Source organism: Arthrobacter mobilis (genome assembly GCF_012395835.1).
Lineage (GTDB): Bacteria > Actinomycetota > Actinomycetes > Actinomycetales > Micrococcaceae > Crystallibacter > Crystallibacter mobilis.
On record NZ_JAAZSQ010000012.1, the window covers coordinates 15,766 to 72,045 of the forward strand.

The 56,280-nt window shown below is 68.1% G+C and carries 53 protein-coding genes, 2 pseudogenes and 1 riboswitch (1 of these 56 only partly in view); of the genes and pseudogenes, 32 read left to right on the forward strand and 23 right to left on the reverse strand.

Translation table 11 applies throughout. The features are described 5' to 3' along the window. The first annotated feature begins 347 nt into the window (after positions 1–347). The 5 genes from HGG74_RS12795 (at position 348) to HGG74_RS12815 (ending at position 3,060) form a co-directional block, all read left to right on the forward strand. Positions 348–1,175, forward strand: coding sequence for a glycosyl hydrolase (locus HGG74_RS12795; protein ID WP_168486897.1), 828 nt, complete (start codon positions 348–350; stop codon positions 1,173–1,175). Positions 1,176–1,259: 84 nt separating this feature from the next. Then, the gene (locus HGG74_RS12800; protein WP_168486898.1) at positions 1,260–1,589 is read left to right on the forward strand and encodes an ArsR/SmtB family transcription factor; all 330 of its coding nucleotides are present in this window, start codon (positions 1,260–1,262) and stop codon (positions 1,587–1,589) included. Beyond that, positions 1,589–2,278, forward strand: a complete 690-nt coding sequence (locus HGG74_RS12805; RefSeq protein WP_168486900.1) for a cation efflux transmembrane domain-containing protein — start codon at positions 1,589–1,591, stop codon at positions 2,276–2,278. Before HGG74_RS12800 ends, HGG74_RS12805 begins: the two co-directional genes overlap by 1 nt. A 32-nt stretch (positions 2,279–2,310) precedes the next feature. Further along, on the forward strand, positions 2,311–2,772 hold the full coding sequence (locus tag HGG74_RS12810; RefSeq protein WP_168486902.1) for an alpha/beta fold hydrolase: 462 nt from the start codon (positions 2,311–2,313) through the stop codon (positions 2,770–2,772). Between the two features lie 33 nt (positions 2,773–2,805). Further along, positions 2,806–3,060, forward strand: a complete 255-nt coding sequence (locus HGG74_RS12815) for an alpha/beta fold hydrolase (protein WP_168486904.1) — start codon at positions 2,806–2,808, stop codon at positions 3,058–3,060. An 11-nt stretch (positions 3,061–3,071) separates the two neighbouring features. Here HGG74_RS12815 and HGG74_RS12820 read toward each other — a convergent pair whose 3' ends face one another. Continuing rightward, positions 3,072–4,094, reverse strand: a complete 1,023-nt coding sequence (locus HGG74_RS12820; protein ID WP_168486906.1) for a LacI family DNA-binding transcriptional regulator — start codon at positions 4,092–4,094, stop codon at positions 3,072–3,074. 175 nt (positions 4,095–4,269) lie between these two features. Between HGG74_RS12820 and HGG74_RS12825 the strand changes: the two genes are divergently transcribed. Beyond that, on the forward strand, positions 4,270–5,205 hold the full coding sequence (locus HGG74_RS12825; protein WP_168486908.1) for a dihydrodipicolinate synthase family protein: 936 nt from the start codon (positions 4,270–4,272) through the stop codon (positions 5,203–5,205). Between the two features lie 154 nt (positions 5,206–5,359). Then, a complete protein-coding gene (locus HGG74_RS12830) occupies positions 5,360–6,676 on the forward strand; it encodes an Nramp family divalent metal transporter (RefSeq protein WP_205761843.1) in 1,317 nt (438 codons plus the stop codon). Here the strand turns inward: HGG74_RS12830 and HGG74_RS12835 are convergent. Then, entirely contained in the window at positions 6,673–7,503 is an 831-nt protein-coding gene (locus tag HGG74_RS12835; protein WP_168486910.1) for a sulfite exporter TauE/SafE family protein, read from the reverse strand. The genes HGG74_RS12830 and HGG74_RS12835 overlap by 4 nt on opposite strands. A 612-nt stretch (positions 7,504–8,115) precedes the next feature. Here HGG74_RS12835 and HGG74_RS12840 point away from each other — a divergent pair. Further along, a complete protein-coding gene (locus tag HGG74_RS12840; RefSeq protein WP_168486912.1) occupies positions 8,116–8,490 on the forward strand; it encodes a hypothetical protein in 375 nt (124 codons plus the stop codon). Between the two features lie 56 nt (positions 8,491–8,546). On the opposite strand, the gene HGG74_RS12845 is transcribed toward HGG74_RS12840, so the two are convergent. From HGG74_RS12845 to HGG74_RS12855, 3 genes are all read right to left on the reverse strand, one after another. Then, positions 8,547–9,287, reverse strand: coding sequence for a GAF and ANTAR domain-containing protein (locus tag HGG74_RS12845; RefSeq protein WP_168486914.1), 741 nt, complete (start codon positions 9,285–9,287; stop codon positions 8,547–8,549). Between the two features lie 624 nt (positions 9,288–9,911). Continuing rightward, a complete protein-coding gene (locus tag HGG74_RS12850; protein ID WP_168486916.1) occupies positions 9,912–10,241 on the reverse strand; it encodes a GNAT family N-acetyltransferase in 330 nt (109 codons plus the stop codon). A gap of 253 nt (positions 10,242–10,494) precedes the next feature. After that, on the reverse strand, positions 10,495–10,698 hold the full coding sequence (locus HGG74_RS12855) for a cold-shock protein (RefSeq protein ID WP_168486918.1): 204 nt from the start codon (positions 10,696–10,698) through the stop codon (positions 10,495–10,497). Between the two features lie 338 nt (positions 10,699–11,036). On the opposite strand from HGG74_RS12855, the gene HGG74_RS12860 reads away from it, so the two are divergent. Beyond that, positions 11,037–11,747: an alpha/beta hydrolase gene (locus HGG74_RS12860; protein ID WP_205761847.1), complete on the forward strand. Its 711-nt coding sequence runs from the start codon at positions 11,037–11,039 to the stop codon at positions 11,745–11,747. A 47-nt stretch (positions 11,748–11,794) separates the two neighbouring features. Further along, positions 11,795–12,781 carry an SDR family oxidoreductase gene (locus HGG74_RS12865; RefSeq protein ID WP_312856837.1) on the forward strand — a complete coding sequence of 329 codons (987 nt, stop codon included), beginning with the start codon at positions 11,795–11,797 and terminating at the stop codon, positions 12,779–12,781. Between the two features lie 68 nt (positions 12,782–12,849). On the opposite strand, the gene HGG74_RS12870 is transcribed toward HGG74_RS12865, so the two are convergent. Beyond that, the gene (locus HGG74_RS12870; RefSeq protein ID WP_168486923.1) at positions 12,850–13,566 is read right to left on the reverse strand and encodes a cache domain-containing protein; all 717 of its coding nucleotides are present in this window, start codon (positions 13,564–13,566) and stop codon (positions 12,850–12,852) included. Continuing rightward, positions 13,553–14,329, reverse strand: coding sequence for a FadR/GntR family transcriptional regulator (locus tag HGG74_RS12875; RefSeq protein WP_168486925.1), 777 nt, complete (start codon positions 14,327–14,329; stop codon positions 13,553–13,555). The genes HGG74_RS12870 and HGG74_RS12875 overlap by 14 nt, the downstream gene beginning before the upstream one ends. A gap of 169 nt (positions 14,330–14,498) precedes the next feature. Here HGG74_RS12875 and HGG74_RS12880 point away from each other — a divergent pair, with 169 nt between their 5' ends. The 7 genes from HGG74_RS12880 to HGG74_RS12910 are packed head-to-tail and all read left to right on the forward strand — an operon-like array spanning position 14,499 to position 21,359. Then, complete coding sequence (locus HGG74_RS12880) at positions 14,499–15,656, forward strand: NAD(P)/FAD-dependent oxidoreductase (RefSeq protein ID WP_168486927.1); 1,158 nt, start codon at positions 14,499–14,501, stop codon at positions 15,654–15,656. 30 nt (positions 15,657–15,686) lie between these two features. Next, complete coding sequence (locus HGG74_RS12885; protein WP_168486929.1) at positions 15,687–17,231, forward strand: aldehyde dehydrogenase family protein; 1,545 nt, start codon at positions 15,687–15,689, stop codon at positions 17,229–17,231. After that, entirely contained in the window at positions 17,228–18,412 is a 1,185-nt protein-coding gene (locus tag HGG74_RS12890; RefSeq protein ID WP_168486930.1) for an aspartate aminotransferase family protein, read from the forward strand. Before HGG74_RS12885 ends, HGG74_RS12890 begins: the two co-directional genes overlap by 4 nt. After that, positions 18,409–19,197: an amino acid ABC transporter ATP-binding protein gene (locus HGG74_RS12895; RefSeq protein WP_168486932.1), complete on the forward strand. Its 789-nt coding sequence runs from the start codon at positions 18,409–18,411 to the stop codon at positions 19,195–19,197. The genes HGG74_RS12890 and HGG74_RS12895 overlap by 4 nt, the downstream gene beginning before the upstream one ends. Further along, complete coding sequence (locus HGG74_RS12900) at positions 19,197–19,835, forward strand: amino acid ABC transporter permease (protein ID WP_168486934.1); 639 nt, start codon at positions 19,197–19,199, stop codon at positions 19,833–19,835. Before HGG74_RS12895 ends, HGG74_RS12900 begins: the two co-directional genes overlap by 1 nt. Next, positions 19,832–20,488 (forward strand): amino acid ABC transporter permease, encoded by a 657-nt coding sequence (locus HGG74_RS12905; protein ID WP_168486936.1) that lies wholly within the window; start codon positions 19,832–19,834, stop codon positions 20,486–20,488. Before HGG74_RS12900 ends, HGG74_RS12905 begins: the two co-directional genes overlap by 4 nt. A gap of 28 nt (positions 20,489–20,516) precedes the next feature. Next, positions 20,517–21,359, forward strand: coding sequence for a substrate-binding periplasmic protein (locus tag HGG74_RS12910; protein WP_168486938.1), 843 nt, complete (start codon positions 20,517–20,519; stop codon positions 21,357–21,359). Between the two features lie 281 nt (positions 21,360–21,640). Here the strand turns inward: HGG74_RS12910 and HGG74_RS12915 are convergent, their stop codons facing one another. Further along, a complete protein-coding gene (locus HGG74_RS12915; RefSeq protein WP_168486939.1) occupies positions 21,641–22,147 on the reverse strand; it encodes a MarR family winged helix-turn-helix transcriptional regulator in 507 nt (168 codons plus the stop codon). 314 nt (positions 22,148–22,461) lie between these two features. On the opposite strand from HGG74_RS12915, the gene HGG74_RS12920 reads away from it, so the two are divergent. Together HGG74_RS12920 and HGG74_RS12925 are read left to right on the forward strand one after the other, a co-directional pair. After that, positions 22,462–22,848: a hypothetical protein gene (locus HGG74_RS12920; RefSeq protein ID WP_168486941.1), complete on the forward strand. Its 387-nt coding sequence runs from the start codon at positions 22,462–22,464 to the stop codon at positions 22,846–22,848. A 159-nt stretch (positions 22,849–23,007) separates the two neighbouring features. Then, a complete protein-coding gene (locus HGG74_RS12925; protein WP_168486943.1) occupies positions 23,008–24,498 on the forward strand; it encodes a signal peptidase I in 1,491 nt (496 codons plus the stop codon). 149 nt (positions 24,499–24,647) lie between these two features. Further along, positions 24,648–24,735: riboswitch (cyclic di-GMP riboswitch) on the forward strand. Between the two features lie 75 nt (positions 24,736–24,810). Here the strand turns inward: HGG74_RS12925 and HGG74_RS12930 are convergent. Next, positions 24,811–25,029, reverse strand: a complete 219-nt coding sequence (locus HGG74_RS12930; protein ID WP_168486945.1) for a hypothetical protein — start codon at positions 25,027–25,029, stop codon at positions 24,811–24,813. Beyond that, the gene (locus HGG74_RS12935; protein ID WP_168486947.1) at positions 25,029–25,256 is read right to left on the reverse strand and encodes a hypothetical protein; all 228 of its coding nucleotides are present in this window, start codon (positions 25,254–25,256) and stop codon (positions 25,029–25,031) included. The genes HGG74_RS12930 and HGG74_RS12935 overlap by 1 nt, the downstream gene beginning before the upstream one ends. A gap of 294 nt (positions 25,257–25,550) precedes the next feature. Between HGG74_RS12935 and HGG74_RS12940 the strand changes: the two are divergent. Together HGG74_RS12940 and HGG74_RS22310 are read left to right on the forward strand one after the other, a co-directional pair. Then, positions 25,551–25,886: pseudogene (locus HGG74_RS12940) on the forward strand (ATP-binding cassette domain-containing protein); the annotation flags it as partial. Positions 25,887–26,574: 688 nt separating this feature from the next. Further along, a pseudogene (locus HGG74_RS22310) lies at positions 26,575–27,228 on the forward strand (efflux permease Rv1217c-related protein); the annotation flags it as partial. A gap of 48 nt (positions 27,229–27,276) precedes the next feature. Here the strand turns inward: HGG74_RS22310 and HGG74_RS12955 are convergent. Together HGG74_RS12955 and HGG74_RS12960 are read right to left on the reverse strand one after the other, a co-directional pair. Further along, positions 27,277–27,438: a hypothetical protein gene (locus HGG74_RS12955; RefSeq protein WP_168486949.1), complete on the reverse strand. Its 162-nt coding sequence runs from the start codon at positions 27,436–27,438 to the stop codon at positions 27,277–27,279. Between the two features lie 229 nt (positions 27,439–27,667). Further along, the gene (locus tag HGG74_RS12960) at positions 27,668–28,354 is read right to left on the reverse strand and encodes a YqjF family protein (protein WP_312856838.1); all 687 of its coding nucleotides are present in this window, start codon (positions 28,352–28,354) and stop codon (positions 27,668–27,670) included. Between the two features lie 212 nt (positions 28,355–28,566). Here HGG74_RS12960 and HGG74_RS12965 point away from each other — a divergent pair, with 212 nt between their 5' ends. Next, on the forward strand, positions 28,567–29,385 hold the full coding sequence (locus HGG74_RS12965) for an SGNH/GDSL hydrolase family protein (RefSeq protein ID WP_168486953.1): 819 nt from the start codon (positions 28,567–28,569) through the stop codon (positions 29,383–29,385). Between the two features lie 51 nt (positions 29,386–29,436). Here the strand turns inward: HGG74_RS12965 and HGG74_RS12970 are convergent, their stop codons facing one another. Next, complete coding sequence (locus tag HGG74_RS12970) at positions 29,437–30,111, reverse strand: response regulator (RefSeq protein ID WP_168486955.1); 675 nt, start codon at positions 30,109–30,111, stop codon at positions 29,437–29,439. 37 nt (positions 30,112–30,148) lie between these two features. On the opposite strand from HGG74_RS12970, the gene HGG74_RS12975 reads away from it, so the two are divergent. Together HGG74_RS12975 and HGG74_RS12980 are read left to right on the forward strand one after the other, a co-directional pair. Next, positions 30,149–32,683, forward strand: a complete 2,535-nt coding sequence (locus tag HGG74_RS12975) for a DUF4118 domain-containing protein (protein ID WP_168486957.1) — start codon at positions 30,149–30,151, stop codon at positions 32,681–32,683. A 150-nt stretch (positions 32,684–32,833) separates the two neighbouring features. Continuing rightward, on the forward strand, positions 32,834–34,810 hold the full coding sequence (locus HGG74_RS12980) for an APC family permease (protein WP_168486959.1): 1,977 nt from the start codon (positions 32,834–32,836) through the stop codon (positions 34,808–34,810). 227 nt (positions 34,811–35,037) lie between these two features. Here the strand turns inward: HGG74_RS12980 and HGG74_RS21605 are convergent, their stop codons facing one another. Next, entirely contained in the window at positions 35,038–36,270 is a 1,233-nt protein-coding gene (locus HGG74_RS21605) for an MFS transporter (protein WP_246262880.1), read from the reverse strand. Between the two features lie 46 nt (positions 36,271–36,316). Beyond that, the gene (locus HGG74_RS12990) at positions 36,317–37,204 is read right to left on the reverse strand and encodes a dihydrodipicolinate synthase family protein (protein ID WP_168486961.1); all 888 of its coding nucleotides are present in this window, start codon (positions 37,202–37,204) and stop codon (positions 36,317–36,319) included. A 132-nt stretch (positions 37,205–37,336) separates the two neighbouring features. On the opposite strand from HGG74_RS12990, the gene pdxR reads away from it, so the two are divergent. Beyond that, a complete protein-coding gene (gene pdxR / locus HGG74_RS12995; RefSeq protein WP_168486962.1) occupies positions 37,337–38,734 on the forward strand; it encodes a MocR-like pyridoxine biosynthesis transcription factor PdxR in 1,398 nt (465 codons plus the stop codon). Between the two features lie 528 nt (positions 38,735–39,262). Here pdxR and HGG74_RS13000 read toward each other — a convergent pair. The 8 genes from HGG74_RS13000 to rpmH form a co-directional block, all read right to left on the reverse strand. Beyond that, a complete protein-coding gene (locus HGG74_RS13000; RefSeq protein ID WP_168486964.1) occupies positions 39,263–40,534 on the reverse strand; it encodes a ParB/RepB/Spo0J family partition protein in 1,272 nt (423 codons plus the stop codon). A 92-nt stretch (positions 40,535–40,626) separates the two neighbouring features. Then, positions 40,627–41,595, reverse strand: coding sequence for a ParA family protein (locus HGG74_RS13005; protein WP_376766141.1), 969 nt, complete (start codon positions 41,593–41,595; stop codon positions 40,627–40,629). A 234-nt stretch (positions 41,596–41,829) separates the two neighbouring features. Further along, positions 41,830–42,465 (reverse strand): 16S rRNA (guanine(527)-N(7))-methyltransferase RsmG, encoded by a 636-nt coding sequence (gene rsmG / locus HGG74_RS13010; protein WP_168486966.1) that lies wholly within the window; start codon positions 42,463–42,465, stop codon positions 41,830–41,832. A gap of 49 nt (positions 42,466–42,514) precedes the next feature. Beyond that, entirely contained in the window at positions 42,515–43,096 is a 582-nt protein-coding gene (locus HGG74_RS13015; protein ID WP_205761851.1) for a Jag family protein, read from the reverse strand. Next, positions 43,093–44,058 (reverse strand): membrane protein insertase YidC, encoded by a 966-nt coding sequence (yidC, locus tag HGG74_RS13020; RefSeq protein ID WP_168486967.1) that lies wholly within the window; start codon positions 44,056–44,058, stop codon positions 43,093–43,095. The genes HGG74_RS13015 and yidC overlap by 4 nt, the downstream gene beginning before the upstream one ends. Positions 44,059–44,075: 17 nt before the next feature. Continuing rightward, on the reverse strand, positions 44,076–44,465 hold the full coding sequence (yidD, locus tag HGG74_RS13025) for a membrane protein insertion efficiency factor YidD (RefSeq protein ID WP_312856839.1): 390 nt from the start codon (positions 44,463–44,465) through the stop codon (positions 44,076–44,078). Then, complete coding sequence (gene rnpA, locus HGG74_RS13030; protein ID WP_168486969.1) at positions 44,462–44,854, reverse strand: ribonuclease P protein component; 393 nt, start codon at positions 44,852–44,854, stop codon at positions 44,462–44,464. Before rnpA ends, yidD begins: the two co-directional genes overlap by 4 nt. A gap of 79 nt (positions 44,855–44,933) precedes the next feature. Further along, positions 44,934–45,071, reverse strand: coding sequence for a 50S ribosomal protein L34 (gene rpmH / locus HGG74_RS13035; RefSeq protein ID WP_127513203.1), 138 nt, complete (start codon positions 45,069–45,071; stop codon positions 44,934–44,936). A 453-nt stretch (positions 45,072–45,524) separates the two neighbouring features. Here rpmH and dnaA point away from each other — a divergent pair, with 453 nt between their 5' ends. The 7 genes from dnaA to gyrA all read left to right on the forward strand — a co-directional run. Beyond that, positions 45,525–46,940, forward strand: coding sequence for a chromosomal replication initiator protein DnaA (gene dnaA, locus HGG74_RS13040; protein WP_168486971.1), 1,416 nt, complete (start codon positions 45,525–45,527; stop codon positions 46,938–46,940). 651 nt (positions 46,941–47,591) lie between these two features. Next, complete coding sequence (gene dnaN, locus HGG74_RS13045) at positions 47,592–48,716, forward strand: DNA polymerase III subunit beta (RefSeq protein ID WP_168486973.1); 1,125 nt, start codon at positions 47,592–47,594, stop codon at positions 48,714–48,716. Between the two features lie 52 nt (positions 48,717–48,768). After that, positions 48,769–49,683, forward strand: a complete 915-nt coding sequence (gene gnd / locus HGG74_RS13050; protein WP_168486974.1) for a phosphogluconate dehydrogenase (NAD(+)-dependent, decarboxylating) — start codon at positions 48,769–48,771, stop codon at positions 49,681–49,683. 3 nt (positions 49,684–49,686) lie between these two features. Then, positions 49,687–50,889, forward strand: a complete 1,203-nt coding sequence (recF, locus tag HGG74_RS13055; RefSeq protein ID WP_168486976.1) for a DNA replication/repair protein RecF — start codon at positions 49,687–49,689, stop codon at positions 50,887–50,889. Next, the gene (locus HGG74_RS13060; RefSeq protein ID WP_168486978.1) at positions 50,870–51,448 is read left to right on the forward strand and encodes a DciA family protein; all 579 of its coding nucleotides are present in this window, start codon (positions 50,870–50,872) and stop codon (positions 51,446–51,448) included. The genes recF and HGG74_RS13060 overlap by 20 nt, the downstream gene beginning before the upstream one ends. Positions 51,449–51,851: 403 nt before the next feature. Beyond that, a complete protein-coding gene (gene gyrB / locus HGG74_RS13065; RefSeq protein WP_168486979.1) occupies positions 51,852–53,912 on the forward strand; it encodes a DNA topoisomerase (ATP-hydrolyzing) subunit B in 2,061 nt (686 codons plus the stop codon). Positions 53,913–54,010: 98 nt separating this feature from the next. Then, positions 54,011–56,280 carry the 5' portion of a DNA gyrase subunit A gene (gyrA, locus tag HGG74_RS13070; protein WP_168486981.1) on the forward strand. 406 nt of this gene lie beyond the right edge of the window, so only the first 2,270 of its 2,676 coding nucleotides appear in the window; the start codon lies at positions 54,011–54,013; its stop codon lies off the right edge, out of view.

Genomic DNA, 56,280 nt, shown 5'->3' on the forward strand with positions numbered 1-56,280 from the left:
GCAGGTGGCCCGGGAGAAGGACGGCCAGAAGTACTGCCGCGACTGCGAAGGCTGACCGGCAGTCCATCCACCGCTTGTCCCAATGGCGCAGTCCTAGGGATCGGCCGCTGCCGTTCCACCGGCCGGGCCGGCGGAGCCGGGCACCCAACGACACCGCCTTCGGCCTGGGTGCGGCGGGCGAAGCAGGCGGTGGGGCGGCTGGCGGCTAATCCCTCCCGTTCCGCACAGCCGGTCTGGTCATCGTCTGGATAAACGATTATGCTGCTTCGGATTGGGAGGCCGTGCCGGGTGGCTTAACCTCGGGGCCGGACAACCCGACCAGCCCGCTTCCCCCTGGAAAGGAACCTATGGACCGCCGTCAATTCCTAACCGTGCCGCTGGCTGCCATGGCAGCGCCGGGAGCCTTGGCAGCCGCCGGTGCCGCCCCGGCCCAGGCCGCCACCCGGGCGCTGAAGGGCATCGGCCACGGGGGCAAGGACGCGCTGGCGCTGAAGCAGATCCGGAACCTGAAGGTGGACTGGTACTACACCTGGGGGGCCTCCTACACCGTCACCACGAACCCGCCCTTCATCCCCATGGTCAAGGACGCCAAACGGCTGCTGGAACGGGACGCGATCGGCTACGTGATGCGTGAACTGCCCGAGACCAAAACCCGGCACCTGCTCGGATTCAACGAGCCCGACCACCGCGCCCAGGCCAACATGTCCGTCGATCAGGCCATCCGGCTCTGGCCGCAGCTGCAGAAGACCGGCCTGCGGCTGGGCTCCCCGGCGACGGTGAACGTGGCCAGCCCGTGGCTGAAGGACTTCATGGCCAAGGCGAAAAAGAAGGGGCTACGCGTGGACTTCATGACCATGCACTGCTACGCGTGGCCGAACGTGGACAGCTTCCTCGGCAAAGTCACCGAACTCTACGAACGCTACGGCAAGCCCGTCTGGGTGACCGAATACGCCGTTGCGGACTGGTCCGCCACCAGGTCGAATCCGAGCCGGTACAGCCGCGCCGAGACCGAAGACTTCATGCGCGCCACGGTCGCCGGCATGCGGGCCATGCCCTTCGTCGAGCGCTTCGCCTGGAAGACCCGCTCCGCCTTCGACCCCATCATGGGCTCCTCGGCCCTCTACCACACCAACGGCAAGCTGACCTCCACCGGGCGGCTGTACGCGTCCCTGTAGCAGGAACGCCACTGCCGGAAGACGCAGGAGCCCGGCTCAAGTACATCCTGCCCTGAATACATAAATTGATGTACCGTTGGGGCCGTGGAAACCTTGACGCACTCGTCGGTCCTGTCCCGGTTCGGCCATGCCTTGTCGGACCCGACCCGGGCCAGGATCCTGCTGGCCCTGCGGGAGGCGCCGGCGTATCCGAGCGAGCTGGCGGATCTGATCGGGGTCAGCCGGCAGAGCCTGTCCAACCATCTGGCCTGCCTGCGCGGCTGCGGCCTGGTCGTCTCGGTGCCCGAAGGCCGGCGCTCACGGTACGAGCTGGCCGATCCGCGGCTGGGCCATGCCCTGGCGGACCTGCTGGGCGTGGTGCTGGCGGTCGGCCCGGCCGGCTGCCGCGGGAGCGCCGGGACGGGGTGCTGCTGATGCCGGCATCCGCCGCCAATGCCCCCGTTGCACCGTCGCCGGCACGCCGTGCCGTCCTGTCGCGCCGGATCAGGTTCCTGGTGGCGGCAACGATCACGTACAACGTCATCGAGGCGGTGGCTGCCCTGACGGCCGGAACACTGGCCTCCTCCAGCGCCCTCGTCGGCTTCGGACTGGACTCGGTCATTGAGGTTTCCTCCGCCGCGGCGGTCGCCTGGCAGTTCGCCGGCCCGGATCCGGAGGCCCGGGAAAAGCGGGCGCTGCGTTTCATCGCCTGCTCCTTCTTCGCCCTGGCAGCGTTCGTCACCTTTGACGCGCTGCGGTCCCTGCTTGGCGGGCGGGAAGCGGACCACTCCCCCACCGGCATCGTGCTGGCCGCCGCCAGCCTGCTGATCATGCCGCTGTTGTCCTGGGCCCAGCGGCGGGCCGGCCGCGAACTCGGCTCGCGCTCGGCCGTGGCCGATTCGAAGCAGACCCTGCTGTGCACCTACCTCTCCGCCGTCCTGCTCGCCGGCCTGCTGCTGAATGCCGCACTGGGCTGGTCCTGGGCCGACCCGGTGGCCGCCCTGGTGATCGCCGCGGTGGCCGTGAAGGAAGGGCTGGAGGCCGGGCGCGGCGAAAGCTGCTGCGCGCCAACCTTCCAGGCCGAGCCGGGGAACGGCAGCTGTTCCTGCTGCGGCAACGGCTGAGCCGACCGCGGAAAAACCGGAATACCCAACCCATGGGCCCTATTCACCGGTCCACCCTTATCTTCATTCATGGCGGCGGCGTCGGGCCCTGGATGTGGGCGGACCAGGCGGCCTTCTTCTCCGGGGAGCACCGGGTCCACACACCCGTTCTCCCGGGCCATGACCCGCGGCGGCCGGAGGAATTCACCACGCATGCGGCGGCGGCACACTCGGTTGCCGGCCAAACCGCCCTGCAGGAAGCCGGGGGCCGGGTCACCGTCGTCGGCTTCTCCCTCGGCGGACAGACGGCCATCCAGCTGGCCGCGGCCTATCCGGAGAAGGTGGACCGCCCGGTCGTCGTCAGTTCCCTCCTGGAGCCGCGGCGCGGCGCGCCGGTCCTGGCCGCGCTGGCAGCTGCCGCCGCGCCCTTGTCCGGCAGCAGGCTGTTCACGCGGGCCCAGGCCAGACAACTGCTCATCCCCGCGGAGCGGTTCGAAGATTATTACGCGCTGTAGAGGAAGATCGCGCACCGGACGCTCTCGAACCTGATGCGGGCCAACTTCTCCTTCCGTGTGCCGCACAACGTGCTCTCCTCCGGCCGCCCGGTGCTCCTGGTGGCCGGAGGGAAGGAAGAACGGGGTCTGCTGCGGGCCATGGCCGGCCTGCACGCCCACCTGCCGGGCAGCTCCCTCCAGGTCCACCCCGGCGTCAGGCACGGGATGCCGCTCGCCCAGCCGGAACGCTTCAACCACATACTCTCCGGCTGGCTCGCCGCCACGGACGCACGCATCAAGCCCCGGTAAGCCGGACGGAACTAGCGGCGGGGAGGACCGCTGGAGGCCCGGGGTATCAGCGTCGGCAGGGCCCGGGAGACCAGGCCGCCCGCGTGGTCGGGTTCGAGCAGCATGCGCAGGGCCGATTCGGCGATCTGATCAAAGGGCACCCGGACCGAGGTCAGCGGGACCGGGAGGAGTTCGGCCAGCGGGATGTCGTTGTATCCAACCAGCGCCACGTCCGCACCGATGGACAGGCCGGCACGCTGGGCCGCGGCGATGATGCCGAGGGCGAGGTTGTCGTTGGCGGCGAAGACCGCACTCGGCCTGGCCGGGCGTTTGGGGTCGAACAGGTATGCGCCGGCCTCGACACCGTTTTCGATCCGGTAGCCCCGGCCGATGACGCGGTCGGCGGGCAGGTCCAGCCCGGCCTCGGCCAGGGCTCGCCGGGCACCGGCGAGCCGGTCCCGGGCCGTCGAGGCGAAGTCGGGACCGGTCACCACTGCGATCTCCCGGTGCCCGAGGTCGATCAGGTGCCGGACGGCGAGGTAGCCCCCGGTCTCGTCGTCGCCCAGCGCCGACGGGCTGGTCCCGTCGGTGCGGAGCACCAGCGCGTGGGGCACCTTCCGTTCGCGCAGGGACGCGGGCAGGGTGTCGTCAAGCCGGGCTGAGGCCAGGATCAGTCCGTCGACGTTGCGGTCCAGCAGGGTTTCGGCGGCCCGGCGCTCATCGGCCGGATCATCCCCGCTGGTCGCGACGACGGCAAAGTGGCCGCGAGCGCGGGCGGCGCGCTCCAAGGCCTCGAACATCAGGGCCATGACGGTGTCGCTCAGCCGCGGCACGAGGACCCCTATCGTGCCGGTGGAGCCCTTGCGCAGTCCCGCGGCCGACACGTTCCGGCGGTAGCCCAGCTCCTCGGCGATCTGGCGCACCTTCAGGGCGGTCGCCGACCGTGACGCGGTGCTGCGGGCGTCGAGGATGCGGCTGACCGTGGAAATGCTCACGCCGGTCGCCTCGGCAACATCGCGCAGCGTCACCTGCCGCCGGGCCTCTGTGGAACTCATGCCTGCCGTCCTTCCGCCGGTTCTGTACCCAGTCTAGATGCCGCCCGAACGCGGCCATCGTGCGCGGGCCCGCATTCACCTATTGACAGTGTGCCGTACATCACACACTATTGAAAACGTTCCCGACAACGATTGCAGAACAGCAGTCGCCACCCAGCACAGAGAGAAGAGAGACATGACACTCGACCTCCGCGGCCTCGTTCCCGCCCCCGTTACCCCGTTCACCGAGGACGGCTCCGTCGACTTCGACGCCATCGCCCGGCTCGGCGGCTGGCTCGCCTCCGTCGACGGGGTCAAGGGTCTGGTGGTCCTGGGCCACGCCGGCGAGGGGACGTTCCTGACCGCGGACGAGCAGACCGCCGTCATCAGCGCCTTCCGCGAGGCGGTCGAATCCCGCATTCCGATCATCGCCGGCATCACCGGCGAGGGCAGCAAGGTCGCGGCACTCGAAGCCCGGCGCGCGGTCGACGCCGGCGCCTCGGCCGGCCTGGTCTACCCCTCGCACGGCTGGCTGCGCTTCGGCTTCCAGCCCGGCGCCCCGCAGGCCCGGTACCGGGAAATCTACGAGACCAGCGGACTGCCGCTGATCCTGTTCCAGTACCCGGACGCCACCAAGGCCAGCTACGACCTGCAGACCCAGCTCGAGATCGCCGGCCAGGAAGGCGTCTTCGCCACCAAGAACGGCGTGCGGAACATGCGCCGCTGGGACACCGAGATCCCGGTGCTGCGTGAAACCTACCCGGACCTGCAGATCCTCACCTGCCACGACGAGTACCTGCTGCACACCATGTTCGACGTCGACGGCGCCCTGGTCGGCTACGGCGGACTGGCCCCCGAGCCGCTGGTCGAACTCATCAAGGCCGGCAAGGCGCGCGACTACCGCGCGGCCCGGGAGATCCACGACCGCCTGCTGCCGGTCACCAAGACCGTCTACCACCGCGGCTCGCACATGGAAGGCACCGTCGCCCTCAAGGAGGGCCTGGTCGCCCGCGGCATCCTGCACCACGCCACGGTCCGCTCCCCGCTGCTGCCCCTGGCCGAAGGCGCGCACCAGGAGATCGCCGATGCCCTGGCCTCGGCCGGACTGAGCAGCGTCACGGCCCGCGCCTAGCAACACCGAGGGGGTGGCGGACCATGGGACGGACCGCCACCCCCTGTGCTATCTGCACACTTGCATTCATCATGGAACGAATCCACGAACTCTTCACCAGCGGTCATCGACGGCCCGGCGGCAAAGGAGCCGCGTTTCCGAAGGAGGTCTCGCTATGAGCGAGAGCAAGAAGTCCCCCATCAGCTCGCCCCCACGCCCCGCCCCGGCCGCTGCCGGCCACCCGAACTCCATAGCCGACCGGGAGGAAAGCATGCCCCGGACCGCAGCACGCCGCTCGTTCTGGGCACGCCTGGCGCTGATCGGCCCGGCGTTCGTCGTCGGCGCCTGGCAGTTCGGGCCGGGCAACCTGGCCTCCGCCGTCCAGGCCGGAAGCACCTATTCCTACACCCTCGTCTGGGTCATCGCCGTCTCGACGATCCTGATGATCTTCTTCACCGACATGAGCGTGCGCCTGGGCATCGCCACCCCGGTCTCCCTGATCAGCTCGATCAAGGAACACTTGGGCCGGCCGGTCGGATACATCACCGGCTTCGGCGTCTTCGCCATCACCCTCATGTTCTCCGTCGGCAACGCCGTCGGCTCCGGCCTGGGCCTGTCCATGATCTTCGGCGGCTCCCCGGTCCTCTGGACCATCCTGTGCACGCTCGCCGTCGGATTCATCCTCCTGTTCAGGAACGTCTACGCCATCGTCGAAAAGATCCTCATCGCGATCGTCGCCCTGATGGCCATCGGCTTTGTCTCCAGCGCCTTCATCGCCCGCCCCGACTGGGTCCGGTCCCTCGAAGGACTCATGCCCCAGATCCCGGCCGGCAGCGAAATCCTCATCGTCGCCCTCGTCGGCACGAACTTCTCCATCAATGCCGCCTTCTACAACGCCTACGGCACCAAGGAACGCCGCCGCACCGCCGCCGAATACCGCGACGTCACCATCGTGGACACCGTGCCGGGCATCGTCGCCCCCGGGATCATGACCGCCCTAGTGATCGTTGTTGCCGCCGCCGTCCTCGGACGCACCGGCGAGGAAGCCACCACGATCAACGCCCTGGCCGCCATCTTCGAACCCCTCGCCGGCCCGGTCGGAGCGTTCCTGTTCGCCCTCGGCCTCTCGGGCGCCGCATTCTCCTCCATGATCGCCAACGCCACCGCTGGCGGAACCATGCTCTCGGACGCACTCGGCAAGGGCGCCCACTCCGGCTCGCCCACCGCCAAGGCCGTCATGGCCATCCTCCTGGCCTTCGGCGTCACCATCACCGTCCTCTTCCAGAGCTCGCCCGTCGGCCTGATCATCATCGCCCAGTCCCTGACCGTGCTCGTCGCCCCGATCCTCGGCATCCTGCTGATGATCATGAGCAACCGGCGGGACCTTATGGGAGAGCTGCGCAACCGCTGGTGGCACAACCTCTTCGGCGCCATCGGGCTGGTCGCGATCCTCGCGACCTCCCTCCGGCTCATCCTCTCCCTCACCAGCTAGGAAACGACGCCGGCCGGGGCCACCGCACGCACCGCGTGCGGCGGCCCCGGCCATACCCCTCGCCCGCTCGGGCGGGGCCCCGGGCGCTTCCGTTCGCCCTTGACCAGCGCCGCGGCCGCGCCCAGGAAGGCGATCACGATGACGGCGAACCGGGCATGTTCATCGCGGATGAACCGCTGCAGCTTCTCCCCGGCGTAGATGCCGGCCACGATCATCGCGGCGATCAGCACCCAGGCAGCGGCATGGAACGGCGGCATCCGGCCGGGGTCCAGGGCCAGTTTGGTCGTCAGGGTCACGACGGCGATGGTCGCGAAGAACGGCTGGAGGGTGGCGGCAAACGGGCGCTGCGGCCAGCGGGACAGCAAGGCGTAGACGCTCACCGCAGGACCGCCCACGCCGGCGACGGCGTTGGTCACCCCCGAGGCGAACCCGGCCAGCGCCCTGGACGCATTGCCCGTGACCACCACGGAGGTGCGCTGCAGCAGCAACGACACCGTCAGCGCCGCCAGGACCACGGCACCCACGGTCACCGCAAGCGGGGCCGACGGAAGGTAGACGGCGGCGAAGGACGCAGGGACACTGCCGAAAACCGCCGGGACCGCGAGCCAGCCGTACATCTTCCAGTCCACGTCGCGCCGGACCCGGAACAGGACCAGCAGCGAGGACACCAGTCCGCACACATTGACCATCAGCACTCCGCCATGCGCTCCGAGGATGACCACCAGGAACGGGGAGATCAGCAGCGCAAAACCCAGGCCCGCGATCCGCTGCGCGACCGCCCCGATGAAGACCGCCGCAAGCACCACCACAAGAAGTCCGAAAGTCACCAAAACACCCTACGCCGGACCGACGGTGCGGCTGCCTAGGCCCGCGGGTGGCGCGAACCTTTGGGAAAAATTTCGTCGACTCGGATCCGGTGGAATCATACGATTTATCACAGGCAACGGGGCGGGCCGAAGCCGTAGAAAACAGGAGCTCCTGGAGAACATGTGGGGGTGTGGCCGGGAACCAGCTCCTGTGCAGCAGGGACCGGGTGCGGTGTTGGGGGATGCCGCACCCGGCCCTGTTTTCTTTCAAGGGCCATGCGGCAGGTGCCGGGCCGTGTTTCATCGCTTTTGCCGATGCGATCTACGGCCACCCCTGTTTGACTCGGCAACTACTGCGTACAATTACGCCATATCAAGCGCCCGGCGGTGCAGGAATGTTGGAGCCACTGCGCCGCCGGCACCGAGGTTGGGCCGGGATCGTCGTCGAGGACGCTCCCGGCCCAACCCGCGGAGGCTGTTATCGGCCAGAGTTCCGACGGCCGGCACCGCAAAAAATGTCCTCCCCGATGCAGCTGGGGCTTTCCATACACCCTTGGTTGCTGTTTCATAGTTGAACCAGGCATCAAGCAGCGGCGCCTTGGATCATCTTCTTCCATTGACAGGGGAAGAGCCATGGGCGATCTCACGCTTGCCGGAAACCTCCAGCATGTCCTGGTGCCGCGCACCTTCGGCCGGCACAGCACGGACGGTTGCGAGTTCAGCATCCTCGCTGTGGAAATCTGGACCATGGGGCTGGTTGTGAACATGCAGCTGCGCCCCGCCGGAGCCGGGTCCACGCCGCCGGGCATTGTGGTTGAGGACCACTGGGGCACCGTCTATACCCGGAAGGGATCGGCGAACCTTGGTGCGCGCCACCTGCAGTACTTCGAACCCTCGGCCCCCGACGGTATCCGGAGCCTGACCATCAAATGCGAGGACTCCCGCGGACTCCGCGAAGTGCTATTTGTCGCCGTCCCCGTACGGCAGCCAACCACGTTGGCCGGGTAGGCCTGCAGCACTTCTGGAGGACGTCCTCGTGCCGGACGGACGGCGGCCCGTGGCTGTCAGTCGTCGAAGTGAGTTTCGACAGGTTCTTCGGAGGCCGACCGCACCACCGCGGCGGCGACATCGTAAAGCTTGATGTTCCGGGCGTTCGAGGCCAATTTGAGGATCTTGAACGCGGCGTCCTGGCTGCACCGGTTCTGTCCCATGATGATGCCCGTGGCCAGGTCAATGGTCGTCCGGGACTGGATCGCCGCCTTAAGATCAGCATTGCTGTCGGACAGATGCGCGATCCTGACGGCCAGACGCAGCGATTTTGATGCTTCACGTGCCAAAAGTTCCGCGCGATCCCTGGAGGAGCCGTCAAAGGCGCCCGGCTGCATCGCGTACAGGTTCAACGCGGACTTCGCGGGCCCATCCAGGGGAATGGGAACAGACAGGATCGACCGCACGCCTTGTTCTGCCACCGCCTGCTCGAAGCCGGGAAAACGCCCGTCGCGCAGGACATCTTCCACCTGGAACACGGTTTCCTCCCGGGCTGCGCGCAGGCACGGACCGTCGTCGTATCCGTACTGGATTTCGTCCAGCTGGCGGGCACGTTCGCTGCTGCTGGCTACCGTGCCTTTCTTCCGCGGGCGCAGCAGGCTCACGCCGCAATACACCTCAACGTCGGACGTGGACAGCATGCCGGCCGCAAGTCTGGACAGGTCGGCCAGAAACTGCTCTGCGTCGGTGCTCTCCAGGACCATGTCCTGCAGAATCCCCGCCAGGGGCGCCTCCGCGATCTTTTCTTCGTTGACCATTGCCGGACCACCTAACTTGGAACCATTCCGGGCGGCGGCACCAAGGAACAGGGGAAGGTTCTGCAGCCCCCGCGGGCAGGCCCGCCAATGTACATGGCAACCGCCGTCTTAAAGATCGAGCCTATGCCCGAAACGCAGGTATGGAAAGATTCGCGCCAGCCGGCTTGTGCCGGCTCACCGCGTCCGGAAAAGCCCTGGCGGCCGGCGCCTCACCGGGCTGCCGGATGCCGGGAGTCGAGTTCGTGGCGAAGGGCGTAGTACCGCTCCAGCATTCCGGGAGCGGGATGCGCCGTGTCGAGCATCCGGTATGCCTTGTCGGTGAGCCGCAGGAGGTCGCCCTCACGCAGGAGGGAGAACGCGGAAGGATCAATGTGCTGGATCCGTGTTCCGTGCCTGCGGACGGCGAGGCCAGCCAGAATTGGACCGGTGGGCCGGATCGGGGAAATGAGTGCTTGGCAAAGCATGTACAGTTTGTGGGCCAAAGCCTGCTCCAAAACGGCGTGCAAGGGTGGAGCGGCCCGCTGCTGAACCTAGTTCAGCTTAGGGCAGGGACAGACCGGGGGCAATCTCTGGGTGCTGCACGGTCATGGCCGCTTCCGGCGTCCAGCCGGTGGTTCCCGTCCCTTAGCGCCCGTCCCGCTCCAGGACGTCATGGATTGCGATGAAGGTGCGGACAGCAGGGCTCACTACCCTGACATCGAGCCGGCGCTGCCGTGCGTCATCCAGAGCCCAGCAGACCAGGTATGGGACGAGGTTGTCCACGCAGTACCGGCGGCTGACGACTGTCTCCAGGAGCCAGATTTCATCGTCTTTGATGCAGTACCGCAAATATCCAGCCGGATGCTGCCCCACGTAGATCTCAAAACGCCGGGCTGCAGGGTTGTCGCGCACCAGCGGGCGCCGGGCCGCAGTCCCGGCAGGCTCGGGTACACTGCCGCATCGTGTCGTGTCCATCGGGAAGCAGCTTCCTGCTTGAATGCGTCAAACCCGGTGAACGAAGCGGGACAGGGCAGGCAACACGCCCTGCCTCCATCGTTCCCACCGGAAGACAATGGGCAAGCCGGCTGCCTGACTTATGACCACGCTAGCTGATGGCATGCGGCAGGAAAAGATGCGGACCTCCGGGAGACCGGAGGCACGGCGACTTATTTTCCACGTTCCGCCGTCCCGCACAGGACCGCCTGCGGGACGGCGCGCGGCGCCGCTGCTACAGCGGGCGGATGTTTTCCGCCTGCGGGCCCTTCTGGCCCTGGGTGATCTCGAACTCGACCTTCTGGCCGTCCTCGAGGGAACGGTAGCCGCCGCCGGTGATCGCGGAGAAGTGGGCAAAAACGTCCGGACCGCCGTCGTCGGGGGCGATGAAGCCGAAGCCCTTTTCGGCGTTGAACCACTTAACCGTGCCTGTTGCCATGGCCTGCTCTTTCATACCGGGCGGCTTCGCGGGCCCCTGAATGGTGCCCCGTTCCTACCGTCCACTGCACACGCTATGCGGTGCAGGGCGACGGGCACAAGCAGCCCGGCCGGATGCCGCTTTCCCGCGGGCCTTCCGTCCGCCTCCGGCCGGGTATTCCCGGCCGGGCCGGCACTCCCGCCGATGCCGGTCAGGGATTGCGCAGGGCCGGCCGTCCCTCCCCTGTTGCGCGCAGCGAAGGAGGGGGGAAGGATAATGCCGTGCTGACTCGCCGCCGCTTTCTGACCGCGGCCGCGCAGCTGGCACTGTCGGCAGGCTGTGCGGCCAAGGAGGGAAATATGGACGAGAGCAGGAGTCCCGCTTCGCTGGTGGCCCGTCCGCCGGGATCGCATCCGCCCCGCTCGCTGCCCGGTCCGGGCAAGCACCTGCTGGGACTGGAACAGGTGCGTGATTCGCTCCTCTACCTTCCGCCCGCACTGCACTCGGCAGATCCGGCCGGACTGCTCGTCATCCTCCACGGTGCCGGTGGTGACGCCGCCGCAGGCGTGTCGCTGCTGGCCCCACTGGCGGACAAATACGGCCTGGCCCTCCTGGCGCCGGCGTCCCGCCAGTCGACCTGGGATGCCATCCGCCACGGCTACGGGCCGGACGTCGCCGTCATCAACCGGGCCCTGGACCGGGTCTTCCGCACCATCCCCGTGCACCCCGGACAGGTCGGCATCGCCGGCTTCTCCGACGGCGCTTCCTATGCCCTCGGCCTGGGGCTGGCCAACGGCGGCCTATTCCGCCACATCGTCGCCTTCTCCCCCGGATTCATCCCGCCGGCCCCGCGCGTGGGCAAGCCGGCCATCTTCGTCTCCCACGGCAATAACGATTCCGTGCTTCCCATCGATTCGACCAGCAGAAAGATCGTCCCCGCCCTCCGCCGGGACGGTTACGACGTCACCTACCGGGAGTTCGACGGCGGGCACACCGTGACGTGGGAAAGTGCCCGGGAAGCGGTGGAATGGCTCGGCTGGGAACCGCCCGGGCACGGGGAAACATCCTGAACCCGCGACCGGCACACCGGCCCCGTATGGGAGGAACCGCAGTGCGTGTGAGGAACTCCGTTGTCGTCATCACCGGCGCCTCAAGCGGCATAGGCTGCGCCACGGCCCTTCGTTTCGCCCGCAAGGGGGCCAAAGTGGTTCTGGCTGCCCGCCGCGCCAGGGCGCTGGAGACACTGGTTGCCCAGTGTGAAGCCGAGGGAGCCGAAGCACTGGCCGTTCCAACGGATGTTGCCGACGCCGAGGCCGTGCAAAGACTGGCCGGGCGTGCAGTGGAGCATTTCGGCCGGATCGACGTTTGGGTGAATAACGCCGCGGTAACGTTCTTCTCCCCCTTCCTCGACGTTCCGCTTGAAGACTTCCGCCGGGTCATCGACGTGAACGTCATGGGTTACGTGCACGGGTGCCGCGCCGCCCTGGCGCAGATGCAGCGGCAAGGATCCGGCGTCGTCGTGAACGTCTCGTCCATCGTCGGGGAGATTGCCCAGCCCTACACCTCGGCCTATTCCATGTCGAAGGCAGCCATCCGGGCCCTGGGCGTCAGCCTGCGCTCGGAACTGCAGCTTAACGGCGTGGACGGAATCAAGGTCTCTACCGTGCTGCCGGCCACCATCGACACACCGTTCTTCCAGCAGGCCGGCAACTACACCGGCCGCAAAGCCGTGGCCATGCCTCCGGTCTATTCGCCCGAGAGGGTGGCCCGCAGGATCGTGCGGCTCGCCACGGCGCCCAGGCGGGAAACCGGCGTCGGCCCGATGGGCCGCATGATGGCCGCGCAGCACAGGCTTACCCCCGGAATGATGGAAGCGGTCATGGCGGTACAGGTGGACAAGACACACCTGTCCCGGACGGAACCCGCGACTGCCTCCGCCGGCAACCTCCACCGGCCCTCCGCCGACGGGAGGAATGCTGCGGCGGACGGAGGGTGGCACGGCAAAAGCCGAACGGCCCGGCGGAGGGCCCTCGCAGGCCTGGTGCTCCTGGGGGCAGCCAAAGCGGTCATGGCCCGGTACGGACAACGCACAGCCCGCCGTTGAGCGGTTCCAGCGGCATACCGTTGCCGCTGTAATGGGGAGGACCTTGGCAAGGCGCCGGCAGGGAAAGGTCAGGGCAGTTCAACGGCCTGCCAGTTCGTCGAACTGCTGGTCTCCCGCCGCAGCGGTTCGATGCCGGTGCGCTGAAGGTAGCGTTCCAAGGAGACGCCGGAGGTGAGGACCGGGTTCGAGGAGAGAATGACCCGGTCCTCGGCATCGACCAAGGTAAGGTTCTCGCTGCGGAGCAGGAGCTTTTCGATGGGCTTGAGGTAAAGCGCCGGGTCAAGGTCGGCTGCCACGACGCCGATGAAGACTCCGTGCACCGCCAGCGGGACGGCGGCGGTGATCGTCAGTTGGTCGGTTCCCCAGGAATCCACGTAGGGGGCACTGATGAAGGGCCGTCCGGTGGCCCGGGTGGTGCCGAACCATTCGGAGGTGTTGTAGTCGTAGTAGGAGTCCGACGCCGGGTTCAGGACGTGCTTCTTCACGCGGATTTCCTTGCCCTGCTTGATCCACCAGATCAGCCGGAGGGCCTCGGATAGGTCCTGCTCGGGGGCGCCGACGAAGCCCATTCCGGTGAGCGGACCCGGGCCCGCCAGCCGGCCCCGGCATGCCAGTTCCAGCTGGTGGATGGCCTCGGCAACCCGCGGCGCGGGACGGGTCTGCAGTTCACGGACAAATTCCTCGGACGCTCCGCGGAGCAGGTCGAAGATCCCGGAGGCGCACGTCTCGACGACGGCAACGACGGCGGCGGGCGTGATGTTTTCCGTGCGGCTACCTGGGTTCATCTTCTGCCTCTGCACGCTGGATATCGAGAATGCGGCGTATTTTCAGCAGTTCTTCACCGACCAGGGTATGGATCTGGACGGCATCGATATGGGCGTCAAGGCCGTCGCCGGCGGAAACGGACCGGGCGATGCGCCGAAGATGTTCCTGTGCCTGGGCCCGGACGGACTCACTGCGGTAGGCCAGCGTCTTGATGGGCGCGAACTGTACCTGCAGCCGGATGGCGGCCTTGCTGAGGCGGGTCGACTGCGACGCTGCGGCCAGTTCAATGAAGAACCTGGACTCCGCACGGCGAAAGGCCCTCGGGGTATCGGCCTCGGCCAGTTTGTCGACCAGGTGGGTGAGGACCTGGACGCTGTGCTTCGACGAGCGTTCTGCCGCGAGGGCGGCGGCGCGCGACGAGATGGCGCACTGCCAGTCGGTGAGGTCGCGTATTTCCAGAGGCGGCAGCTCCAAAAGCATCTCCTCGAGGTGCCGCTGGGTTGATTCCCCGATATCGGAGACAAAGCTTCCGCCCTGCCTGCCGCGGGTGGTCCGGACCAGCCCCTCGCCCCGCAGGACTTTCAGGGCATCACGCAAGGTCACCGGCGAGACGTTGAACTGCTTGGCCAGGTCCACTTCGCTGGGCAGCTGCTCGCCGTCGGCAAGGACGCCAAGGGTAATGGCGCTTCTGAGCCGGTCGATCACGGTCTCCGTGCGGCTGATCTCGTCCAGCGGGGCGAAAAGAACCCGGCGGGCAAGCGTCTGCAACGAATCCTGCTCCATGCTCCTCCAGGTTCCAAGGCTTCCTATCAACACTTCATGCTACCGACAGCGGCAGGTGACACAGGTCACTGAATGCGTTTACACTCGTGTAACCTACAGTCCTATCGGATATAGCTATTGTATTTCATCGTTGGCCTCAGGCACGAGCAGAAGAAGGAAGAGACAGGACATGCCCCGCAAGATTGTCGTTATTGGAGCCGGCATCGCCGGCCTGACCACCACCCTGGAGCTTGTCCGCCTGGGCTATTCGGACATTACGGTGATCGACCAGTTCGGGCCGGGATTCGGTTCCTCAAGCAAATCCGCTGGTGTTGTCGAGACCCAGTACCTGGATCGGTCCGGAATCCACGTGCGGGATTTCGGGCTGCGGTACTTCGAGGACTTCGCCCGCCGATACGGCATCACCTTGACCCGCTCCGGCTACCTGCGTCTGGGCGCGACCGAGGAGGACCTGAAGGTTTTCCAGCAGAGCGTGGACATCCAGCGTGAGTTCGGGATCACCGACCCGGTGGTCCTGGACGCCGAGGAGATCAGCGCCCGGTGGCCGAGGCTGAACATGGACGGCCGGGCCGGAGGGGTGTTCGGTCCCTCCGACGGCCATGTGGACAGCTACGAATTCTGCCTGCGCGCTGCGGCGGTGCTGGTGTCCGAGGGCGTGCTGCTGATGAACGGGGTCAAGCTCTCCGGCGCGCAGCGGCGCCCGGGCGGGGGCTGGTCGCTGGAGACCGGCGCCGGTGTGTTGGAGGCCGACGTTGTGGTCAACGCAGCCGGGCCCTGGGCCCAGCGCGTGGCGGCAGTCTTCGGAGCGGACATGCCGCAGAACAACCAGCTGCGGCCGAAGGTGAAGATCCACCATGAGGAGGCGTTCGAGCAACTGGTCCCCTTCGTGATGGACTACGTGCCAGGCTCGGGCATGGACGGCATCTACTTCCGGTCAGAGACCCCGAACGAGATTTTCGTCGGCATCCACACTGACGAGAGCATCCTGGAGGCACAGGACCCCGAGCGCGCCCTTGGGCACGCCCCGCAGGAGTTCATCGACCGCGTGATGGAACTGCTGCCCACCCGGCTGCGGATGCCCGCAGGCATCTCCCTCGGGAGGACCTGGACCGGGCTGTACGCCATTTCCCCGGACAACAAACCCATTGTCGATTTCCATCCGGCAGCAAATGACGTAGTGCACGTCATGGGGGCCGGCGGCTCGGGGATCCAGCTGGCACCGGCCATGGCGCGCATTGCCGCCGAGTTGGTGGATTCCGGCCGGACGATCACATTTGCCGGCACCGACTGGAGCCTGTCGCGGTTCGCAGCGGCGGCTTCGAAGTAACCAACCAGTTAGCAACGGAAAGAGAAGGACATGGCGACCAAGGTCGATTACGCATCCTCTTCGCTGGGCGATGCCGCCCTCGAGGCGGCCTATGACAACGCACTCCGGTTGGTTCGTGACGCCGAACCGAAACCCGAGCAAAACCTCGTCGGCGGCCTGCGCCATTCCACCGGCGAAGTCGTGAAGCGGTTCGATCCGTGCCGGGAAGACTCGCTGGTCGGTGCGGCCTACGCCGCCACCCCGGAACTGGTCCTCCAGGCCGTCGAGGCTGCCCGCGGCGTGAAAAAGAGCTGGGCCAAGACCAGCTACGGCGAGCGCAACGCCATGCTGCGCCAGGTAGCTGCCGACGTCGGCGACCGGCTGGTGGAGCTGGCCGCCATCCTGTCCGCCGAGACCGGCAAGAACCGGCTCGAGGCCTTCGGCGAGGCTCAGGAAGTGCTGGACATGATCGAGCACTACTGCACCCTGATGGAAAAGAACGACGGCTACCTGCTCCAGCAAAAGTCCACCGAGGCCGAGAAGAACTACGACCTGCTGGTCCCCTACGGCGTGTTCGCCGTGATTTCCCCGTTCAACTTCCCCGCCGCCCTGGCCGTCGGCATGACGACGGGAGCGCTGGTCACTGGCAATACCGTGGTCCTCAAGCCCTCCGACAAGACCCCCCGCTCCACCGCGTTCGTCGCCGACATCTTCGCAGCGCACCTGCCCGAGGGCGTGATCAACGTCGTGCACGGCGGCGCCCAGGTCGGTCAATGGCTGGCCGGGTCCGAGGTCGACGGGATCGCGTTCACCGGCTCCGCGCAGGTCGGCTGGCAGCTTTTCGAGCTGAAGGGACCCCGCGGCCTCCAGCGCCCGGTGCTGGCCGAGATGGGAGGACAAAACCCGGCGATCGTGGCCCGCAGCGCCGACCTCGACGCCGCGGCAGCAGGCATCGTCCGCTCGGCGTTCGGGCTGTCCGGACAGAAATGCAGCGCGTGCCGCCGGGTCATCGTCGACGACGCCGTGGCGGACGAGCTCATCGCCAAAATCGTGCGGTTGGCTGACGGACTCGTGGTGGGCGACCCGGCCGATCCCCGGAGCAACCTCGGTCCGGTCATCGATGACGCCATCGCGACCCGGATCGACCAGGCCCTGGAGCTGGCCCGGCGGGACGGCACGGTGCACACCGGCGGCCGGATGTTCTCGCTGCCGGGCAATTACTACCGTCCCATCGTCGTCTCGGACCTCCCCCGCGGCCACCGGCTGACCCGGGAGGAACTGTTCGCCCCGTTCCTGAGCATCATCCGTGTCTCCTCCTTCGATGAGGCACTGGAAGAGGCCAACGCGGTCGACTACGGGCTCTCGGCGGGCGTCTTCTCCAACGAACCCGGCGAAGTCGAGCAGTTCCTGGACGAGATCGAGGCCGGTGTGCTGTACGTGAACCGGGCTGCCGGGGCAACGACCGGCGCCTGGCCGGGTATCCAGTCCTTCTGTGGCTGGAAGCGCTCAGGCACTGCGGGCAAGGGCGGGCTGGGCATCTGGTATCTGCCCGGGTTCATGCGCGAACAGAACCGCACGATCGTGGTGGCCCCATGAGCTTCACCGACAACCTCCTGAGCCTGACCGCGCCACTGCGCGAGCGGGCAGTCAAGGTCCTGCCCGGCGGGATCACCCGCAGCACCCTGTTCGTCGCACCCCATCCGCCCTACGCCGTCAGCGGGGACGGGGCCTGGGTCACCGACAGCACTGGCCACCGGGTCATCGACTGCAACAACAACTACACGTCGCTGATCCACGGGCACAACAATCCGGAGGTCATGGCCGCCGCGGCGGCGGTCATGACCGGCGGCACCGCGTTTGGCCTGCCTACCGAAGCCGAGATCGACTTCGCCGAACTGCTCAGCCAGCGGGTCGGCCTGCCGTCCTGGCGGTTCTGCAACTCCGGTACCGAGGCGGTCATGATGGCGGTCCGGGCCGCACGTGCCTACACTGGGCGGGACCTGCTGGTGCGTTTCGAGGGCAGCTACCACGGCACCTCCGACGCCGTCGTCGCCTCGGATTCACCCGGCATCCCCCGGGGCCTGGCCGCCGACGTGGCCGTCCTTCCCCAAGCCGACGCGGAGACCTTCACCGCACTCATGCGCCGGCGGGGCAGCGACGTCGCCGCCGTGCTGATCGACCTCATGCCCAACCGCGCAGGCCTGGTCCCGGCCACCCAGGAATTCGCGGAACTGGTGCGCAGCGAGACCGAACGGCACGGCGCACTCATGATCGTCGACGAGGTCATCACCCTGCGGCTGGGCATCGGAGGGCTGCACCAGCGCTACGGGATCACACCGGACCTCGTCACGGCCGCGAAAATCATCGGCGGAGGATTCCCAGCCGGGGCCCTGGGCGGCCGGGCCGAGGTGCTGGAGCCCTTCAACCCCTTGGGTAGCGGACGTGTCGGCTGGGGCGGGACCTTCAGCGCCAACCCGGTGACACTGCGGGCCGGGCAGCGGGCCATGGAACTTTTCGACGCCGCGGCCATCGAGCGGCTTAACGCCCTGGGCGACGAACTGCGCCAGGGACTGGTCCAGGCCGGCGTCACCGCCACAGGGTTCGGGTCCCTGACCCGGCTGCACCACCCGCAGACTACCGGGCTGTGGTGGAAGCTCTACGAAAAAGGCGTCCTGGCCGGAACCAACGGCCTGATCGCCCTTTCAACCCCCATGGACACCACCGACACGGCCCACATCCTGGAAGCAATCGTCAGCTCATATAAGGAGCTTGCATGACTACGAGCAACCCGCTGACTCCCGAACAGGAGACAGCAACCCCCGCCGTGGAGCTCGACGGCATCCGCCTGCGCTACGGCAACCACCTCGCCCTCAAGGATGTCTCCCTCGAACTGGCGGCCGGCGAGGTGATGGCCATGATCGGGCCCAGCGGCTCGGGAAAGAGCAGCCTGCTCCGGTGCATCAACCTGCTGGAACGGCCCGAATCCGGCATATTGCGGGTCTTCGGCCAGTCCGTGCCGCTGGAGCGCGAAATCGCCGCAAAGGAACTCGCCCAGCTGCGTAGGAAGGTTGGCATGGTGTTCCAGTCCTTCAACCTCTTCCCGCACCTGCCGGTGCTGAGGAACATCACCCTTCCCCAGGAAAGGGTGCTCAAGCGGAGCCGGGACGAAGCGGAGGCACGCGCCCGGGAGCTGCTCGAACGTGTAGGACTCGGCGACAAGGCCGACGCCTACCCGGGCAAGCTTTCCGGCGGACAGCAGCAGCGCGTGGCAATCGCCCGGGCCCTGGCCATGGACCCCCGGGTCCTGCTCTTCGACGAACCGACCTCCGCGCTGGATCCCGAGCTGGGGATCGAGGTCCTGGCCGTCATGCGCGACTTGGCGGAAACGGGCGTCACCATGATGGTGGTGACCCATGAAATCCACTTCGCCGCCGACGTCGCGGACCGAATCGTGGTGATGGCCGACGGACAGATCCTGGAACAGGGAGACCCGGACCAGGTGCTCACCGACCCGCAGACCGAGAGGACCCAGCGTTTCCTCCGGGCTGTTAAGGACCGCTGATGAGCATCCTGCTGGCACTTCTCTACGGAATACCCGTCACGGTCGGGGTCACCGCCTGCAGTTTCCTGATCGGCATGGTCCTGGCCGCTTTCCTCGCCCTCGGAGTCCGGTCACGGCATTCCGCCCTGGGTGCCCTCAGCAGGGCAACGATCGACGTGCTGCGCGGCATCCCGCCGGTGGTTTTCCTGTTCATTATCTTCTTCGGCATCGGCAACCAGCTCCTGCGGATGAACCCGTTCACCGCGGCGGTCATCGGCCTGGGACTGATCTCCGCGGGCCATCTGGCGGAGATCTACCGCGGAGGCCTTTCCGCCGTCCACAAGGGCCAGTACGAGGCGTCCTCGGCCCTTGGCCTGACCGGTGCGGACACGATGGGCCGGATCATCGCCCCCCAGGCCTTCCGGGTAGCCCTGCCCGGCATGACCACCTACGCCATCTCGCTGATCAAGGACTCGTCAATCGTGTCCACCATCGGGGTCGCGGAGATTATGTTCATCGCCAACCAGAGTGCCCGGTCAGGCGCTGACGGGCTGACGCCGTTCCTGATCGCCGCGGCCATCTACATCCTGCTGGGAACCCCGCTGGCCTGGGCTGCACGCAGCGTCGAAGCCAAACTGCACGTGAGGATCAGCCGATGACGGAAATGCTGAACATGGTTGGCCAGTGGATGCCCAGGCTCCTGGACGGACTCTGGCTCAGCCTCCAGGTCACGGGCGTGAGCCTGGTTCTGGGTATCGCCGGAGGTCTGGCCCTGGCCGTGCTGGCCTTGTCGCGGAAACGTCCGGTGCGGATACTGTCCACGGTCGTGACCGAGATCGGACGCGGAACCCCGGCCTTGGTCATGCTGCAGTTCGTCTATTTCGGACTCCCCCAGACCGGCATCATGCTCGAGGGCTTCGCCGCGGCTGCCACCGCGCTGACGCTCACCACCGCGGCCTACACCAGCGAAATCATCCGGGCCGGCTTGAAAAGCGTCCCGCAGGGCGAACTTGAGGCTTCGTCAGCGCTGGGCATATCACGGCGGGATTCCCTGCGGTTCATCATCATCCCCCAGGGGATGCGGATTGCGATCCCTTCGCTCCTGGGCTTTTCCATCCTGATGTTCCAGGTGTCCAGCCTGGCCTTCACCATCGGGCTGCCGGAACTGCTGAGCCAGGCGTACTCCATCGGCGCCAGCAACTTCCGCTACCTCGAAGTCCTCACCGTGGCCGGGCTGCTGTACCTGGCCGTCACCATCCCGGCCGGCTGGTTCACTAGGCGCGTCGAACGAAAGATGTCCCAGCACCTCTAGGTACCAACAACCCGAGAAAAGGAAAACCATGAACAAGCACTTCAAGGCCATGGCCCTCGGCGCGGCCCTCCTCACCGGCCTGACCGCCTGTGCTTCAGGCGGCAACGGCGCAAACAACGCGGTCGCTGACGACTGCAAGCCCAAGCATGAGTTCTCCACGATCAAGGAAGGTGTGCTGACGGTCGCCTTGACCAACACGCCGCCCTACTCCTTCGAAGAGAACGGCAAACTGGCGGGCATCGACAGCGAAATCCTCACCGACTTCGCCGCCCAGGAATGCCTCACCGTCGAATACGCCCCCTACACCTACGCCACCGCCGTCCCCGCCGTCGAACAGGGCCGCGTGGACGTGGCCATCGGCGGTTTTTACCGCACGGCCGCACGCGGCGAGGTCGTCCGCCTCAGCGAACCCGTCTACCTGGACGAACTCAGCGTCATCTCCAAGGACGGCGTTTCCACCGTGGACGGCCTGCTCGGCAAGAAGCTCGGCACGGTCGAAGGCTACCTCTGGGTCGATGCGCTCAAGAGCCTGCCGGGCACCGAGACCCGGACCTACCCTGATTCCCTGAACCTCGCCCAGGACGTCAAGGCCGGACGCATCGACATTGGCCTCGACGGCTACGGTGCCGCCGCCAGGTCCGCAGAGGGAACCGACTTCAAGGTCGAGGTCCTGGAGAAGGACGACCGGGTGCCGGCAACCGTCGAACCGTCCCAGACCAGCCTGCTCATGAATCCCGGCAACGACCAGTTCGGCGATGCCCTGGACGAAACCATCGTCGAAATGCGCGAAACCGGCCGGCTCGTCGAAATCCTGGAAAACAACGGCCTCCCGGCTTCCGCGGCGGAAGTCGGCGACGCACGCCTCATCTAAATACGCTGAATCCGGAGCTGAGGGACGGCCACCCGCCGGTGGCCGTCCCTCAGCCGTCCCCACCTCAAGTCATCAGCGGAAGAAAGGCTTTGTCCTGTACCCAATGCCGGGTATCGAAGAGGATTGCCTGCCGCCAGGCCGCGGATTTTCCCCACGGCGAGCGCGCTGGCCGCGGTTCCGTTTCACGTGAAACGAGGACCGTAGCACCTCCCTTGGGTCCGCAGGCGAGGCGGTCGCCCTCGTCCGCAGGCAGGGCGGGGCAGCAGGCAGACGCAGTCCCGTCACCCCGGCAGCTGCGGTGTACGCAGCGGGCCCTGTCCCCCGGAAGCGTTGTCCAGTTCGGCACCGATCACTTCCATTGCCGCCTCAAGCTCATCGGGCGCGAGGCCGGGCAGGGCTACCAACGCCTGGCGCAGGGCGCCGTCGAATTCCCCGTACAGCCATTCAATGGCGTTCTGCCCTGCGGGGGTGATGCTGACCAGGATGCTCCGCCGGTCCTCCGGGTTGTTGTTCCGGACCAGGAAGCCGGCGCGCTCGACCCGGTCCAGCATGGCCGTGATGGATCCGGAGGTAATGCCCATCATGGCCGCCAAGTCGCGGGGTGCGGTCGGCCCGCCCTCGTGCAGGTACCCCAAGGCCACGAGGTCGCTCGCACCGAGCTGCAGCTTCCGCGCCTGCGCAGTGGAAAAGCGTTCCCCCTTCAGGAGCAGGCGGCGCAGTGCCAGCGTCACGTCGCGGACGTCAGCTTCTTTCCCCTGCCCCCCGTTGGCAACGGCCATCATGGTCATGTCATCTCGATTCTGCTTAACGCCCATCAGGCGGGCGCTCAATGTCTGAATCCCCCTGGAACAGCTTACTCCGGAAAGGTACGTAGCTGCTCGATTAGCTTGACTGTCAAGCAAGTTGATTGATCGTTTAATTAACGCTACGCTATTCATGGTTCCGGTTCGGAGAGCAGGGAGGCAGGCAAAACTGCCTCCCTGCTCCGCGGCACCAAGCCCTTCACTCCGCCGAAAACGGCACCCGGCCTCGCGCCGGACACCCCCATACTCCCGGCCCCCCCCTTTGCTATGCCGGGCTGCCTGTCACCGAAAGAATCACCATGCGCAACTCTGCCAAGCTCCTTGCTGCTGTCGCCGTCGCCGGCCTGACCTTCGCCGCCGGCTCGGCCTTCACCGGCACCGGTGTCACCAACAACGCCGGCGCCACCCAGTTCATCGGCGGCACCGTCACCCAGACCGTCACCGGCGCCACGCTGTCCACCGTCGGGTACGGCTTCACCGATGCCACCAAGACCGCCGTCAACAAGGTCACCCTGACCTTCGCCGACGCCACCGGCGGCAAGACCCCCAGCATTGAGCTCAACGGGGCCGCCAACGGATTCACCTGCGAACCTGTCACCCAGAACGTGGACAACGGGGCCTTCGAATCTACCTGCGCCGGTCCGGCCCTGACCGGCCTGTCCAGCATCGCCGTCACCGTCAGCTAATACCGGCATCTGATACGGGAGCGGCCCGCCCCAGTACGGGCGGGCCGCTCCCCACCTGCCTTACTCCCCTAGCTACATGCTCCCCAGCTGCGAGGTCCCATGCTCCCCCGGTTGCTCCGCCACCTGCCAAGGATCCTGCTCATAGGTGCGGCGGGTCTCATGGCGGCCGTCGGGCTGGTCCTGGCCACCGGCCAGGCTGCCGTGGTGGTCACCCACGGAGTGAGCATGAACCCCGTCTACCACCAGGGGGACCTGGTGGTCGTCGCCCGCGCGCCGTCCTATGCGACCGGCGAGATCGTGGCCTATCGGATGCCCGCTGGCGGCGTCGTCACCCTCCACCGCATCATCGGCGGCGACGAGGCGGGCTTTGTCCTCAAGGGCGACAACAACCAGTCCATCGACCCCGTGAAGCCCACCGCCGGGCAGATCATCGGCCGGGCCGTCCTGCACCTCCCGCAGGCCGGGCTCTGGCTGCGCGGCCTCACGAGCCCGCCGGTGCTGGCCGTGATCGCCTTCGCCCTGATGGCCGGCGGCGGCACAGCCGTCGCCCGGCACCGACGCAAACGCAGGAGAACCGCCATGACCAGGCACACCGCTACCGTCCACGGATCATACGCCGCCCTGGCCGCGCTGCCGCTGCCCCTGCGCCTGGTCGCGGCCTTGGCCCTGGCCGCCGGCGTCCTGGGACTTGCGCTGGCGGTGCCGGCCTGGACCGGACCCCTCGAGGAATCCGGCGAGCCGCGCCGGACCGACGGCGCGAGCATGGTCTTCTCCTATACGGCCGACGTCGGAAAAACCCCGGCCTACGACGGAACCACCGCGACCTCGCCGGATCCGATCTTCCGCAAGATCACCGACACTGTCGACGTGCACATGAGCTACCGGGGGGAACCGGGCGCCCTGTCCGTCGCTGCCAAACTCTCCACCCCCGGAGGCTGGCACTCCACCGTGGCCCTGGCACCGGAGGAACGGTTTACCGGCGACCGGCACGAGGCGACCGTCACCCTCGACCTGACGGCACTTCAGGACAGGGCCGACGCTGCCGCCGCCGCCACGGGCATGCCCGCCGAGCCGGTCACCATCGCCTTCATGCCCCGCATCCAGACGGATTCGGGCAAGGAGTTCCAGCCCACGCTCAACCTGAACCTGTCCCCGCTGCAGCTCAGCCTGCCCGGAAGCTCCCAGGACCTGACCGTTACCGATGCGGACACGGCCGCCGGCGGTACGCCGCACCCCCGCACCCTCGGCATCTTCGGCTGGAGCATGACCGCCGGCACCGCACGGATCCTCTCCGCAGTCCTGCTGCTGGCAGCCCTGGCCGCCGGCACCGCCGTCGTCCTGCTGGCCCGCCGCCAGACTCCCGCCGACGAAGCCGCCGCGATCCACCGCCGCTACGCCTCGCTCCTGGTCCCGGTGCATCCGATGCCGGCCCCTGCGGCCAGGCCGCTGATCGACGTCGAGTCCTTCGCCACGCTGGCCAAGCTGGCCGAACGCTACGGGCTGCTCGTGCTGCACTGGACCCGCAGCGGCACCGAAACGTTCATCGTCCAGGACGAGGCGGCCACCTACCGCTACCGGACCGGAGTGCACCAGGCCCGCCCGGACCAGCTTGCCGCTCCGGTGGGACCGGCGTCCGAGGCGAGCCTCTGAGGCAGGCCGCCGCCGGCTGCGTTTCATACGGGTTTCCCCTGCGGACAGGGGCACCGTCCAAGGGTGCCGAAGGCTCCTGACTTCCAACGGTTGGAAAGTGATTAATCCGGATCCGGCTTGTTAGGATGACGCCTGGTTGAGCGCCCGCTCATCGACAAAGGCAAACCCGGTGCGAGCCGGGGACGCAAAGCCACGGGGCCCACGAGGTCAGCCGGCGCGGTCCTGACGAGTTCCGAATTCCTCCGGCACCAGCAACCCCCGGAGGCCCCTGCGCACGCGCTTCCGTCGCCGCGAAGGAGCACAGTAGGGGAATCAGCCCCGGTTGTCGTGTTCTTCGGTGTAGCCGAACGGTACCGCCGCGCTCAGCCCGACGGTGAAGTGCCGGTCGCCGTGCCGGGTGATCAGGATTCCGTGGGTCCGGTGCCGCAGGGCGGCTTCCATCACCGACTCAACCGCCGCATTGAGGCAGTGGTCCATCGAGGCACGGTTGGGCACGGTGATGTCGAGGTGGGACACCGGGCCTGCGGACATCAGCGGCCTGTTTCCGCGGGCCCGGGCACGGCCACGGCCACGGCCGAATAGCCGTCGGCCTTGGTATAGAGCGTGCGCAGGTCGGTGCCGTGGCCCTCCAGCCAAAGGGCATCGGCGGCGTAGGTGACGTCCTCGACGTACCCCGTGCGGACCAGGGCGCCGTCCTTGTGGATCTGGACCTGCCGGCCTATGAGTTCATTCCAGTTGGTCAGTGTCTGAGTATCCATCCTGCTTGCCTGTCTTGTGCTTCCTGCGCCCGCGCCGGTGCGGGCGGCCCTAGAAATGGTTTCTGCTGCTGCCCCGGCCACCCCACGAGGCCGGGATGTGAATATTATATGAATAAAGTTCATTTTATGTCACGCGTCACCTTGGCGGGGAGAAAGTCTCCCCTTCCGGGGCAGGTAGGCCGGTTGTAGGCTGTGCGGTGGAGAGCCGGGAAGCCTGGTCGGCCCGTGGGCAGCACCGCGGAGCGCTGTGGCAGCCGCGCAGCGCTGCGTTCCACAACGGAAAGGGGCGCGGCCATGAACGCCGGACCCGCTGTTATTGACGTCTCCCGCCTAGTGAAGGACTTCGGCCGAACCCGCGCCCTCAACGGCCTTGACCTGAGGGTCGCCGCGGGCGAAGTGCACGGGTTCCTTGGTCCCAACGGGGCGGGCAAGTCGACCACCCTGCGGGTGCTGCTCGGGCACATCCGCCCCACCTCAGGAACCGTAAAAGTCCTCGGCCTGGATCCGTGGGCGCATCCCGTACCTGCACACCGCGGCATCGCCTACGTGCCTGGGGACGTCAGCCTGTGGCCGAACCTGAGCGGCGGCGAAGTGATCGACCTGCTCACCGGCCTGCGCGGCGGTGCGGAGTACGTTCCTGGTTGTCCGGCACACCCGTGCCGACGAGGAGCTGGGGCGCTCCGAACTCATCGGCTCCGCTCCACTCCCCCGGTCCGCGCCATTGGCGGCGACCCTGCTCCTCGGGGCCGGAGCGAACCTTGGACTCTCGGTATCCGTTGCCGGCGGATTCGCCGCGGCCGGCCTGCCTCCGGAGGATCGGCAGTTGCTGGACTGGCCGTCGGGGCTGTGGGCCTCTTCTTCGTTTCGGTCGCGGCCACCGTGGCCCAGCTGCTGCCCTCCGGGCGCGGGGCCAACGGCACGGCGCCCGCACTGGTGGGGCTGGCCTATCTCCTCCGCGGCACCGGGGATGCACTCGGCACTGCCGATGCTTCGCTTACACGGGTCGAGGCCGGGTGGCCGTCCCTGCTGTCACCGATCGGCTGGGGGCAAAGGTCCCGGCCGTTTACCGAGGCTGGCAGCGCGCCGCTGCTCATCCTGGCCACGGCCGCTGCCGTACTGGCCGCCGCCGCGGTGCTGGCGCGGCAGCGGCGCGATCTCGGCGCCAGCATGCTGTCCCACCGGGCAGGACGTGCACGGGCCGGAACAGGAGGCCGCTCGTTCCTCGGGCTCCTCTGGCGCCTGCAGCGACCCACGCTGGCAGGGTGGGCCACCGGCGGTGCCACCTTAGGAGCACTCTCCGGGGCGCTCGGTCCGATGGGTTGCCGATACCATTGCCGGGAATCCCTCGCTGGCAGAACTGATCGCCCGGCTGGTCCCGGGAAGCCGGGCAGGTGTCGCCGAGGTGTTCAGTGCGGCGCTGCTGGGCATCGCGGGCGTTCTTGCCGCCGCAGCCGGGGTGCAGGCCATCCTGCGGATGCGGGCGGAGGAAGAAGAGGGCCGGCTCGACCTGCTCCTGGCCGTGCCCAGAACACGTATCCGCTGGTTTGCCGCGAACCTGGCCGTGGCGGCCCTGTCTACGGCCGCCGTCGCCGTGGCTGCCGGTGCGGCGGCCGCAACCGCCGCCTTCCCGAACGCTGGCAGCGGTTATGTCCTGCTATCGACCGGGGCGGCCTTGGCACACGTGCCCGCGGCCCTTGTCGTCACCGGGGCCGCTACGTTCGTCTTCGCCGCCGCCCCGCGGCTTGCCGTTCCCTTGGGCTGGGGTCTGCTGGCGGCAGCCCTGGTCCTTGGGCAGTTCGGAGAACTGCTCCGGCTACCCGTGTGAATGCAGAACTTCAGCCCCTTCCGGCACTCTCCGGCGCTTCCCGTCGAAGAGTTTGACCTTGGTGCCGTACTCATCCTGGCCATCATCGCCGCAGGCACGGCGGCAGCTGCGGCAAGCGTGTTCCGGTGGCGGGACGTCACGAACTGACCGAACATGACGGCGCGAAGCAGCTTCGCGGCGCCGGCGGCTGATGGCCTACCGATGCTTTCCGGTCCCGTCTTCAGGCGGAGCCGCCCGGCCGTCCAACGCCGTTGTCCACCAGCCGCGGTAGCGCAGCAGCGAACGTACCAGGAACCCGAGCAGCGTCCCTCCCGCTGCCAGGACCAGGAAGATCTGCCAGACCAAGTCGTCGCTCATAAGTACGTAGTCCGTTCCGTCGGCACCGGGACCGGCCTCTCCGGTCCTGCAGCAGTGCACACGGATGCTGCCCGGTGCCGGATCCGCCTGCATTCATCAAACATCGGCAGATGCCACCGCGGGGGCTTCTTGATGGATCCTTAACGGCCTCGGCCCGGATCTTTACGCGTTCCTGACGGCGGAAACCTGCACCGCTGTTTCACGTGAAACGGCAGGCTCGCCCGGCCGGTCAGGATATGGGCAGGGCAGAAGGCCGGCCAAACCGCGTGCGCACCCCCGGGGAGAAAAGCACCGACTCCGGCTGTCCTTCGAGTGCGAATCCGGCGGACGTCAGCAGCCTGTCCTGGAAACGGGTGAGCGTGGCGGGGTGCAGCGGCCACGGCCGGTGCGAGTTGGGAAGGAAGAGCGTACGTCCGGCGAAGCGGCTGTACAGCCCGAAGCGCGCCGTGAGCCACAGCGACAACTGGTCATCCGCTTCCCGGGCAAGATCCGGGCGTACGGCGAACGAGGAGTCCGCCTGTCCGCGGAAGCGTTCGACGTCGTACCCACAGCCCGGCACCGGGCCGTCCGTCACAAGGGGGCGGCAGCGCGACCAGACGTAGGGCAGGCCGGCCGCGCGGGCCGCGAGGACGAAGGCCAGCCGGGAAGCATCCAGCGACAAAAACACCACCCCGCGCGATCCGTCCGCGCCGCGCGAATACAGGCGCACGTTGACCTCGGTGAAGGATCCAAGGTACGGCAGCGGCAACACCGCCCCCAGCCGTGTCCCGGGGACACGGAAGCCGATGAGTCCCACCCAGGTTGATCCGTCGAACACGTCGGGTTCGACACCGGCGGGCAGATAGGGGGCCGCGGCGGAGGTGCTGATGCGCCAGTGCAGGAAGACGGCGTCGGCCCAGGATTGTTCCAGTACCAAGGGGCGGGGCACCTTTGGTCCGGCAGCGTCCGGACCAAAGCTGCCGGGTCGGTGCGGCCGCATGCGCCCAGCTTAGCCCGGCCACGGGTATGTGCGGACGGGCCGGACGGCAGCAACGGGCATGCCGTGGCGGCAGCTGCTTCCAATGGCTAAAGTCTTTTCATGTGCATGGCGCACCAGACGGCTCCCTCTCACCATCGGCGGCTGGCTTCATGCCCAAGATCGTCCGGATCCTGACCATTCCCGCGGTGCTGGCCGCGCTGCTGCTTATCCCCGGGTCCGCCGTTCCCCGGCCGTACCCGACAGTCATCGCCGGCCTCGGGGACTCGATTACCCAGGCCACGAACACCTGCTGCGGGCCCGGCAGCTACCCGGGCCGGTCATGGTCCACCGGCGACCTGCCCGCCGACGGCATCCGCAGTCACTACGAGCGGCTGGCTGCGCTGCACCCGCAGGTCAGCGGGAACAACCACAACTATTCCGTCAACGGCGCCAAAGCCGCCAGCCTCGCCGCCCAGGCGTCCAAGGCCGTGGCCCAGGAAGCGGACTACATCACCATCCTGATCGGTGCCAACGACCTGTGCGCCTCGTCCGCATCCGCGATGACCTCCACCGCGGACTTCGCCCGGCAGATCGATGCGGCTCTGGAGACGCTGCACCGGGGGCTGCCGCGGGCCCGGATCCATGTCAGCAGCATTCCGGACCTGTACCGGCTTTGGTCGGTCCTGCGCAGCAACCGGGAGGCCAGGAGGGTCTGGTCAGGCTCCGGCATCTGCCCGTCCATGCTGGGTGCCGGGACCAGTGAGGCCCAGCGCCAGGAAGTCGTGGCCCGCGAGGAGGCTTTCAATGCGATTCTGGCAGAGACCTGCGCCAAGTACCGGAGCTGCCGCTGGGACGGCGGCGCGGTCTACCGCTACAGGTTCTCGGCCGGCCAGATCAGCACCTTGGACTACTTCCATCCCGGCCCGGCCGGCCAGGCGGAGTTGGCGGAGCTGACCTGGCAGGCCTTCAACGGACACCATTCCCCCTGACGGCGTTCCGCGGGGAATCCCGCCCTTCCCCGGCTGCGCCCCGCGGCCCGGTCAGGCTTCGAACCGGTAACCCATGCCGGGCTCGGTCAGGATGTAGCGCGGGCTGGCCGGATCGGGTTCGAGCTTGCGCCGCAGCTGCGCGATGTAGACGCGCAGGTACTGCGTCTCGGTGCCGTACGCAGGACCCCAGACGTCATGCAGCAGCTGGGTCTGCCCCACGAGCGCGCCGGCGTTGAGCACCAGCCGCTCCAGCAGCTTCCATTCCGTCGGCGTGAGCCGGACCGGCTTGCCGTCCCGCTGGACCTTCTTGGCGGCGACGTCGATGGTGAAGTCCGGGGTCCTGACCACCGGAGCTTCGGCGCCGGGGTGTCCGCGGCGTACGGCCGCACGCAGCCTGGCCAGGAGCTCGGGCAGGCCGAAAGGCTTGGTGACATAGTCGTCCGCACCGCGGTCCAGGGCCTCGACCTTGTCGTCGGAACCATGGCGGGCCGAGAGTACGATGATCGGCACATCGGTCCATCCCCGCAGGCCCCGGATCACCTCCAACCCGTCCATGTCCGGCAGGCCCAGGTCCAGGACGACGGCGTCGATCCGGTGCCGGGCGGCGGCCTGCAGCGCGGCGCTTCCGGTAGCTGCGGTGACGACGTCGAAGCCGTGCGCGGTGAGGTTGATCTGCAGCGCGCGCAGGAATTGCGCCTCGTCGTCGACGACCAGCAATGCCGTCATGGCCTCCTCCAAGGTGTTTTCACAGAACAATAGGAACATGCAACGCGGAAAACTGCGCATCTTCCTCGGAGCCGCCCCCGGCGCCGGCAAAACCTATGCCATGCTCGAGGAAGCCCGCCGGCTCCAGGAGCAGGGGGCCGACGTCGTCATCGGTGCCGTCGCGGATCACGGCCGGGCCGGGACCGCAGCGCTCACGGCGGGCCTGGAAAGCGTTCCTCCGCCGGCGGACGGATCCGGGCCCGCCGCAGGCGAACTGGACCTGGACAAGCTGATCGCCCGGGCCCCGGAGATTGCGCTGATCGATGACTTCGCGCACGTGAACAGGCCCGGCGGCCGGCACGAACGGCGCTGGCAGGATGTCGAGGACGTGCTCGCTGCCGGCATCGACGTCCTGTCCACCCTCGATATCCGGCATCTGGCGTCCCTCGCCGATGCCGTTGCCGCGGTCACCGGCGTCCGCCAGGACGAGACCGTCCCCGACGAGGTCGTCCGCCGGGCCGACCAGATCGAACTGGTCGACATCGCGCCGGAAATGCTCCGGCAGCGGATCTCGCAGGGCAAGGTCTACCCGGCGGAGCAGGTCGACGCGGCGCTGTCGAACTACTTCCGTGTGGGCAACCTGACCGCGCTGCGGGAACTGGCACTGCTGTGGCTGGCCGACCGGGTCGAGGAGGGTCTGGAGGCCTACCGGGCGCAGGAGGGCATCAGCAACACCTGGCCGGCCCGCGAGCGCGTGGTGGTAGGCCTGAGCGGCGGCCCCGAGGGCCAGGTCCTGATCCGCCGGGCCGCCCGCATCCTCTCCCGGTTGAGCGGGGGCGAGCTCCATGCCGTGCACGTGAGCACCACCGACGGCCGGACCGCCGGCTCCCCCAAGGAACTTGAACAGCAGCGCCGGCTGACCAGGGAACTCGGCGGCACCTACCATGCGGTCACCGGCGAGGACCCTGCGGAGACCCTGCTGGACTTTGCCCGCGGCATCAACGCCACCCAGATCGTCGTCGGGATCTCCCGCCGCAAGGGACTGGCGCGGCTGCGGGGCGGCCGCGGCACCGGGGCCCGGGTGGTCCAGGGCTCTGGGGACATCGATGTCCACATGGTCTCCCATGACCAGGTCGGCCAGGGCGCCAGGCAGGCCCCGCCCCGGGACCTGGGCCGGACCCGCACCCGCGCCGGGGCCGTCCTCGCCGCCGTCCTGCCGCCGCTGCTGCAGGTCATCCTCGGGGTCATCCCGGGGGAAAGCTTCGCCACCGACATGCTCATCCAGCTGTGCGGAACCATCGCCGTCGCGCTGCTGGGCGGACTGTGGCCGGCGGTTACCGCCGCCGTCGCCGCCAGCATGATCGTGACCTACTTCGCCGTCCCGCCGACCGGGACCTGGAGCGTGAGCGATCCCGAACATGTGCTCACCCTGGCGGTCTTCCTGGCCGTGGGCACCGTGGTGTCGCTCGTCGTCGGCTATTCGGCCCGGCTGGCCCGGGAGGCCGCCCGGGTCCGGGCGGAGGCAGCCATCCTCGACGAAGTCAGCCGCGGTGTGCTCGCCGCCGAGGATTCGGTCGCCGGGTTCCTCGACCAGGTGCGCGGGCTTTTCCGGGTCGACGGCGCGGCGCTTTACACACGCCGCCTGCAGCCGGACGGCCGGGCCCGCTGGGAGCTGTCCGTCGCCGGCGGCACGGCAGCGCCGGACGACCCGGCGGACGCGGACACCGTCGAGCCGGTGGACGATGAGCATCTGCTCGGGCTGACCGGACGCACCCTGAGCCAGCGCGAGCGCCAGCTGCTGGCCGCCGTCATCCCGCACCTGCTCGCCATCCAGCAGCACCAGCAGCTGGCCGCCAGCCGGCAGGAGAACCTGCGGCTGGCCGAAGGCAACAAGATGCGCACTTCCGTGCTGCGCGCGGTTTCCCACGACCTGCGCACCCCGCTGGCGGGGATCAAGCTGGCCGTCTCCAGCCTGCGGCAGGACGCCGTCCGCCTCCCGCCGGCGGACGAGCAGGAGCTGCTCGCCACCATCGAGTCCTATGCCGACCGCCTGGACTCGCTCGTGGGCAACCTGCTGGACATGTCCCGGATTACCGCCGAGTCCGTCCAGCCGCTGCTGCACCCGCTGAGCTGGCGCGAGGCCGTCGAAGCCGCCCTGGCGTCCTTCCCTCCGGACCGGGTCAGGGTCGAGCTGGCACCGAACATGCCGCCGGTGGACGCCGACGCCGGCATGCTCGAACGCGTGATCGCCAACATTGTGGAGAACGCCCTGAAATACGCCGCGGACTCGGACATCGTCATTACCGGCGCCGTCGGCGGCATGGGGGCCGCGACCATCGACGGGCGGCCGGCCAGCGAACTGCGCATCATCGACCACGGCCAGGGCGTGCCCGCCGCCGCCGTCGTGGAAATGTTCCGACCCTTCCAGCGGCTCGACGACGTACCCGGCGGCACCGGCGTCGGACTCGGCCTGGCGGTGGCCAAGGGCTTTACCGAAACCATGGGCGGCCGCCTGCTGGCCGAACAGACTCCCGGCGGCGGCCTGACCATGGTCATCCGGCTCCCGCTTTCCACCGGGGATCCCGCGGACTGAGGAGCGGGCCAGGCCCCTTCGTGTCACGGGCATAAGGAAAGCGTTAAGAATCCCTGATCCGGGCCATTTTCCGGTCCGGGCCGGTGTTACGCTCCGGTAGTCCACCGGAAACCACACGGGGACAACCCGGATGCCCGAGAAAAGACATTGATGAGTTCCTCCACCCACTTCTCCATGCCCGCCAGCATTCCCCGGCCGGCTGCCCGGCCGGAACCCGGCGGCGCCTTCGGCCGCTGGCTGATGCAGCACCGTGTCCAGCCGGTGGGCCCGGAAAGTACCGGGGACCACGCCCCGCAGCAGCCCTGGTGGAAGGTCATGTGCCTGACCGGGGTGGACTACTTCTCCACCCTGTCCTACCTGCCGGCCATCGCCGCGCTGGCCGCGGGCGCGCTGTCCCCGCTGGCAACCCTGCTGATCGTGGCGCTGACCCTGCTGGGCATGCTGCCGATGTACCGCAGGGTGGCCCGGGAGAGCCCCCACGGGCAGGGATCGGTGGCCATGCTGGAGAAGCTGCTGCCGTTCTGGCGGGGCAAGATCCTGGTCCTGGTCCTGCTCGGCTTCGTCGCCACCTCCTGGATCATCACCATCACCCTGTCCTCCGCCGATGCCACCGTGCACCTGCTGGAAAACCCGTACACCCCCGGCTTCCTGCACGGCCAGGCCGTACCCGTGACCGTTGTCCTGCTGCTCATCCTCGGCGGGGTGTTCCTGCTCGGCTTCACCGAGGCGGTCGCCGTCGCCGTGCCCCTGGTGGCCGTGTTCCTGCTGCTCAACGCCGCCGTCATCATCACGGGCCTCGTCGACGTCCTGACCGAGCCCGGGGTCCTGGCCGGCTGGACCGGTGCGCTGGCCGGCTTCGGCGGTCCGGCCCAGATCGCCGGCCCCGCGATCCTTGCCTTCCCCCTGCTGGTCCTGGGCCTCTCCGGCTTCGAAACCGGGGCCAGCATGATGCCGCTGGTCGCCGCCGGCGGCCGCACTCCCGCCGAACGGCTCGCCTCCCGGGTGCGCAACACCCGCAAACTGCTCACCGCGGCCGCCATGATCATGAGCGCCTACCTCATCGGCAGCAGCATCGTGACCACCGTGCTGATTCCCGCCGAAGCCTTCGCCGAGGGCGGGGAGGCCAACGGCCGTGCCCTGGCCTACCTGGCACACGAACGACTCGGCAACACCTTCGGCACCGTGTACGACGTCAGCAGCATCCTGATCCTCTGGTTCGCCGGCGCCTCCGCCATGGCAGGGCTGATCAACATCGTCCCCCGCTACCTGCCTTCCTACGGCATGGCTCCCGAATGGTGCCGGGCGGTGCGCCCGGTTGTCATGGTCTACACCGCCGTCGCCATTTTGATCACCGTCGCCTTCAGGGCCGACGTCGACGCACAGGCCGGTGCGTATGCCACCGGCATCCTGGCCATGATGGTCTCCGGGGCCGCCGCCGTCGCCATCTCCACCGCCCGCCGGAAGCAGCATCTGGCCGCCGCGGGCTTCACCGTGCTGACCGGGGTGCTGTCCTACGCCTTGGGCGAGAACATCATCGAGAAGCCTGACGGGCTGATGATCTCGGTTTTCTTCATCGCCGGCATCATCCTCATCTCCCTGGTCTCGCGCATCACCCGGACGACCGAACTGCGGGCAGACCGGATCGAGTTCGACGAGGCGGCCCGGCGCTTCATCTCGGATTCCCTGGCCCACGACGGCCGCCTGAACCTGCTGGCGCACAAGCCGCTGTCGACCAGCGTGGCCGAATACGCCCGGAAGGAAGCCATCCAGCGCGGGATCAATCCGGTCCCTGGCACTGCCGATGTCCTGTTCCTCGAGATCGAGGTGGGCGATCCCTCCGGCTTCAGCGACGTGGTCCAGGTGCGCGGGGTGGAGGTTGCCGGGCACCGCGTCCTGCGGGCCGGAAGTACCGCGGCGCCCAACGCCATCGCGGCCATCCTGCTGGCCCTGCGGGATGCCACGGGGGTGCGTCCGCACGCGTACTTCGAGTGGTCCGAGGGCAATCCGCTGACCCACCTGATGCGCTACCTGCTGCTCGGCCAGGGTGACACCGCGCCGGTGGTGCGGGAAATCCTCCGCGAGGCCGAGCCGGATCCGGCCCGGCGTCCGGGGATCCACGTCGGCTGAACCTCGGGGCCCGTTTCACGTGAAACGGGAACGGTATCGCTTGAAGGGACACTGTCCGCAAGCCGGGTCCGGCCGGTGCCGGGTCGGTCTTGCGTGCCTGTTTCACGTGAAACAGGCGCGCCTGCCTTTATGTCCCGTGCCGGGGCGGCCGGGGAAGGGCTGCAGCCGGGTTCCCGCTCCCCCGCCTCTGCAGGTTCCATTCCCCGCACTGCCGCTGCCGCTCCGCTTCAGGCTGCCAGCCTGCTCCGGCCGGCCCGGCGGTCGAGGACCGATGCTGCCGCGCAGGCGACGGCGAGGGTGAGGGCCATAACGACGGGGAGCTGGGCCGGCCCGGCCGCAACGGCGCCGGCGAGGGCGGTGCCGGCAGAGCCTGCGGTGATCTTCAGCGCGCCGACCCAGACGAAGACCTGTCCCCGCGCCTGCGGCGGGGCATACTCGCTGCGTGCGGCGAGAGTGGCGGCGAAGAAGCAGGCGTTCAGGATCCCGGCGGCCGCGTAGGCGGCGGTAGTAAGTACGAACCCGTCCGCGAGGGCGACACCGGCCAGGGCAGCGGCGACTGCGGCCGCGAGCCGCGTCATGAGCCGGTCGGCGTCGCCCCGCAGAGGCCGCAGCAGCACGGCGGCGGACCCGGCCAGGTTCCCCAGCCCGTAGGCCGCGATGAGGACCCCGGCGGCGGCCTGGTCGACGCCGAGCCGTCCTGTGGAGGCGACCGCGGCGATGGGCAGTGCCGCCACCGACAGGGCGATGGTCATCGTCAGGTACAGGGTGCGCCGCAGTGGTCCGGAGCAGATCATCAGCAGCAGCGTGCGGCCCGGCCGCGGCACGCCGGAGCCCACTGCCGGCGGCGGGGCGGAGGGCAGCAGCCGCACGAAGGCGGCCGCGGCGAAGGTGCCGGCGGCGAGGATAAGCGCGGCCACGGTGGCATCGGCCCAGGAGGAGACCGCGGCAACGAGGGCCGGTCCGATCGTCCCGCCGAGGCCGTAGGTGGCGACGTCCCAGCCCTGCGCCCTGCGCTGGTCAACCTGGCCGGGTCCTGCGATCGCGGGCAGCCGGCTGCTGATTCCGCCGGTCAGCAGGGGCCCCACGAGTCCCGAGGAGACGAGCAGGAGTGCGGTCACCGCGGGCCACGTGTACGGATACAGCAGCACGGCCGCGGCGAGCGTGGCCCCGTGGAGGATGCAGGCGAGGGCGATGACGGTCCGGCCATCCCGGGCCGTGTCCAGGCTGCGTGCGACGAAGGGGCCGAGCAGGTGCGGCGCGGTGAGGCTCGCGCCGAGCAGCCCGGCGACCCAGGCCGGTCCCCCGCTGCCTGTGACCAGCAGGACGACGGCGACGACGGCGCCGCCGTCGGCCGTGCGCGCGAGGGTCGCGGCGGCAACATAGCGGACGAGGCCGCCCCGGCCGGCGCCGGATGCCTGGCGGGTGCGCTCGGCGAGGTCTTGGCCCGGGGTGCCCGTCACCGGAGGCCTCCGCTGAGACCGCGCACTGTGGGAGGGTGCATGCGACTCACCCGGTCACGCCGGCCAGACGAAGGGCGTCGCGCACTTCGGCACGCACCGGCTCGTCGAGGCCCCGGAGCGGAAGCGGCAGGCAGGGGTCGGTGACGAGTCCGAGGTCTGCGGCGATCGCGGCTGCAACGCGCAGGCTCCCGTGTGCCCGGAACAGTGCCCAGAGCGGTTCCAGGGCCGCCGACGCCTTCCCCGCCGCATCGGCCCGCCCGCCGAGGGCAGCATCGGCGATCGCCTGGGCCGGACCCGGCAGGACTCCTGCGATCACCGAGTACCAGCCGTCGCAGCCGCCCAGGAGCGCCTCGGCGGCGGCCCAGTCGCCGCTGATGCCCACCGAGACCCTGTCGGGAAGTACCTTCCGCAGCTTCGCCACCCGCCCGGCCGCCGTGCCCGCGGGAGGCGGGGGAATCTTGATGGCCGCGATCCGCGGAAGGGCTGCGATCCTTCCATGCAGTTCATCGGTAAAGGTGAAGGCAGTGGTCGTCGGGTTGTCGTACACGACGACCGGCACGGAGGAGGCCTCCGAGACATCCCGGTAAAGCCCGTACACCTCCTCCTCGGTGAGCCGCTGGTAGGAGACCGGGGCCAGCAGCAGTGCGGCGGCGCCCGCGGCCTGGGCATCCTCGACATGGGCGAGCACGTCCCGGGTCCGCAGGGCACCGATGCCGGCGATCACCGGCGTCCCGCCGGCGGCACCGACCGCGGCTTCCAACACCGTCCGCCGCTCGCCGCGGGAGAGGTACGGGTAGATCCCGGTCGAGCCCAGGACGCCGATCGAGGCCACACCGGCAGCCGCAATCCGTGAGACCAGGTGGACGAAGGCCGCCTCGTCGAGGCCGTCCTCCGAGACAGGGGTCAGGGGAAAGGCGCACAGCCCGTCGAACATGCAAGGTCCTCGCTTCGCTCAACCGCGGCGCCGGGCGGCCGCCCGCGGTCATCCATCAGGTTCCGCTACTCATGCTGCCAAGCGGTTTGGACCTAACATAGATCCAAGTCCAGCAGGATATGGAGGTCCAAGATGGCTGTGGCCGAACTGCCGATCGTGCTTGACCGCAAGGACCGCTCGCCGCTGGCCGCCCAGCTGGCCGGGCGGCTCCGGCAGGCCATCCTCGACGGGGCCCTCCGGCCGGAGGACAACCTCCCGTCCTCCCGCCGGCTCGCGGCCGAACTCGGAGTCTCCCGGGGCGTCGTCGTGCGGGCCTTCGAACAGCTCTCGGGCGAGGGGTATCTCGAAGGCCACGGCGCGGCCGGGACCCGCGTGGCCGTCCGCGCCGACCTCCGGGGACGGGCCTCGCACACGGTGCCCACGCCCCGCAGCGAGCCTTCGCACCCGATGATCGACCTCACGCCGGGACATCCCTCCGACCAGCCGTTCCGGAACCGCGAATGGCGCGCCGCCTGGAGGAGGGCGGTGTCCGCACCGGAGAACACGGTGCTGCCGCCTGCCTTGGGCACCGAGGGACTCCGGGGCGCTGTGGCCGGGCACCTCGCCTCCTCCAGGGGAGTCGTTGCCAACCCCGATGATGTGATTGTCACGGCGGGCACGAGTGATGCCCTCCAGCTCATTGTCACCGCGCTCCGCCACCGCTCGACCCGGCCACGGGTACTCGTGGAAGACCCCGGCTACCCCACGGCCCGCAGGGTGCTCTCGGCCGCAGGAGCCGCCGTCGAAACCCTGCCTGTCGGCGCCGACGGGATGCGGGCCGAACAGCTCGCGTCCCTCCCCCGGCCGCCGGACGCCGTGCTGGTTACCCCCAGCCACCAGTACCCCCTCGGCGGGCACATGCCCATCCGGGAAAGGCTGGCGCTGCTGGCCTGGGCCGCCGAACACGGCGTGCTCGTCCTCGAAGACGACTACGACAGCGAGTTCCGCCACCGTCGCATGCCGTTGCCGGCCATCGCCTCACTGCCGTCGGACGCGGAGGTCGTCCTCGTGGGGACCTTCTCCAAATCCCTGAGCCCATGGCTGCGCTGCGGCTACCTCGTGGTGCGCGCAGACTCCGGACGCCTCCTCAAGGACACGCGGCGCGCCCTTGATACCCCGGTGGGCGGCACCCTCCAGACTGCCCTCGCCCATTACCTGGAAGGCGGCGGACTGGCCCGGCACATCGCCAGGGCACGCCGCGAATACGCGCACCGCCGCGCCCTCCTCCTCGAACGGCTCGGCGCACGGGAGGATGTCGAAATTACTGCCCTCGACGGCGGCCTCCATGCCGTCCTGCGCCTGGGATCCAGGATCAACGCCGACAAACTCGCCGCCGCCTCACTCGACCACGGAGTCCGCGTCGCCACCCTCGCCAGCTACTATGCCCACCGCCCTCCGGCCAACGGACTGGTCATCGGCTACGGTGCGCCGACCGACCTCGAGCTCGCCCGGGCCCTGGACATCCTGACCGGACTCATCGACCAACCCTGAGCCGGCACCTGCTCGGTTGGGCCGCACCGGCCGTAAACGGCAGGGTTTCACGTGAAACGGGGCGCGTACCGCCCGGTTTCAGGTTTCGGACGCCGTGAACGGCAGAACCGCCTTCCCAGCCTCCGGACAAACATTTGGCATTGTATGACACGGCAGCCACCGCGTTTGAAGCGGCCTAAACGGGGCTGGTGGCTGTGGAAAACCGTGACTTCCCAGCCTCCCGAGGGAGCCTCAGGCAGGGAGAACAGATGTTTCACGTGAAACTGCGCAGGAGGGGCCCGGTCCCGGCCGGAGCAGATGGTTCCGGGGCGACCCGGCGTCGTCAGGAAGGCGCAGAACAGCCATTCTGTGCCTGGCCGGAGGCCGGCCGATGGGCAGTTGTGACGTTGCCGGACAGGCCGCGGCTACCCCAGCGATCAGCAGCCCAATCCAAGACATAGGTCCGGACTCGAAAAAGGCCCGGCCTCGCGGCCGTGCCCCTCCCCGAAGCGTTTCACGTGAAACGCCAACGCTCCCAAAATATGCCGGCTAGTTCATCGACCCCGGGCTGAGCACGTCCATGATGCGGTTCAGGTCCTCCACGCTGGCGAACTCAATGCTGACCCGGCCCTTGCGTGCACCGAGGGTGATCTTCACATTGGTATCCAGCCGATCCGACAGCGAGTTGGCCAGATAGTCCAGGCGCTCGTGGCGGGGCCCCTCCTTCGGCTTGTTCTCCCGGGAGGGGCGGGACGCTCCGCCGTGGAGCGCGACGGCTTCCTCGGTGCTGCGAACGGACATGCCTTCGGCCACGATCCGCTGGGCGAGCTTTTCCATCTCGGCCGGATCCTGCAGACCGAGCAGCGCACGCGCGTGGCCGGCAGAAAGGACGCCGGCGGCCACGCGCCGCTGCACGAGCGGCGGCAGCTTCATGAGCCGGATCGTGTTGGAAATCTGCGGACGGGAGCGGCCGATCCGCTCGGCCAGTTCATCGTGGGTGCAGCCAAAATCTTCCAGCAGCTGCTGGTAGGCGGCGGCTTCTTCAAGCGGATTCAGTTGACTGCGGTGCAGGTTCTCCAGCAGCGCGTCGCGGAGCAGGTCATCGTCGGTCGTGGACCGGATGATTGCCGGCACCGCTGCCAGTCCCGCAGCCTGGGCAGCGCGCCAGCGCCGCTCGCCCATGACCAGTTCGTACAGTTCCTCGCCGGCTTCACCGGAAGGGCGCACCACCACCGGCTGCAGAATTCCGATCTCGCGGACCGAGTGCACCAGCTCAGCCATGTCCTCTTCGTCGAAGACGGTACGCGGCTGCTTGCGGTTGGGGTGGATGGTCTCGACCGGAAGCTCGGCGAAGGCAGCGCCGGGTACCGGCATCAGGATTTCTGCCGCATCACCTTCCGGAGAAACGTCCGGACCATCCCCCAGGTCCAGGGCAGCCTGGCCCGGCGCGTCCTCGGCCGGCTCCTGCGCAGCGTCGGCCTGGGCCGACGCCGCGTCCTGCAGGTCCTCCCCCGGTGCACCGGCGCCGGCCTTGCTGCCGGTCGCTGCCGCCGGTTTCCTCGCCGGTGTCCGGCGGGCCGGCCCGGTCTTCTTCCGGGGAGCGCGCAGCACTTCGGCAACCTGTGCGGCAGCGGAGGCGGGAGCGCTGTCGGAGCCCTGGCCGTCACCGCGGGCCGGCGGGGCGGGAAAGAACAGATCCACCGGCCGCGTCTTGCGTGAGGGGTCGGCGGAAGCGGCGTCCGGCTCCGGAGTCTGTGCGGCGGGGGTGCTGGGGATCAGTGCGCCCAGGCCTCTTCCGAGTCCGCGCCGCTTCTCACTCATCTGTGGATCCTTCCATGCTGCATCTGAACGCAATCCCGGTGCACTTCAAAGGGTTAGGGGTCATTCTACTGGTGCCGTGCGGACGGGCCCGGCTACCGGGCGCGTTCGGCGATTTCGGCGGCGGCTTCCTGGTAGGACAGGGCGCCGGACGAATTCGGGTCGTAGGTGATCACGGTCTGCTGGTAGCTCGGGGCCTCGGAGATGCGGACCGAACGGGGCACGACGGCGCTGAGCACCTGCTCCGGGAAGTGCTGGCGCACCTCCGCGGCCACCTGCGCCGCGAGGTTGGTGCGGCCGTCGTACATGGTGAGCAGGATGGTGGATACCACCAGATCCGCGTTCAGGTGCTTCTGGATCATGTCGATGTTCTTGAGCAGCTGGCTCAGGCCTTCCAGGGCGTAGTACTCGCACTGGATGGGAATGAGCACCTCCTGCGCGGCCACGAAGGCATTGACGGTAAGCAGCCCGAGGCTGGGCGGGCAGTCGATGAAGATGTAGTCCAGCCGCGGCAGTCCGGCCTTCTCCCGCTCCCGGGCGTAGACCTCGATGGCCCGGCGCAGCCGCTGTTCGCGCGCGACGAGCGAAACCAGTTCGATTTCCGCCCCCGCCAGGTGGATGGTGGCCGGGGCACAGACCAGGTTCGGCACATCCGTACAGGGGGCCACGACTTCCTTCAGCGGCAGGTCGTTGATGAGCACGTCGTAGATGCTCTCCACCTCGGCATGGTGCTCGACGCCGAGGGCGGTGGACGCGTTGCCCTGCGGATCGATGTCGATGACCATGACGTTGAGGCCCGCGGCGGCCAGGGCGGCGGCCAGGTTCACGGTGGTCGTGGTCTTGCCCACACCGCCCTTCTGGTTGCTGACCGTCAGGATGCGGGTCCTTGCCGGTTTCGGCAGTTCGCGTCCCTCCAGGCGTTCGCGCCGGCGGTTCTCGTTCGCCAGCTCCGCCGCCAGAGGAGTGCTCTCGTCGATCGCATCCATTACGTTGGAAACCGTCGCCTCTTCATTGACTTTCATACAGACCTTGCCGCCACTCGTCGTTTCACGTGAAACCATCATGCCGTTGTTCAAAAACCAACCCGCAAAGGTTGTCTGCCGCCAGCTGGTGGCCGGAGGCTGCGCAGAGCGGGACAGGAGGATCCCGGTGCGGCGCACCGGCGCCACGCAGGGCCTGCCCCTGGGCGGGACGCGGGAACCCGCCGTGAAACCGACACTGCGGGAGCGTCCCACCCCTAGGTTATCCGGTGCGGGCCCGGGTTCCGGACGTTGCGCGGCTGTGCCGCACCCCGGCTTTCAGGAACCGACGACGATCCGGACCACCGTCGTCGGCTCCTCCAGCAGCCCCTCGCCCACGGTCAGGACGGAAGTCCCGGTGCCGCCGAGCTTGCGGATGATCTTGGCCGCCTTCTCGACCTCCTCGGCCGCACTGCGGCCCTTGATCGCCAGCACCTCGCCGCGGCCGTCGAGCAGCGGGATGGTCAGCCCGGCCAGGGTCTTGAGCGCGGACACGGCGCGGGCGGTGACGACGTCGGCGGCCACCTTGCCGACGGCCAGCTCGGCGCGCGTCCTGAGCACCGTGACATTGTCCAGGCCCAGGTCGTCCACCACTTCGTTGAGCCAGATCACGCGCCGTTCCAGCGGCTCGATCAGTGTCAGCTGCAGGTCAGGGCGCGCCAGCGCGAAGGTCAGACCGGGCAGACCGGCGCCGCTGCCGACGTCGGCCACGGCGGCACCCTCAGCGATAAGTTCGGCCACCACGGCGCAGTTGAGCACATGCCGGCTCCACAGCCGCGGCACCTCGCGCGGGCCGAGCAGGCCCCGCTCGGTGCCCGAGGTCGCCAGATGTTCCACATAGCGCTCGGCCAGGCCGAGGCGGTCCCCGAAGATCTTCTCCGCCGCGGCCTTTTCGGCCGCCGTCATTTCAAGCACGTCCTACCCCTAGTGACATCATCCGCCGGTCGCCGAGCCGCTGGTCGGCTCAGGACTCGAGGAAGACCACGATATGGCGGCCGGCGCCTTCGCCTTCGGATTCGCTGACCAGCCCCAGATCCGCGACGGCGTCGTGGACGATCTTCCGTTCGTAGGCGCTCATCGGCTCCAGCGCCACCGGCTTGCCGGTTTCCCTGGCCCGGGCGGCGGCGTCCTCGGCGATCTGCTGCAGTTCCCGGCCGCGCTCCTGGCGGTAGCCGGTGATGTCCAGGACCAGCCGGGAGCGGTTGTCGGTGGAGGCCAGCACGGCCAGCCGGGTCAGCTCCTGCAGGGCTTCCAGGACCTCGCCGCCGGGGCCGACCAGGGCCTCGAGCGCCTCGTTCTCCTCATCCTCGGAGACGATGGAAATGTAAGTGCGCCCGTTGCGGACCTCGATATCGATGTCGCCATCGATGTCGGCAATGTCCAGCAGTTCCTCCAGGTAGTCGGCGGCGATGTCGCCTTCTTCCTCGAGGCGGCTCACCGAACCGGCGGCAGCACCGGCCGTCTCGTCCTCGTCCGGCTGCGCCGTCTCCGGGCCCTCCGTGTCCGGCTTCTGCATGTTGACGTCGGATACGCTCTCAGTGCTCATTTTTTCTTCCTGTTCTTACGCTGGGGCTGCTGGCGCTGGCCCTTGGGCGCAGCGGGGGCGGGCAGGGCTTCTTCCTCCGTCTTGCGTTCGCCCAGGAGCGGAACCATCGGCAGGCCCTTGCGGGCGCGGCGCTCGGCCAGCGCCTTGGCAGCCGGGGAGCCCGGGGTGGGCATCCGGCGGATCACGAAGAACTGCTGGGCCATGGTCCACAGGTTGGTGGTGGTCCAGTAGATCAGGACGCCGATTGGGAAGTTGATGCCGCCGATGCCGAAGACCAGCGGCAGGATGTAGAGCATCATCTGCTGCTGCTTCATGAACGGGCTGGCCATTGCCTCATCGGACATGTTCTTGGCCATGATCTGCTTCTGCGTGATGAACTGCGACGCCGTCATGGCCAGGATCATGATGATGGAGAGGATCCAAACGGCGACCTGGTTGGCTCCGCCGCCGCCGTGCAGCAGCGAGGCCGACAGCGGAGCCCCGAAAATGGTCGAGACATCGAACTGCCGCACGTCGGCGGCGGACAAGGCGCCGATGCCTTCGCCCCGGTCGCTGGCGGTTGCCGTGTTGTTCAGCACGTTGAACAGTGCGAAGAAGAACGGCATCTGGATCAGGATCGGCAGGCAGGCCGAGAACGGGTTGGTCCCGTGCTTCTTGTACAGCGCCATCTGCTCCTGGGCCATGGCCTGGCGGGAGAGCTGGTCGGTCTTGCCCTTGTACTTCTGCTGCAGCTTCCGCAGATCCGGCTGCAGCGCCTGCATGCCGCGCTGGGCCTTGATCTGCTTGACGAAGACCGGGATGAGAGCTGCACGGATCACCAACACCAGCCCGATGATGGACAGCGTCCAGGTCCAGCCGTTGGCCGGATCCATTCCCAGCCAGGTGAACGCCTGGTGGAACGCCCACATGATCCAGGACACCACCCAGGTGAAGGGCATCAATATTGTGTTGAAGAAGTCCATGATCTCTCTTTAGCTCCTCAGGCCGCGGCGCGGCCTTCTTCGTCGGCCGGAATCACCGGGTGGTTCAGTACCAAAATCCGTGGGGTCCTGTCAGGATTCTCCCGCAGCATCCGCTCGTACTTCTCCGAGGCGGGCACATGGTCGACGCCGCCGTCGTTCCATGGATGGCAGCGCGCCAGCCGGCGCAGGGCCAGATAGGTTCCCTTCACCGCGCCGTGCACCGTGACTGCTTCCAGCGCATAGGCCGAGCAGGAGGGGAAGAAACGGCACACCGGGCCGTACAGCGGGGACGCGAGCCGCCGGTATCCCTTCAGCAGCAGGATCAGCGTCTGCTGGGGAAGCGTCCAGACCCAGCGCAGGCCCGCGGGAAGCTCAGGGCCCGGGGAAGACAGGGCAGGTACGCTCACTCGTCGGATCCCTTCTCTGTGCCGGCCGTGCCGGCGGGCCCGCCCTGCCGGAGCCGGGCCACAGCAACCGAAAATGCCTTGCGGTAGTCCCTGCCCAGCCCGGCGAAGTCCGCTTCCGCGGCCGCGGGCAGGGCGCGCACCACCACGCACAGCCCCTCCGGATGGTCCTTCAGGCTCAGCGCGGCGAATTCCCGCAGTCTGCGCTTAACGAGGTTCCGGGTCACAGCGTTCCCGACGGCCTTGGACACAATGAAGCCGAAAGCTGTCGGCCGCTGCTCCGGAGCGGGGGCCGCATATAACACCAAGTTCCGGCGCCCAGAACGGGCGCCGGAACGTACGGTGGTTGAAAAGTCTGCCGAACTGCGCATTCGGTTCCGGCCGGAGAGCATGCTAAAGGCAGGTTTCCGCGCAGCTGCGGGATCGCCGGGAACGCATGGCTACAGCCGGCCCGGGCAGACTGCAGCCGGGCTAGGCCGACAGTTCGGTGCGGCCCTTGCTGCGGCGTGCGGCCAGGATCGCACGGCCGGCGCGGGTGCGCATGCGAAGGCGGAAGCCGTGCTTCTTGGCACGACGGCGGTTATTCGGCTGAAAAGTCCGCTTGCTCACGGTGGTAACTCCAAGACGATCGAAAGATGCGCCTTAACCCGGTGCTACAAGCACAGGCGGACGCTCTATGAGGTGCCTACCCTGCGCCTTCCCTCACACGCTTCTCCGGGGAAATCCCGAAGGCATGCAGGAACGCGCACAGTGGACACAAAGGACTACATAACGGTAGGGGGAACGGTCCGGGTGCGTCAAACCGGCACCAGGGATAACTCCGTCCACAGCCGGGATTCTCCTGTGGACAACCCTCCTGCAGGGTACCACCGCCGGGGGCGCCCGCCCGCCCGGGAGGGCCCGCTGCCCGGCTGTATTCTGCGGGAATCATCCTCTACTCTTGGCAAGGGCCCTTTATCCACCGACTGTGCATAACTCTGTGGATGAAGAATCATAATCGGGCCCGCAACATTCCCGGTCCTTGGCTCGGTGAGGGTTGCATGAGCTATTGAAGGGTTATTGGTGGATACGGACCAGATAAACGACGTCGGAAGTTCCTGGCGCAAGGTGGTCCGCACCCTCGAACGCGATGACCGGGTCACCCCGCGGCAGCGCGGTTTCCTCGTCCTGGCCCAGGCCAAGGGGCTGATCGGGACCACCCTGCTGGTGGCGGTGCCCAACGAACTCACCCGCGAGGTCTTCCAGTCGCAGCAGCTTAAGGACCCGCTCCAGGATGCGCTGCGCGGTGTCTTCCAGGACGACATCCTCTGCGCCTTCAGTGTGGACGCGGACCTGGTGCCGCACGTGGAGCCGGAGGCCGCGCCCGAACCTGCCCCGGTTCTGCCAGAGAGGCATGCCGACGTCCGGCCCCAGCCGGCCCCGCCGAGCACCTCGCACGAGTTCGGCCGGCTGAATCCGAAGTACGTCTTCGACACCTTCGTGATCGGTTCCTCCAACCGCTTCGCGCACGCGGCCGCCGTCGCCGTGGCGGAGGCACCGGCCAAGGCCTACAACCCGCTGTTCATCTACGGCGATTCCGGACTGGGCAAGACGCACCTGCTGCACGCCATCGGCCACTATGCCCGCCACCTCTACAACGGGATCCGGGTCCGCTACGTGAATTCCGAGGAATTCACCAACGACTTCATCAACTCCATCCGCGACGACGAGGGCGCCAGCTTCAAGCAGCTCTACCGCAACGTGGACATCCTGCTGATCGACGACATCCAGTTCCTGGCCAACAAGGATGCGACGCAGGAGGAGTTCTTCCATACCTTCAACGCGCTGCACAACCACAACAAGCAGGTGGTCATCACCTCGGACCTGCCGCCCAAGCAGCTCTCCGGTTTCGAGGAGCGGATGCGGTCGCGCTTCGAATGGGGCCTGCTCACCGACATCCAGCCGCCGGAACTGGAAACCCGTATCGCCATCCTGCGGAAGAAGGCGCTGAGCGAGGGCCTCTCGGTGCCGGACGAGGTCATGGAGTACATCGCGTCCAAAATCTCCACCAACATCCGCGAGCTCGAGGGCGCGCTCATCCGTGTCACCGCCTTCGCCAGCCTGAACCGCCAGGGAGTGGACATGGGCCTGGCCGAGACGGTGCTCAAGGACCTGATCACCGACGAAGGCGCGGAGGAAATCACGGCGGCGACCATCCTGGGCCAGACCGCCGCCTACTTCAAGCTGAGCCTGGACGAGCTCAAGAGCAAGTCCCGCACCCGCACCCTGGTGACTGCCCGCCAGATCGCCATGTACCTGTGCCGGGAGCTGACGGACATGTCGCTGCCCAAGATCGGCCAGGAGCTCGGCGGCCGGGACCACACCACCGTCATCCATGCGGACCGCAAGATCCGCGAGCTGATGGCCGAGCGGCGTGCCATCTACAACCAGGTCACCGAACTGACCAACCGCATCAAGCAGCAGCAGCGCGAACACTAGGCACCTCCGGGTCCGCGCCTTCCCTGCTTCCGCCGCAACTTCCCGACGGCGCGCTTCCGCGCACCCTGGCGCCGGGACCCCTCCTCATCCGTCCCGGTCAACGGCCCGTCCCCGGCCCCATCGCGGCCCGCCCGCCCCGCAAGGGGCGGGAAAATTAACAGGTGTGGATAACTCTGTGGATTCTTAAGTGGAGAACCGCACCCCTCCGGAGGAAAAACCGGGGGTCCCCTGTGGATCCGCGAACCTATGCGGAAATTCGTCCACACGGCCTCCCGGCTGCAGCCGCTTAACACCCACAGCTTGTGAACAGCCCCGGATCGCGCCCCACCGCCGAGAAGGGCGGTTTTCCACAGCTTCCACAAGCGTTATTAACACTACGAATCCCTGGTTTTGGAATCCATCCAAATAACATGAGGCCCTGGGCGATCCCCTGCACCTGGCCCGTCCAAGCCAAGACCTTGTCCCGGACCTGCCGGCCCGCCGGCTCCGCCGCCTGGTCCGGTGTCCGAATTTCCCCGCGGGAGCTAAGCTTTCAAGGAGAATCGTTGTCACTTGCTCTCAACAGCTGCACCGGACGTACCGTCCGTGCAGGCAGTTGACGTTCCAGGTGGCCTCCCTTGGCATGTTCGTTGTGAAAGGCGGCACCCTTCAGTGAAGTTCAGAGTTGACCGGGATGTACTGGCCGAAGCCGTGACCTGGACAGCCCGGTCCCTGTCGCCTCGCCCCCCGGTTCCTGTGCTCTCCGGCCTGCTGATCAAGGCCGAGGGCGGAATGGTCAGCATCGCCAGCTTCGATTACGAAATTTCGGCGCGCCTGCAGATCCCCGCGGACGTCTCCGAGGAAGGCACGATTCTGGTCTCCGGCCGCCTCCTGGCAGACATTTGCCGCAGCCTGCCCTCGGCGCCGGTCGAAGTAGGCACCGACGGCACCAAGGTCACCCTGACCTGCCGCAGCAGCCGCTTCCACCTGGCCACCATGCCGGTAGCCGACTACCCGGAACTGCCCCCGCTGCCGGAAATCAGCGGCGTCGTGGACGGGGACGCCTTTGCCCAGGCCATCAGCCAGGTCATCATTGCCGCCAGCCGGGACGATACGCTGCCGATCCTGACCGGTGTCCGGATGGAAATCGAGGATGGCATGATCACCCTGCTGTCCACCGACAGGTACCGGCTGGCCCTGCGCGAACTGCCCTGGCGGCCGGTCAACCCGGGCATCTCGACCAGCGCCCTGGTCAAGGCCAAGACCCTGAACGAAGTCGCCAAAACCCTGGGCGGTTCCGGCGAGCTCAGCCTGGCCCTGTCCGAGAACAGCGAACTGATCGGCTTCGAAAGCGGCGGCCGGCGGACCACCTCGCTGCTGGTCGACGGCGATTACCCCAAGATCCGCTCGCTGTTCCCCGAAAACACGCCGATCCACGCCACCGTGGAAACCTCGGTACTCGTAGAAGCGGTCCGCCGTGTCTCCCTGGTCGCCGAACGCAACACCCCGGTCCGGCTCGCCTTCACCGATGGCCAGCTCACCCTGGACGCCGGCACCGGCGAGGACGCCCAGGCTTCCGAAGCCCTGGAAGCGGCCCTGGTCGGCGATGAAATCACCGTTGCCTTCAACCCGCACTACCTCTCCGAGGGCCTGAGCGCGTTCGATACCAAGTACGTGCGCTTTTCCTTCACCACCCCGCCGAAGCCCGCGGTGCTCACCGGCCAGGACGACCTCGCCGGCGAGGACCGCTCCGACTACCGGTACCTGCTGATGCCGGTGCGCCTGCCCAACCAGTAGGAATCCTGCCTCTGCCAGCAGCCACCAGCACCAGCGGAAGGGAGTGGTCCCGATGCACATTGGCCTGATTGGACTCGGGAAAATGGGCTTCAATATGCGCCAGCGCCTCCGCGACGCCGGCATCGAAGTCACCGGATTCGACCGGAACCCCGAAGTCAGCGATGCGGCCTCGCTGGACGCGCTGGTCGCCGCGCTGCCGGTGCCGCGCACCGTCTGGGTGATGGTTCCAGCCGGGACGGCCACCGACTCGGTGATCACCGACCTGGCCGGCAAGCTCGAGGCCGGCGACCTGGTGATCGACGGCGGAAATTCGAGATTCACCGAGGACCAGCGGCATCAAGCGCTGCTCGCCGGCCGCGGCATCGGCTTTATCGACGTCGGCGTGTCCGGCGGCGTCTGGGGCCTGGCCAACGGCTACGGCCTGATGGCCGGCGGAGAGCCCGAACAGATCGAGGCGGCACTGCCGGTCTTCGACGCACTGCGGCCGGAAGGACCGCGGGAGGAAAGCTTTGTTCATGTGGGCGACGTCGGCGCCGGACACTACGCCAAGATGGTGCACAACGGCATCGAGTACGGGCTGATGCAGGCCTATGCCGAAGGCTACGAACTGCTCGAGGCCAAGGACATCGTCAGGGACGTGCCCGGGACGTTCCGGGCATGGCAGAAGGGCACCGTGGTCAGGTCCTGGCTGCTGGACCTGATGGTCAAGGCGCTGCAGGAAGATCCCGGCCTGGCCCACGTGGCCGGCTATGTCGAGGATTCCGGCGAGGGCCGGTGGACCGTGGAGGAAGCGGTGGCCAATGCCGTGCCCGCCCCGGCGATCACGGCCGCACTGTTTGCCCGCTTTGATTCCCGGCAGGATGATTCGCCGGCGATGAAGATGGTGGCCGCGCTGCGCCACCAGTTCGGCGGCCATGCCGTGCGCCGGCCCGGCGAGGGCCCGCAGGCCCAGGGGAGTCCGGCGTAGCAGGTGTTTATCGAGTATTTGTCGCTGACGGATTTCCGCACCTACCCGCAGCTGGATCTCGCGCTCGGGCCCGGCGTCACCGTGTTCGTCGGGGCCAACGGCATCGGCAAAACCAACATTGTCGAGGCGATCGGCTATCTGGCCTCGCTTTCCTCACACCGGGTCAGCTCCGACGCGCCCTTGGTCCGCTTCGGCACCGGACAGGCGCTGGTGCGGGCCCGGGTGGTCAGGGGGCAGCAGGCCACATCGCTGGAACTGGAACTGAACCCGGGCAAGGCCAACCGCGCCCGGATCAACCGGGCCAACCCGGTCCGGGCCCGCGACATTCTGGGCATCCTGCGCACGGTGCTCTTTGCTCCCGAGGACCTGGCCCTGGTCAAGGGGGATCCGTCCAGCCGCCGCCGGTTCTTGGACGAGCTGCTGACCAGCCTGGTCCCCCACCATGCCGCGACCCGCAGCGACTACGAGCGGGTGCTCAAGCAGCGCAATGCCCTGCTCAAGTCCGCCCGCGGCCGGTTCAGTTCCTCGCACGAGGCCACGCTGGAGGTCTGGGACCACCATCTGGCCCAGGCCGGTGCGGCCCTGGTCAAGGCCCGGCTGGAACTGGTCCAGCTGCTGCAGCCGCGGCTTGGCCAGGCTTATGCGGCATTGACGGACGGGTCCAAGCAGGCCCGCGCCGTATACCGGTCCACGCTCGAGAGCCCGCTGGCCGACGACGGCGAGCCGGAAACCGGCGGACTTCCCGAGGCCGCGGAGATGCCCGGGGAACTTGCCGGCCTGGACCTGGACCAGCTGCGCCAGCGGTACCTGGAAGCACTGCGCCGGCAGCGCCGCCGGGAGGTCGAACGCGGGATTTCGCTGGTGGGTCCGCACCGGGACGAGCTGGAACTGTGGCTGGGACCGGTCCCGGCCAAGGGCTATGCCTCCCACGGGGAAACCTGGTCGCTGGCCCTGGCCCTGCGCCTGGCTTCGTACTATGTGCTGTGCGAGGACGAGCAGGTCCCCGGAGCCACCCCGGTGCTGATCCTGGATGATGTTTTCGCCGAGCTGGACACCCAGCGCCGCGAAAAGCTCGCCGGCATTGTGGCCGGGGCCGAACAGGTGCTGGTCACCGCAGCGGTGGCCGAGGATATTCCCGCCGCGCTGCGCGGCGGGCAGATCACCGTGGTTCCGGGAGGTATCTTCGATGGCAGACAAACAGCCTGACCAGTCCGCGGTACCGGGCCAGGACAGGCCGGCGGAGTCTGCGGAAACCCAGGACATCGACGCCGCCCAGGCAATGCTCAACCGGATGCGGGAAGCAGCCGCGGCCCGCGGGGAGGTGCGCCTGCGGCCGGGCAGCCGGCGCCGGACTCCGGCGGAGGGCCGGGGAGCAGGCCGGACCCAGGGGGCGTCCGGGCAGGAGTCAGCCCGGGATCCGCAGGGGCTCGGGTCGGTCTTCAACCGGCTGGTCCGGGACCGCGGCTGGAACTCGCCGGTCGCCGTCGGCTCGGTAATTTCGCGCTGGGACGAGCTGGTAGGCCCGGACATTGCCGCCCACTGCCGGCCGGAGAGCTTCCAGGACACCACCGTCCAGGTCCGCTGCGATTCCACCGCCTGGGCCACACAGCTGCGGCTGCTCAGTTCGGCACTGCTGGCCCGCTTCGACGAGGCCCTGGGGCCCGGCGTGGTCACGAAGATCCAGGTGCTGGCACCGGCGGCGCCGAACTGGCGCAAGGGTCCGCGCACCGCCGGCGGCCGCGGGCCGCGGGACACCTACGGCTAAGCGTTCAGCGCCTCCCCCACCCCTCGCCCGCTCGGGCGGGGCCCCGGGCGCTTCCGTTCAGCCCCTCCCCCACCCCTCGCACGCCCGGGCGGGGCCCCGGGCGCTTCCGTTCAGCGCCTCCCCCACCCCTCGCACGCTCGGGCGGGGCCCCGGGCGCTTCTCTTAGGGCGGGAGTGGTGACTGCGCAGAGGGCGCGTAGGGCGCTGGGAAGGTGCGGGCACATACTCCGCCCCATCCGGCACCCGGTGATCGCGGCAAATCATGCTTCTGCGGCCTGCCAGGCGCTGTCCAAGGCGCGGCCGGGCCCGCCGGCACGGTAGAATTGGGGTGCGGCGCCTTCACCCGGCCGGGAGGGCGCTTCGGAGATGACACGGAATTTGAGGAGTCGGCGGCAACTGTGGCGATGGACAACGAGCTCGAACATGCCGGTGAGGGCGCACAGGGGACTGGCAACGGCAAGGTCACCAACGAATACGGCGCCAGCGACATCACGGTCCTGGAAGGACTGGAAGCGGTCCGCAAACGTCCCGGCATGTACATCGGGTCCACCGGCCCGCGCGGCCTGCACCACCTGGTCTACGAGGTAGTCGACAACTCCGTCGACGAGGCGCTGGCCGGCTACTGCGACTCGATCGAAGTCACCCTGCTGGCCGACGGCGGCGTGCGCGTGACGGACAACGGCCGCGGCATCCCCGTGGACATGCACCCGACCGAAGGCAAGCCCACCGTGGAGGTGGTCATGACCATCCTGCACGCCGGCGGCAAGTTCGGCGGCGGCGGCTACGCCGTCTCCGGCGGCCTGCACGGGGTGGGCATCTCGGTGGTCAACGCGCTGTCCCGCCGGGTCGAGACCGAGATCCGCCGCCAGGGCTACGTCTGGTACCAGTCCTTCGCCAACGGCGGCCACCCGGTCGGCGAACTGCGCCGCGGCGAGCCGACCACCGACACCGGCACCACCCAGACCTTCTGGGCGGACCCGGACATCTTCGAGACCACCGAGTTCGACTTCGAGACCCTGCGCGCCCGCTTCCAGCAGATGGCCTTCCTGAACAAGGGCCTGAAGATCACCCTCACGGACGAGCGCCGCCCGCTGGAGGCGGCCGAGGACGGAGATGTGGACCTGGACACCCCGGCCGCCGACGACGCGGCCGCGCCGGAGTACCGCCAGGTGGTCTACAAGTACGACAACGGGCTGCTCGACTACGTCAAGCACCTGAACTCGTCCAAGAAGGTGGAGGTCATCCATCCCGAGGTCATCGCGTTCGAGTCCGAGGACTCCGAACGCCGGCTCTCCGTGGAGGTGGCGCTGCAGTGGACCACCTCCTACTCGGAAAGCGTGCACACCTACGCCAACACCATCAACACGCATGAGGGCGGCACGCACGAAGAGGGCTTCCGCGCGGCCATGACCACGCTGATCAACAAGTACGCGCGGGAAAAGAACCTCATCAAGGACAAGGACGACAACCTCACCGGGGACGACATCCGCGAGGGCCTGACCGCGGTGATCTCGATGAAGCTGGGCGAACCCCAGTTCGAGGGCCAGACCAAGACCAAGCTGGGCAATTCCGAGGCCAAGGGCTTCGTCCAGCGTGTGGTGACGGATGAGCTCGGGGACTGGCTGGAACGCAATCCGGGCCCCGCCCGCGACGTGATCCGCAAGTCCATCCAGGCCGCCGCGGCGCGTATGGCCGCCCGCAAGGCCCGCGAGTCCACGCGGCGCAAGGGCCTGCTGGAATCCGGCGGCATGCCCGGCAAGCTCAAGGACTGCCAGTCCAAGGACCCGTCCAAGTCCGAGATCTACATTGTGGAAGGTGACTCTGCCGGCGGTTCGGCCGTGCGCGGCCGCAACCCGGAGACCCAGGCCATCCTGCCGCTGCGCGGCAAGATCCTGAACGTGGAGCGGGCCCGGCTGGACCGCGCGCTGGGCAATGCCGAGGTCCAGGCCATGATCACCGCCTTCGGTGCCGGCATCGGCGAGGATTTCGACGTCGACAAGGCCCGGTACCACAAGATCGTGCTGATGGCCGACGCGGACGTGGACGGCCAGCACATCACCACCCTGCTGCTGACCCTGCTTTTCCGCTACATGCGGCCGCTGATCGAGAGCGGCTACGTGTACCTGGCCCAGCCGCCGCTGTACCGGATCAAGTGGTCCAACCACCCGCACGACTATGTGTTCAGCGACCGGGAACGGGACGAGTGCATCCGCAAGGGCCTGGCCAACAACCAGCGCCTGCCCAAGGAAAACGGCATCCAGCGCTACAAGGGTCTGGGCGAGATGGACTACACGGAGCTGTGGGAAACCACCATGGATCCGGACAAGCGCACGCTGCTGCAGGTCACCATGGAGGACGCCGCCGCGGCGGACCAGATCTTCTCGGTGCTGATGGGAGAGGATGTGGAGTCCCGGCGGACCTTTATCCAGCAGAATGCCAAGGACGTGCGCTTCCTGGACATTTGACGCCGCCGCGGGGCGTCCCCGGCACCCTGCCGGACATCCCGCTCCCCTGCCTGGTCCGTGCGGCCCGCAAAGATTTTCGATAGAAGGAACCTAAAACGATGAGCGAAGAGACGCCTGGGGTGCCCGGGGGCCCGGCCGGCGAGGAAGTGCTGGCCGGCGAGGTGCTGACCGACCGCGTCGAGCAGGTGGACCTGCAGACCGAGATGCAGCGGTCCTACCTGGACTATGCAATGGCCGTGATCGTCGGCCGCGCCCTGCCGGACGTCCGGGACGGGCTCAAGCCGGTGCACCGCCGCGTGCTGTACGCGATGTTCGACGGCGGCTACCGGCCGGACCGGGCGTTCAACAAGTGCGCCCGCGTGGTCGGCGAGGTCATGGGCCAGTACCACCCGCACGGCGACGCGGCCATCTACGACGCCCTGGTGCGCCTGATCCAGGACTGGACCATGCGCTACCCGCTCGCCCTGGGCCAGGGTAACTTCGGCTCTCCCGGCAATGACGGCGCCGCTGCCCCGCGGTACACCGAAACCAAGATGGCCCCGCTGGCCATGGAAATGGTGCGGGACATCGACGAGGAAACCGTCGATTTCCAGGACAACTACGACGGCAAGAACCAGGAACCGACCATCCTGCCGTCCCGGTTCCCGAACCTTCTGGTCAACGGCTCCTCCGGCATCGCCGTCGGCATGGCCACCAACATCCCGCCGCACAACCTGCGCGAGGTGGCCGACGGCGTCCAGTGGTACCTGAAGAACCCCGGCGCCACGCGCGAGGAGCTGCTCGAGGCGCTGATCCAGCGCATCAAGGGCCCGGACTTCCCCACCGGCGCCCAGATCCTGGGCCACAAGGGCATCGAGGAGGCCTACCGCACCGGCCGCGGCTCGATCACCATGCGCGCCGTGGTCAACGTCGAGGAGATCCACGGGCGCACTTGCCTGGTGGTCACCGAGCTGCCCTACCAGGCCAACCCGGACAACCTGGCCATCAAGATCGCCGAACTGGTCAAGGACGGCAAGATCGCCGGCATCGCCGACCTGCGCGACGAGACCTCCGGCCGCACCGGCCAGCGCCTGGTGATCGTCCTGAAGCGGGACGCGGTGGCCAAGGTGGTGCTCAACAACCTCTACAAGCACACCGCCCTGCAGGAGAACTTCGCGGCCAACATGCTGGCCATTGTCGACGGTGTCCCGCGCACCCTGACACTGGATGCCTTCGTCCGGCACTGGGTTACCCACCAGCTGGACGTCATCGTCCGGCGCACCCGGTTCCGCCTGCGCAAGGCCGAGGAAGCGGCCCACATCCTGCGCGGGCTGCTCAAGGCGCTGGACGCGCTGGACGAGGTCATCGCCCTGATCCGCCGCTCCTCCACGGTCGAGGACGCGCGCAACGGGCTGATCCAGCTGCTGGACATCGACGAGATCCAGGCCCAGGCCATCCTGGACATGCAGCTGCGCCGGCTGGCCGCCCTGGAACGGCAGAAGATCCAGGACCAGCACGCCAAGCTGGAGGCCGAGATCCTCGAGTACAACCGCATCCTGGCCTCGGAAGAGGTCCAGCGCGGCATCGTCAGCGACGAACTGGCCGAGATCTCCGAGAAGTACGGGGACGAGCGCCGCACCCAGATCATGATGGGCTACGACGGCGACATGAGCATGGAGGACCTCATCCCCGAAGAGGAAGTGGTCGTCACCATCACCCGCGGCGGCTACGTCAAGCGCACCCGCAGCGACAGCTACCGTTCCCAGCAGCGCGGCGGCAAAGGCATCCGCGGTGCTCAGCTGCGCGGCGACGACGTCGTCGAGCATTTTTTCGTCACCACCACGCACCACTGGCTGCTCTTCTTCACCAACCTGGGCCGGGTCTACCGGGCCAAGGCCTACGAGCTGCCCGAAGCGGCCCGGGACGCCAAGGGTCAGCACGTGGCGAACCTGCTGGCCTTCCAGCCCGAGGAACGGATCGCCCAGGTGCTCGACCTGCGCGACTACAGCCAGGCCCCCTACCTGGTGCTGGCCACCAAGAACGGGCTGGTCAAGAAGACCCGGCTGGAGGACTACGACACCAACCGCTCCGCCGGCGTGATTGCGATCAACCTGCGGGAAGAGGACGAGCTGGTCTCCGCGCAGCTGGTCTCCGAGACCGACGACCTGATGCTGGTCTCCCGCCACGGCCAGTCCCTGCGCTTTACTGCCACGGACGAAGCCCTGCGGCCGATGGGCCGGGCCACCTCCGGAGTGACCGGCATGAAGTTCCGAGACAATGACGAGCTGCTGGCCGCGGACGTGGTCACCGAAGGCTCGTTTGTGTTCATCGTGACCGAGGGCGGCTACGCCAAGCGGACCTCGGAGGAGGAATACCGGGTCCAGGGCCG

Bases quoted from the DNA above. Each gene is read 5' to 3' on its own strand.
- gnd (WP_168486974.1), top strand. From the start codon at position 48,769: ATGCACATTGGCCTGATTGGACTCGGGAAAATGGGCTTCAATATGCGC.
- HGG74_RS12920 (WP_168486941.1), top strand. From the start codon at position 22,462: ATGCGCAACTCTGCCAAGCTCCTTGCTGCTGTCGCCGTCGCCGGCCTG.
- HGG74_RS12810 (WP_168486902.1), top strand. From the start codon at position 2,311: ATGGGCCCTATTCACCGGTCCACCCTTATCTTCATTCATGGCGGCGGC.
- HGG74_RS12795 (WP_168486897.1), top strand. From the start codon at position 348: ATGGACCGCCGTCAATTCCTAACCGTGCCGCTGGCTGCCATGGCAGCG.
- HGG74_RS12930 (WP_168486945.1), bottom strand. From the start codon at position 25,029: ATGTCCGCAGGCCCGGTGTCCCACCTCGACATCACCGTGCCCAACCGT.
- HGG74_RS13005 (WP_376766141.1), bottom strand. From the start codon at position 41,595: ATGATGGTTTCACGTGAAACGACGAGTGGCGGCAAGGTCTGTATGAAA.
- HGG74_RS12980 (WP_168486959.1), top strand. From the start codon at position 32,834: ATGAGTTCCTCCACCCACTTCTCCATGCCCGCCAGCATTCCCCGGCCG.
- HGG74_RS12955 (WP_168486949.1), bottom strand. From the start codon at position 27,438: ATGAGCGACGACTTGGTCTGGCAGATCTTCCTGGTCCTGGCAGCGGGA.
- HGG74_RS12900 (WP_168486934.1), top strand. From the start codon at position 19,197: ATGAGCATCCTGCTGGCACTTCTCTACGGAATACCCGTCACGGTCGGG.
- HGG74_RS12830 (WP_205761843.1), top strand. From the start codon at position 5,360: ATGAGCGAGAGCAAGAAGTCCCCCATCAGCTCGCCCCCACGCCCCGCC.
- HGG74_RS12910 (WP_168486938.1), top strand. From the start codon at position 20,517: ATGAACAAGCACTTCAAGGCCATGGCCCTCGGCGCGGCCCTCCTCACC.
- HGG74_RS12905 (WP_168486936.1), top strand. From the start codon at position 19,832: ATGACGGAAATGCTGAACATGGTTGGCCAGTGGATGCCCAGGCTCCTG.
- HGG74_RS12815 (WP_168486904.1), top strand. From the start codon at position 2,806: ATGCGGGCCAACTTCTCCTTCCGTGTGCCGCACAACGTGCTCTCCTCC.
- HGG74_RS12885 (WP_168486929.1), top strand. From the start codon at position 15,687: ATGGCGACCAAGGTCGATTACGCATCCTCTTCGCTGGGCGATGCCGCC.
- yidC (WP_168486967.1), bottom strand. From the start codon at position 44,058: ATGGACTTCTTCAACACAATATTGATGCCCTTCACCTGGGTGGTGTCC.
- HGG74_RS12845 (WP_168486914.1), bottom strand. From the start codon at position 9,287: ATGGTCAACGAAGAAAAGATCGCGGAGGCGCCCCTGGCGGGGATTCTG.
- HGG74_RS12850 (WP_168486916.1), bottom strand. From the start codon at position 10,241: ATGGACACGACACGATGCGGCAGTGTACCCGAGCCTGCCGGGACTGCG.
- HGG74_RS12880 (WP_168486927.1), top strand. From the start codon at position 14,499: ATGCCCCGCAAGATTGTCGTTATTGGAGCCGGCATCGCCGGCCTGACC.
- HGG74_RS13000 (WP_168486964.1), bottom strand. From the start codon at position 40,534: ATGAGTGAGAAGCGGCGCGGACTCGGAAGAGGCCTGGGCGCACTGATC.
- HGG74_RS12860 (WP_205761847.1), top strand. From the start codon at position 11,037: ATGGACGAGAGCAGGAGTCCCGCTTCGCTGGTGGCCCGTCCGCCGGGA.
- HGG74_RS12805 (WP_168486900.1), top strand. From the start codon at position 1,589: ATGCCGGCATCCGCCGCCAATGCCCCCGTTGCACCGTCGCCGGCACGC.
- HGG74_RS12935 (WP_168486947.1), bottom strand. From the start codon at position 25,256: ATGGATACTCAGACACTGACCAACTGGAATGAACTCATAGGCCGGCAG.
- HGG74_RS12895 (WP_168486932.1), top strand. From the start codon at position 18,409: ATGACTACGAGCAACCCGCTGACTCCCGAACAGGAGACAGCAACCCCC.
- HGG74_RS12820 (WP_168486906.1), bottom strand. From the start codon at position 4,094: ATGAGTTCCACAGAGGCCCGGCGGCAGGTGACGCTGCGCGATGTTGCC.
- HGG74_RS12840 (WP_168486912.1), top strand. From the start codon at position 8,116: ATGGGCGATCTCACGCTTGCCGGAAACCTCCAGCATGTCCTGGTGCCG.
- HGG74_RS12915 (WP_168486939.1), bottom strand. From the start codon at position 22,147: ATGACCATGATGGCCGTTGCCAACGGGGGGCAGGGGAAAGAAGCTGAC.
- pdxR (WP_168486962.1), top strand. From the start codon at position 37,337: ATGGCTGTGGCCGAACTGCCGATCGTGCTTGACCGCAAGGACCGCTCG.
- gyrB (WP_168486979.1), top strand. From the start codon at position 51,852: ATGGACAACGAGCTCGAACATGCCGGTGAGGGCGCACAGGGGACTGGC.
- HGG74_RS12965 (WP_168486953.1), top strand. From the start codon at position 28,567: ATGCCCAAGATCGTCCGGATCCTGACCATTCCCGCGGTGCTGGCCGCG.
- HGG74_RS12975 (WP_168486957.1), top strand. From the start codon at position 30,149: ATGCAACGCGGAAAACTGCGCATCTTCCTCGGAGCCGCCCCCGGCGCC.
- HGG74_RS12890 (WP_168486930.1), top strand. From the start codon at position 17,228: ATGAGCTTCACCGACAACCTCCTGAGCCTGACCGCGCCACTGCGCGAG.
- rnpA (WP_168486969.1), bottom strand. From the start codon at position 44,854: ATGCTCTCCGGCCGGAACCGAATGCGCAGTTCGGCAGACTTTTCAACC.
- HGG74_RS12870 (WP_168486923.1), bottom strand. From the start codon at position 13,566: ATGAACCCAGGTAGCCGCACGGAAAACATCACGCCCGCCGCCGTCGTT.
- HGG74_RS12855 (WP_168486918.1), bottom strand. From the start codon at position 10,698: ATGGCAACAGGCACGGTTAAGTGGTTCAACGCCGAAAAGGGCTTCGGC.
- HGG74_RS12990 (WP_168486961.1), bottom strand. From the start codon at position 37,204: ATGTTCGACGGGCTGTGCGCCTTTCCCCTGACCCCTGTCTCGGAGGAC.
- HGG74_RS12875 (WP_168486925.1), bottom strand. From the start codon at position 14,329: ATGGAGCAGGATTCGTTGCAGACGCTTGCCCGCCGGGTTCTTTTCGCC.
- HGG74_RS12970 (WP_168486955.1), bottom strand. From the start codon at position 30,111: ATGACGGCATTGCTGGTCGTCGACGACGAGGCGCAATTCCTGCGCGCG.
- HGG74_RS12925 (WP_168486943.1), top strand. From the start codon at position 23,008: ATGGCGGCCGTCGGGCTGGTCCTGGCCACCGGCCAGGCTGCCGTGGTG.
- HGG74_RS13060 (WP_168486978.1), top strand. From the start codon at position 50,870: ATGGCAGACAAACAGCCTGACCAGTCCGCGGTACCGGGCCAGGACAGG.
- HGG74_RS12825 (WP_168486908.1), top strand. From the start codon at position 4,270: ATGACACTCGACCTCCGCGGCCTCGTTCCCGCCCCCGTTACCCCGTTC.
- HGG74_RS13015 (WP_205761851.1), bottom strand. From the start codon at position 43,096: ATGAGCACTGAGAGCGTATCCGACGTCAACATGCAGAAGCCGGACACG.